Genomic DNA, 48,328 nt, shown 5'->3' on the forward strand with positions numbered 1-48,328 from the left:
GGCTCAAGCGTCCGTCCCGTAGCGAACGTCCTGTATTTGAGGCGAAGCAGGCATCATCGCGAGGGTGACTTTCAGCGGTGTTTCTGTTTCCATTGATACAGGAGGCAGGACATCGAGTTGAGCAGTCTAGAAAATCAGTCAGCAACCCCCGTTGAGCGCGTGTATTCACACCCCGGTTTCCAGTGGGATGGGTTTGACGCCTATCTGTTTGACATAGACGGCACCTTGCTGCGCAGCGGCGACGGCGTTCACTACCAGGCATTTTTTTCGAGTGTCCGCTCCGTACTCAATCACGATCTCGTGCTTGAGGGAGTCACCGTCCATGGCAATACTGACCCTGGAATTCTGCGGGACGCCTTTCGCGTTGCCCAGCTCTCTGAGGATCATTGGCGCCCGGCGCTCGACCGCATCCTCGATGAGATGCGGAACTCGGTTGAAGCTCAGCGTTCTGAGATGAAAGTCCGGGTCATGCCGGGAGTCGAGCAGACGCTTGCTCATCTCAGCCATAAAGGCGCGGCGCTCGGCGTCGCTACCGGCAACCTCGCCACCATCGGCTGGACCAAGGTCGAGCTCGCAGGGCTCCGCAACTGGTTTACCTTTGGCGGGTTCAGCGACCGCTACGATGTTCGCGCGGAAATGATCTCGAACGCCGCCGCCGAGGCTCGGAAAGCGGCTGGTTCAAACGCCAGCATCTGTGTCGTCGGCGACACGCCCTTCGACATCTCCGCGGCCCGGGCCAATTCGCTGCCGACGATTGCCGTCGCTACCGGACACTACACCTTTGACGACCTCATGCAATACCAGCCGGAAGCCTGCGCCACCACGCTTTCCGCTCTCTTCGAACCGATAAGCCGATGAACCGCCGTTCCACTACCGTTTGCATGTTGGCGCTGGCGATGGCTGCTTCGCAGGTAGCTTTTGCAGCATCCGTGCCAAACCCGAACAAGCCTCTCCCGAAGCATGTTCGCGATCAGGCCGAGAAAATCTACCTCGAAGGTGCCAAGGCCCTTCAGCGCGATGACCTGCAGACCGCCAAGGATGATTTCGAACGCGCCGCAGAGATGGTTCCCGCCAATACGAACTACGCGCTCTCGCTCGAAATCGCGAAGCAGCATCTTGTTACTCAGCTCATTCAGCAGGCCGCCAAGGCTCGCATCACCGGCGATACGGACACATGGCGGGCCAAGCTGGCCCAGGCCATGGTGCTCGACCCCAAAAACCCCATGGTCACGCAGCATCTGTCAGAGCTTACGCAGGAAGATGATGCTTCTCTGCGCACTTTGAATGAGCCGCAGGAGACCGGTGCCGAGCCCATCGTGCTTGCTCCCACCGCCGTTCGGGGCAGCTTCCATCTGGTTGCTGATGAGGGCGCTCTGATCAAGCAGGTGCTGGGTGCCTATGGCATCACGCCATCTATTGATGACTCCGTGCGCAAGCAAAGCGTGCGTTTCGACGCGGATAACGTCACCTACGCGCAGGCCGTCCAGATGCTCAATCTGGTCACAGGAACGTTTTTCGTTCCCCTCGACCCGCGCCGCGTTCTCGCTGCGGCCGATACCAAGGCAAACCGCACGAAGTACGAGCGCCAGACCATGGAGACGATCTACCTCCCCGGCCTCACCTCTACCGAAATCAGCGACATGGGCAACATTGCCCGGAACATCTTTGGCGCCACCCAGGCCTCGATACAGCCCAACCAGGGCACAATGATCGTGCGTGCGCCGCAGTCGAAAATGCGCGCCCTCAACGCCGCATTCTCCGAGATGCTCGATGGACACAGCCAGATACAGCTGGATTTGCGGCTCTATGAGATTGATCGCAACCGCACCACTGACATCGGCGTCCAGCTCCCCCAGACCACCACCGTCTTCAATGTTCCGTCTGAACTGAACAGCGTCCTGCAGAACAATCAAAGTCTGGTTCAGCAGATCGTCTCCAGCGGCTTAGCTTCTCCAGGGGATTATGCAGCGATCGCCGCTATCCTCCTGGCCTCGGGGCAGCTCACGGGTGTCCTGGCGCAGCCCTTTGCCATCTTCGGCGGAGGTCTTACGCTCAGCGGCCTTCAGTTGGGAAGCGTGACCGGCAATCTCGCGCTGAACTCCTCTGATACCCGCTCTCTTGATAACGTCCAGCTGCGCGTCCTCGATCAGCAGGAGGCGACCATCCGCAGTGGAACCCACTATCCCATTGTGACGTCGAGCTATTCCAGCCTTACGCCTACCAATCTCGGGGTCAACGGCATCTCGACGCCTGGTCTGTCGAGCGCCCTTTCGAATCTCGGCATCAATCTTTCCCAGGCCACTTCCGCCGCCGATCAGACCATTCCGCAGGTCCAATATGAGGATCTTGGGCTAACCCTCAGGGCCACTCCCCATGTCGAACTCGACAAGGAGGTATCCCTGAAGCTCGACTTGCGCATCGAGGCGCTGACCGGTCAAACGCTGAATCAGAATCCGGTGCTCTCCAGCAGGCAGTACACCGCGATCATCTCTCTTCATCCGGGAGATAGCGCTCTGCTCATCAGCAGCCTTTCGCGCCAGCAATCTGCCGCCATCACCGGGCTTCCCGGCATCTCGGAGCTACCTGGCTTCACCTCGGGGACGAACAACGCAACGCAGGTGGATACGACCAACCTCGTCGCCGTCATTACCCCTCACATCGTCCGCGTCAGCCACCGATATCACGCCGGCAGAATGCTGCTGATGCCTGCCCATCAGTGAGCAGGTTGACGCTGCGCGATGCGCGGCCGGGTCTGCGCCTGCAGTTCTTTGCTCGTAGCCACCACCTCGCGGAAGACTCGCAGGAAATTGCCGCCGAGAATCTTGTCGCAGTCTGAGGCTGAGTAGCCGCGCGCCATCAATGCAGCCGTAATCTTCGGCAGGTCCGCAACCGAGTCGATCCCTTGCGGGGTCGAGCTGATGCCGTCGAAGTCAGAGCCCAGCCCCACATGATCGATTCCGGCACCCTTCGCGATATGGTCGATATGATCGATCAGCACGCTGAGCGGTGGTCTTGGAATCTTTGCCGCCCACTGTTTATCCAGCTCATTGATGGCGCTGTAGTTCACCGGCTTGCCTTCCGCCTTCATCTTATCGATCGCCGCCTGTTCAGCGGCCTTGCGCGCTGGCGCCTGGGCTTCCCACGCCTTGCGGTAGTCTTCGCTTAAAAAGGCTGAATAGAAGTTCACCATCACAACGCCGCCCTTGCTGCCCGGCCCTCCGCTGCGTGCCACGGCTCGCAGCATGTCGTCGGTCATATTCCGCGGTGCATCGCACAAAGCTCGCGCCGAGGAGTGAGACGCGAAAACCGGCGCACGCGAGGTGATGACCGTTCGATAGAAAGTCTTATCGGAGACGTGCGAAATGTCGATCATCATGCCCAGCCGGTTCATCTCATATACGACATCCTTGCCGAAGTCGCTGAGACCATCCTGCGTATGTTGGATGGCCGTATCGTTGATGTCACCCGAGGAGTCGGCCCAGCCGTTCGAGTTCGACCACGTCAGCGTCATGTAACGCACGCCCAGCCTGTAGTAGTCCCGCAACAAGCCCAGGCTGTCTTCGATCGAGTGGCCGCCTTCAATTCCCATCAGCGCGGCCAGCTTGTGTCCGCGATGCGCCTTGAGAATATCCTCCGGCGAGTAGGCCATCATCATCTTGTCCGGATGCTTGGCCGCCTGTTGATACACTGCATCGATCAACTCCAGAGTGCGCCGCGCATAGTGGCCCTTGTAGAGATCCGGCTCCACCCAGATCGAAAAGAACTCCGCGCCAAGGTTGCCCTTTTTCGCCGCATCGAAATTCAGATGGCCCCCATCCAGCGGCTGCGCCAGATCGTACTTGTCATCGAGCATTCGCTGGGTTGTGTCCGCATGAGTGTCAATCACGATGGCATTCTTATGGACAGTGGCAGCATTCTGAGGAGCGTGGGTCACGGGCATTTTCTTTGCAGGCAGGCTCTGCGCCGCAAGCGGCAGCGCGGTCATCAGGAGCAGTGTAAGGCTGATCTTGGTCGCAGGCATCGGTAGCGGGGATTGTAGCAAATCGCCGGGGCAGGGCATCGCGGCTACTCGCTCTTTGCTGCCTGTCGAGGCTCTTCCATGCGGAAACAGTGGCCCCTCGGCAGCTCTGGCCGCCGATGCAGAGCAGGGAAGAAACGTACAACTTTTCAGGATGAATTCTGCGCCGGATGCAGCCAACCCATAGGATCGTGACGGACTCTTACCTACTCTGGAAAATTATTGACTCTTGGGTGAAATGTAGCATCTGGGCTCGGCTGGGTTCGCTGGTTGGAGAATATTTGTTGATTGTACAGACCTTGAAATTGCATACAGCAGAGCTGCACAGCAGGATTGAGCAAAGGCTTCCGCTCATGGATGCCGCTCTCACGCTGAACTCCTACCGCGAAACGCTTGCCGCCTACTGCGGGTTCTACGCCACCTGGGAATTTGCCGCAGCTAACATCCTCCATCCAGTCCTTGCCGCGGCCGTACGTGAGCGCAGCAAACTACCCCTGCTGGAAGCCGATCTCGCAGAGCTGAATTACTCCGAAGTCGTAGAGCCGCTTCCTTCGTTTCTCTTGCCCGACTTCCGGCAAGATGCGCAGCTGATCGGCTCCATGTACGTTCTTGAAGGAAGCACTCTTGGCGGCCAGCTGATTGCCCGCCATTTGGAAAGAAAATTAGGCCTCAAAAACGGAGTAGGCTACTCTTTTTTTCGCGGTTATGGCAGTCAGACCTCCGAACGATGGACCGCATTCAAGGCGTTGGCAGAACATCTCACGCCCCCTGATTCTATTGGCGCGGCAATCCTCGCCGCCAGGCAGACCTTTGTCGCCATTGAAGAATGGGTATGCCGTGACGTGGCGACGGTGGCGAGTCAATGAGCGAACTGGATACAGAACGCAGTATCTCGCTCGACACCTGCGCGCAGGAGCCAATTCACCTGCCCGGCAGCATTCAACCCCATGGCTTTCTGCTGGTGCTCGACGAGCCGGCGATGCGGGTGACGATGGCGAGCGAATCGGCTGCTGCCTATCTCGACAAGCCACTTCATCTCCTCTTCGGCGCAACGCTCACCGAACTGCTGGGCGCAGACGCGGGTCTGGAGTCGCTCCTCGAAAAAGAGGTGACCACCTCCTCGCGATACTTCAAGACTCTTCAGGTGCCCGCCGCCGGCGGCCGCAGCTTTGAGGTTATAGGTCACCGGCAAGGTTCATTCCTGATCATGGAATTTGAAGAGTCTGTCGGCCACCTCGATACCGAGGCTGTGCAGATTGAAATCTATAACTTCATGACGGAACTGCGTCAGATGCGATCGCTCGGTGAGATTTGTAGTGGCGCCGTTACTCTGCTCCGTAAGCTGACGGGCTTTGACCGCGTTCTGCTTTACAGTTTTGATGATGCGGGCCACGGCAATGTGCTCGCTGAAGATCGCAATGCCGAACTTCCGTCCTACCTCCATCTGCGATTCCCCTCATCGGATATTCCCGAGCAGGCGCGGCGGCTCTACGTCGTCAATCGAGTCCGCGTCATTCCCGATGTTGACTATGTGCCGTCACGCATTCTCGACGAAGAAGGCAGCACGCCGGAATTTGATCTCTCAGGTTCCGTGTTGCGCAGCGTATCGCCGATTCATCGCGACTACATGCGGAATATGGGCACCGCGGCCTCCATGTCCGTTTCGATCGTGTCGTCAGGCCGCCTGTGGGGCCTGGTTTCGTTTCACAATCGATCACCGCGCCGGGTGCCCTATCGCCTGCGCACGGCCTGCGACTTCCTCGTTCAGGTTGTCACCTCGCACATTGAGGCGCTGCTGGAGAGTGAGAAGCTCTCCCGCGCCATTGATCTCACTTCGATCCAGCACCGCCTCCTCACGTGGATGGCAGCGGAGGACAACTATCTTCTCGCGCTGACCAGCCACGGCTCTGACCTGATGGCTCTGACGGGCGCTCACGGAGCAGCGATTGTGCTCGACCAGTCCTGTACCCTGGTAGGTAATACACCCAGTGCAGACCAGGTGCTCGACTTCACCGCATGGCTGCAGCAGAGTGCCAGGGGAGATGTTTTCGCTACCTCCTCCGCGGTCTCCATCTATCCACCGGCCAGTCATTTCGCAGCCTGCGCCAGTGGAGTTGTCGCGGTTTCCATCTCCAAGCTTCACGACTCTTATGTTCTGTGGTTCAGGCCTGAAGTGGTGCAGTCTGTCCGGTGGGCAGGCGATCCGCAGAAGCCGGTTGCTCAGGGCAAAGGAGACCTCACCATCCATCCCAGAAACTCCTTCGAGTCCTGGATGCAGATTCTCCGCGGCCACTCCCTGCCGTGGCTGCCCGAGGAGATCAATGCAGCCTCAGCGTTCAGGGCTGCCATTCTTGAAGTCGTCCTGCGCAGAGCCGAGGAGATGGCTCGCCTCGCAGGCGATCTTGAAGTCGCGAACCGCGAGCTGGAAGCCTTCTCCTATTCCGTCTCTCATGATCTGCGCGCGCCCTTTCGTCACATCGCGGGCTTTGCAGAGCTCCTTCGCGAAGAGGAATCAGGACATCTCACCAGTCGCGGCCAGCACTATGTCGACACCATCGTTGAGTCAGCCAGGTTTGCCGGTCTGCTCGTCGATAGCCTCTTGAACTTCTCGCGGATCGCCCGCGTTCAGATCAGTCCAACTGCTGTTGATATGACGCAACTGTTCAAGGATGAATGGGGCGACGTGGTGCGAGAGGACGGCAATCAGAGACAGATTGAGTTCACTGCGGAGTCTCTGCCTAAAGTCATGGGCGACCCTCAGCTTTTACGCCAGGTAGCCAGGAATCTGCTTTCGAACGCACTAAAATATACGAGACATCAGCCTCATGCCACCGTATCCATCTCAGCAACCCGCGAGGGTCGTGAGTACATCTTCAGCGTAGAGGATAACGGCGTTGGCTTCGACCAGAGATATGCAGACAAGCTGTTCGGTGTTTTTCAGCGGCTGCATCGCATGGAAGACTTTGAGGGAACCGGAATTGGCCTGGCCAATGTTCGCCGAATTATTACTCGCCATGGAGGTAGGACCTGGGCGCAAGGGGAAACAGGCAAGGGAGCAATCTTTTATTTCTCCCTGCCCGTAATTGCGTAAAGGCAAGTTAGCACGATGCTGAAACCCATTTTGATCGTAGAAGACAATCCAAGAGATCTCGAACTCACGCTGAGTGCTCTGGAAAAAAGCAAGCTGGCGAACGAAGTTATCGTGGCTAGGGACGGCGAAGAGGGCGCAAATTACCTTTTCCGCAAAGGTGAATATGCGGACCGCGCTATCGGCAATCCAGCCGTTGTTTTGCTGGATCTCAAGCTGCCGAAGATTGACGGCCTCGAACTACTCGCCATGGTCCGCAAATCTCCCGAGTTGGAACATCTGCCTGTGGTCATGCTGACTTCCTCTCGTGAAGAGAAGGATGTCATCAATACCTACAAGCTCAGGGTCAATGCTTATGTTGTTAAGCCTGTGGAGTTCAAGGAATTTGTCCAGGCAATTCAGGACCTCGGCGTCTTCTGGGCAGTTTTGAACGAACCCCCGCCGGGCAGTATGCGTGTGCTTAGGAATGGAAATCGCTAGGTGAATCGGACAATTCAAATCCTGTTACTGGAGGACAGTCCTCTCGATGCTGACCTGACGATAGCGAGCCTGAAGAGGAGCGGCTACGATTTTGAGATCCATCGCGCCTCCAATAGGGAGGAGTTTTACTCTCAGATGCAGGCCAGGTCTTACGACCTGATCCTGGCAGACTACGCGCTCCCCGATTTCAATGGCCTGGCCGCGCTCGATCATGCGCAGCAGGTCTGCCCGAATGTCCCTTTCATCTTTGTATCCGGCGTCCTCGGCGAGGAAGTAGCGGTCAACACACTCCATCGTGGCGCCACCGACTACGTAGTCAAGCAGCGCCTTGTCCGGCTTGCGCCGGCAGTGCAGCGCGCGCTTAAGGAGACGGAAGAACGCACCACCCGTTTGGCTGCTGAATCCAGGCTGCGCCAGAGTGAAGACCGCTTCCGCCAGGTGACGGATGCTCTGCCGCAAATGCTGTGGCTCTCTGATTCCAGCGGACGAACCATCTATACCAATGAAACCTGGCGACGGTGCATCTCTAGACGCGTGGAGCGCTGGTGCGATGAGGCAGTCCTTCATCCTGCCGACCACAAGCGTGTTGCTCGCGCGTGGGACGCCGCGCTCGAACAGAACCAGCCTATCTCTGTCGAGTGCCGCTTCCTTTATGCAGAAGGTGCTGCCTATCGCTGGAGCCTGGTTCGGGTCATCCCTCTTGCTATGTTCGATGGGGAACGCGGCTGGCTTGGCACTGCAACTGACATCGAAGAGGAAAAGCAGCGGGAAGAAGCACTGCGCACGGCTGAGAAGCTCGCCGTCACCGGCAGGCTCGCTGCCACGATCGCCCACGAAATCAACAACCCTCTTGAGTCGCTCATGAACCTCATCTTCCTGATCAAGGAAGAGTCCCGGCGCAACGACAAACTGCGCAACTTTATTGAAATGGCTGAGAATGAACTTCTTCGGGTCTCTGCCATCACCAAGCAGACGCTTCAGTTCTATCGTGATCCGGCCACGGTAGTGGAGATCGATGCCGCAGCGATTTTGGACGATGTAATCAAATTGTTCACTGCCCGGCTCTACTCGAAGAGCATTCGCATCGACACGCATGTTGATCGTGATTTGAAGTTTGACGGCATCAAGGGTGAAATACGCCAGGTGCTCATCAACCTCGTGAATAACGCGATCGACGCGGTGACCGAAGAAGGCGAAATCTCCATCTATGTCCGGCTCGTCAAACGAGGCACTTTAAATATGGTGGAGATCGTCATCGAAGACAGCGGTGACGGACTGGCGCCCGAAAATATTGAAAAGGTCTTTCAGCCCTTCTTCAGCACCAAGGGCTCGCACGGCACTGGTCTGGGCCTGTGGGTTTCCAAGGGCATTGTTGAGAAGCATCAGGGCACCATCGATATCTCCTGTGGGATGACAGAAAAAGGCCCGCGCACCGCTGTCACCCTGCGATTGCCAGTCCGTTCCCAGGTTCATATCGAGACCACTGGGGAGCCTGCCGCTTAGCAGATATTTCATCGCCGCATCCTGTATTCCCGCATCCAAGCGTCAGACTGAACTGGATGCCGTCACGAGCTCCCTGTTTGGAGTACTTACTGATCAATGGAGCAGGAATGTCGATTCGCAATATCAAGCTCGAAGAGCAGCAATCCGAGAAAAAGAAGGAATCGGTGCAGCGAAGTCTAGACAGGCCCACTGCCGATGAGATTTACGAACAGGTATCGCGCAACGCAAAAAAGGAACTCGCACGACCCAATATTGCTCTCGCTGTATCCGGCATAGTTGGCGGCCTCACCATGGGCCTCACGGGCCTCAGCGTATCGGTCATCTCGGCAACCCTCGGCCATAGCCCCGCGGCAACCTTTGTAGCGCTCTTTTTCTATCCCATGGGCTTCATGGCTGTGATCCTCGGCCGGGGCCAGCTCTTTACTGAGAACACTCTCTACCCCGTTGCGCTTGCGCTCACTGAACGCAGACACATCCTCGGCACCCTGCGTCTCTGGAGTGTGGTCTTCCCCACAAACGTTCTCGGTGCGCTTCTCTTCGCCCTGCTTGCGGTCAAGACAGGTGCGCTGCGGCCTGAGTTCATTACCTCCCTCGCGTCTCTTGGCGTGGAAGCGCTCCAGCCTACCCCCGGCCATATCTACTGGAGCGGGGTTGTCGGCGGCTGGATCATTGCGATGGTCGCCTGGATGGTGAGCGGAAGCCATTCCATCACCGGCTCTGTCCTGGTGATCTGGTCCATGACGTTCATTGTCGGCATCGGCCACTTTGCTCACTGCGTTGCCACCAGCGGTGAGATTCTCGCCGCCGTGCTCAGCGGGCAGGCAGGGGCCGCACAATACTTCCACTGGCTGCTCTTCGCGACGCTCGGCAACATTACCGGGGGCGTCATCCTCGTCACGCTGCTTGAGTACGGTCAGGTCAAGCTGGACTAGCGTCTGCGCCTGATAGGGTTTGCTCTTTATGCCGCCTCCGCCGCCACCGGAAAAGATTAAAATCGATCCCGCAGCAGAACTGCGGCAGCCACCCGCAGATGCCAATACACCGACCGCATTGCCGACCGAGGAGATTCAACATGAAGGAACGTCTGCCAGGCCCATACCTCAAACAGAAAATGGACTTTCTGGGATTCAGGACTCTGGACGAGTACGAGGACTTCCTGAACAGTCCGACCGACCCGGAGGTGCTGGATCGGTGGGAGTCGGCGCTGCCGGAACCGGAGACCGAAATAGAGGAGGACGAGGATGGGGAGGAGTACGAGGACGAGACGGAGGACCAGCACACGCCGGTAACAGAGTAGTTCCTCCGCACCCGGAAGACCTTGCTCTCAAGGTCTTCTCCGTCGAGCCACCCCGCCACCCCGCCGGCATTCTGCTAATCCAGGCCGATCAATGGCGCTCCCATCCTCAGTGCCCCAGTTGTTCCAGCAGTACGCTCACTGCACGGTCCAGCTGCGAATCCTTGCCCGATTCCGTCTCGCCCGGTGATCCACCCCGCAGTCGACACACCGACCACCCCACCGTCCACGACCAGAATGGAGCATTTGGGGATGACCCGAAGCTTCACCTGCCGCTGGTCCTAACTCTGCCAAGTGTTCATAATCCCGAGCAAGACCCCACCGCCGCAATAGTCAGCGTCACGGCATCTTTCACTTCGAGTCCCATTGTTCCTCACATATCCGCTTGATCAGGGACATTATCATGCGTGCATCCCGCTCGGTAGCTGTGGGTAGGAATTAAGGCTATGTAAGCATTTACTTACTACTTGTTAACTTTGGTTTCCCAAAGAATTAATTTGACTACCGGCAGCTTTTGCGGGAGACTCGGCTCCACATCAGTTATGTGTGCTCATCAAGGCGATGGTTTTATCGATGACCAAGAGGGGGTATATCTCAGGTTGCGGTTGTGGATAGACGCCAACCACAACGGGATTTCGGAGCCAGAAGAACTGCACACTTTATCATCACTGGGAGTGATACGGATCAAGCTGAAATACCACGAACTCGACGTTGCCGATCGATATGGAAATATTTTTCGTTACAAGTCTCACATCTGGGATGAGACGGGGGAGTCTTCGGACCGCTGGACCTACGATGTATTGCTGCAACGGGTGCCTTGAAACAGTGCATCGGGATGAACGGGAGCTGCCAGTGCAGAGCCGGCTTGAGCACGGCTCTGCACTTGGCATCAAAGCGAGACATGTCTTAGCCATTTCAATCGCGTTTCTTTTTTTGTATTCGTCTCATAGTAGGGTGAGATGTCAGCAGACTAAGGCTGTGCCGACTGAGCGAATAGACATTGGAGTAATGGTTCGCCAGTTGGACGGAACCCCGATGGAGCGCCTCGGACCTAAAGACTTTCAACTCGTGGCAAATGGCCATCGTTTGCCTGTTTCCTTGAAAAGTCTCCGCAAGGTCCCGAAAGGTAGCGCCCGTGTCCCACGTACGCGGGTGCTCATAATCGTTTCCACGGATTATCTGGCTGGTGGGGGAACAAAGGAAGGCCTGCTTTCAGAGCTGCCCGCACATTTTGGACAAAATGAAATTGCTATGGTTACAAATAATGGATTTGCCACCAGATACGCCTTAACCAAGCAAGGGCTTGTGGCGGCCCTCCGCAATGGAGCGATGAGAGCTACAAACTGGCAACAGGCGATCAAAGACTTGAATAATTACCCCGGCCGACGCGTGCTGGTTTATATGACAAATAGAACAGGGCGAACTCCCGAGTCGCTGCGGCAGTGGGCTGCAACAATCGGGGCGCTGATCTATCAAGTCGGAGGAGATACGGATGAGAACTATGTCTACTGGGGAGACGAAACAACAACACCAAGCCTACCCGCGTATGGAGAAAGCATCTATGGCGAATCCGCGCCGCCCGCAGGTGGAACTGCCGTGGCGAACAATACTGCAATATGGGAATCTTTCGCAACAAAGTCTGTAAGGGACGTTTATGTAGAGAAATCAATCAAGGAAGCTCTCCATGATATCGCTCAAGATGGATACGGGTATTACGTGCTGCGAGTGGCCATCCCTTCCACGGTGGACAGCCTTGAACTTGGGGTGAAGACGTCGCAGGATTACCAACTGTCCGCGCAGCCTTACAGTCAGTCTGGCGCGCGGATGCCTGTGATTGTCCTGCCCGGCAGCAAAGAACCACAGTAGGAGGGCACTTGATCAACAAGACAAGGAAAAAGCACGGGTGTTGGATGCATAGAATCTCGAGCACGGCTTTGCTGCTCGCCTTATGCTGTTTGACTTCGGGCTGGCTTTTGATGGCGCACTCGCAAGGATTATCTCTGCGGACCAGCAAGAATGGCCAGTTCAAGTACGAGGTGTTTGGAGAGGATGACCCAGGCCGTCCGGCTTTAATCCTGCTGCATGGGGTGAGCGGGCCTGCGCTGCCACTTTACCAGCAGCAGGCGCAGTTCTTTGCCGAACATGGTTATACGGTATTGCTGCCACACTACTTCGAGGTAAGCAAATCGGACGCAAGCAAATCGCCCACCCCGACCGGTGCCAACTACGAGGCGTGGGCGAGCGTAGTCCGGGATCTGGCTATGGAGTCAACGCACCGAGAAGTGGTGGTACTAGGGTTCTCGCTTGGCGCGTCCGTTGCGTTGGCCGCAGGCTCACAACTGCTGCCGGTGAAAGCGATTGCGGAGTGGTACGGCAGCCTGCCCGATGAATTCTTCTATCACCTAAAGGGAATGCCGCCGCTTTTGATTCTTCACGGAGAGCACGATTCGAACGTCCCGGTCATCAACGCTCAGCAACTCATCCGGCTCTGCGGAATGAAACAGCTCACCTGCGATAGTCATATCTATCCCGATCAAGAACACGGCTTTAAGGGCGATGCACTCATCGACGCGGATGCGAGGACGTTAGCATTTTTCTCCCGGTTTGTTTCTTCGAAGGGTGATCCTACCCGCGGATCTCATGTGCGGTTAGGAATATCGGCGCCCCACCCCGCCCTAAAAGCGGAAAATTAACCGGCTTCGAGCAGCCGGTCGACCTTCTCGATCAATGCCCGCGCATCGAAGGGTGCTCGAACCTTCGCATCGTTGTCGAAGTAGACATAAACGTCCCGGCTCTTACGTTTCGGAGCAGGGATCTGGCTCACCCGTCCCGCATCCTCATGAAGCTCCTGGCCGCGCGCCCAGGCGGCCACCCGCGCTGCCCATACGTCCAGAGCAGCGTCATCGTATCCACTGGCGTAGAGTTCCTCTGCTCCATGCAGCCGGCAATAGACGAAATCCGCGGTTACATCCATGAGCCGCGGCCACCCGACCGCATCCGAGCAGACCAGCGCAGTTTTGTGCCGGCGCAGCATCTTGATAAAGTCCGGCGTGGCAAAGCTTGCGTGCCGTATCTCGATCGCATGACGAAGCTTGCGCTTCTTTTCCGGTTCAAGGAAGATGCGGTCTTTCAGCCAGTCTTCGTGTTTGCTGCCAAGCCGTACCGCTGCGTCTGTGTCCCGGGGTAGCAGCTCGAGAAAGGCTTCGAACTCCTCCGGATCAAACTTGAAGTTGGGTGGAAACTGCCAAAGGAAAGGACCAAGTCTGTCGCCCAGGGCAAGCACCCCTGAAGCGAAGAAGTTCGCAAGCGCAGCCTCTATCTGGTGCAGTCGCTTCAGATGGGTGATGTAGCGCGAGCCCTTGACCGCGAACTCAAATCCCGGTGGAGTCTTCGTCGCCCACAGTTTGTAGCTCGATGGCCTCTGCAGCGAATAGAAGGTTCCGTTGATCTCCACACTCGGAAATGTCTTTGCGGCATAGGCTAACTCATCCTTCTGCCGCAGCTTCTCAGGGTAGAAGACGCCACGCCACGGCTTATAAGTCCAGCCGGAGATCCCGATGCGAACCCTTCCATGCCGCATGACTAGACAGAAGCCTCTGTTTACTGGATGGTTGCAGCCCCTTGACATCGTATTTCGCTGGTTTGCATCACAGTTTCTGTACAGATTCTTTGACCCGTTAGGAGAGAAAGATAATGAACAAGCAATTTCGCAAGGTGGCAGGCGCAGGCGCAGTGGGCATGTTGGGGCTTATGTTGATCGCAGGCTGCCAGAACAAGAACCATCCCGATGAGAAGGCGGCCGTCACGAACTCACTGAGTTCCAATCAGCTGAGTGACGTCAGCGTATCGCAGGACCAGGAAAAGGGAATCATCACCCTGACCGGAAATGTGCAGACCGATCAGCAGAAGTCGCAGGCGGAAACCCTTGCCAGGCAGTCTGCGCCGGACTACACCATTGCCAATGAAATTGGTGTTCGGCCGCCGGCTGCAGCAAGCCAGGCCTCCGCGGTGGATTCAAAACTCGACGACGGCATTGAAGACAACTTCAAGGCTGCCATCAAGGGCAACAAGGCGCTCAATGATCAGAGCATTGACTGCAAAGCAAAGAATGGCACCCTCGTGCTGAGCGGCTCTGTCAAGACAGAGGCGCAGAAGAAGGAAGCAGAGAAGCTGGCGAAGAAAGTTCCAAACGTGCAGCAGGTTGTTAACGAGATTACGGTCAAGCCTAAGAAGCACTCCACCAAGGCCACGATGTAACTCAAGCAACAAGCGATCTGGTCACACCACAAGCAGAGGCAGGGAGATTTCCCTGCCTCTCTTTTATTTTGCCCATGAGCATGGAGCGCCCAATCCCACGCCGAAGTCGTCTACGGCGTACCCGACGGCTTAGGAATCGCCTGCGACAGTGGCACCGGCCTGCCGAAGTCAGGCGTTCCGTTGCTCTTCCAGTGGAAGGGTTGCGCGCGCGGCGAGCGCTGGCCTCCGCAGCCTTCGTCGGACGCTGAATTCGCGTGGTAGAGAATCCAGTCTTCCTTTCCGTCAGGTGATTTGAAGAAGGTGTTATGCCCGGTGCCGTAGGCCTGCGCCTCGGGCGACTGCCAGAAGACCGGCTTCGCAGATTTCTTCCACGAGGCGGGGTCCATCAGGTCGCTGCTTGCGGAGGCAGTCAGCATGCCCAGCTCGTAATAGTTTGTCCAGCATCCGCTCGCAGAGTAGATCAGGAAGATATTGTCGCCATGCTGCAGCACCTCAGGCCCTTCATTCACATCGACGTGTGGCACATCGACGATCTTGCCCGGAGAGACGAGATCTCCGACCTTCTCCCAGGGATATTGCGGTGTGGAGATGCGCACGCGCTGGCTGCCGATCGTCCATGCATTCTTCAATCGCGCAATGTAGATGTTCTGCTGGCCGTTCACAGCGCCTTCCCATCCCGCCCACACCACATACCATTTGCCCGCATTCTCAAAGACGGTAGGGTCGATAGCCCATCGATCGGTGGAGTCGGCCAGCTTCCCCTTCATCTCCCAGTGTCCCTTCGTCGGATCGGGGTTTGCATTTTCGATCACCCACAGGCGATGGCCGCTGTTATCGCCGGCGTCCGCGGCAAAGTAGATGTACCATTTCCCGCTGACCCAATGCAGCTCAGGTGCCCACAACTCCTTTGAGTCGGCTCCATCCGGCGGCGGCGTCCACACCACCTTCTTTTCTGCGCGCGCAAGCTGCGTAATATCCTTCGTCTTCCAGATGGTCAGATTCTTCCCCGTCGTATTCATGTAGTAGTAAAAGCCATCGCGATAGGTCACCCACGGATCAGCCCCCGAAGGCAGCAGGGGATTGTGAAACGTCGCCGTCTGTGCAGTGAGATTGATGCCGGAAGAAAGTATGAGACCGAAAATAGCAGACGCAATCAGTTTGAGTTTCACAAGACCCCTCCTTATGGTTCAAAACAATTCCAATTCCATCATTATGTTCACTTTACGCATCCTAATCATGCGGTAGAGGAGCAGGGAAAGCATATGGGTAAATTGGATGGTCGTGTAGCCATTGTCACGGGTTCAAGCTCTGGTATAGGGCAGGCAATCGCAGAGCGCCTGGCAACAGAGGGAGCAAAGATCGTCATCGATTACGTCGGCCCGTCACAGGGGGCCGAAGATACATTGAAGGCAGTCATCAATGCCGGTTCTGAAGGCCTGGTGATTGAGGCGGACATATCGAAAGTCCCCGAGACCCAGGCCCTCGTCGAGCAGGCATGGCAGCATTTCGGCTCCGCAGACATCCTCGTCAACAATGCGGGCATGGAAAGAAAGTCCGCATTCTGGCAGACCTCCGAGCAGGATTACGATCAGGTTCTCGCTGTTAATCTCAAGGGCCCGTTTTTTCTCACGCAGGCCTTTGTCCAGCGGTTGCGCAGCGCAAAGAAGCCGGGCCGCGTCGTTAACATCAGCTCCGTTCATGAGGACATGGCCTTTCCCGGCTTTGCAACCTACTGCGCGAGCAAGGGCGGCCTCCGCATGTTGATGCGCGATCTCGCTGTCGAACTCGGCCCTGAGGGCATCACCGTCAACAACGTCGCACCCGGAGCGATTGCAACGCCCATCAACAAAGGGCTGCTCGCCGATAGGCCGAAACTCGACGCGCTCCTCCAGAAGATTCCCCTCGGCCGCCTCGGCACCGCGCAGGATGTTGCCGCGCTGGTTGCCTTTCTCACTTCCGATGAGGCCGCCTACATCAATGGGGCCACCCTCACCATCGATGGCGGACTTTCCCGCAACTATCACGAGCAGTAAGGGAGACTATGCCGTTAAGAATTGAAGACTATGGAATCATTGGCGACTGCGAAACCTCTGCACTGGTGGGTAAGGATGGCTCCATCGACTGGCTTTGCTGGCCGGACTTCGATTCGGAGGCATGCTTTGCCGCCCTGCTCGGAGACGAAAAGGACGGCCGCTGGAAACTTGCTCCCACAAAGCCTCCCGTTAAGAGCAGTCGCCGATACCTCGAACACACGCTTGTCCTTGAGACCACGTTTGAGAATGATGAGGGCGCCGTTCGCATCCTCGACTTCATGCCGATCCGCGGCGCAAACTCCGATGTCGTGCGCATCGTCGAGGGCTTGCATGGAAACGTATCTGTCCGTTCTGAGCTCTGTCTGCGCTTCAGCTATGGTCGCACTGTCCCATGGGTGACGAAGATCGAAAATGGTATCCGCGCTATCGCTGGTCCCGATCTTGTCGTGCTCCGATCACCCATTGAGATGCACGGCGAAAAAATGACCACGGTCGCAGAGTTTGTGGTGAAGCCAGGCGAGCGCGTCTCGTTCACCATGACCTATGGCGACTCCTATCATGCCGATCCCCGTCCGATCGATGCAGAAGTCTCCTTGCGCGAAACCGAAGAATTCTGGCGCAAGTGGGCCGCGAAGCTCAAGTATGAAGGGCCATACGCGGCGGCAGTCGAACGCTCCCTGATCACCCTCAAGGCGATGACTTACAAGCCCACCGGCGGAGTGGTCGCAGCCATGACCACCTCTCTGCCCGAAGCTCTCGGTGGTCCCCGCAACTGGGACTATCGCTACTGCTGGCTGCGCGATACGACCTTCACCCTGCTGGCGCTGATGAACGGCGGCTACTATGAGGAGGCGCGCGCCTGGCATGAATGGCTCTTGCGGGCCCTGGCCGGCAGCCCCGATCAGGTTCAGATCATGTACAGCATCACCGGCAGCCGCACCCTCATCGAATGGGAAGCCAACTGGCTCGCCGGCTATGAAGGCTCAACGCCGGTGCGGATCGGCAACGCCGCTTCTGAGCAGTTGCAGCTCGACATCTACGGCGAAGTACTCGATGCTACCTTCCATGCCTTTCACGGCATGCATCGTCATCGTGAAGAGGACTTCAGCCTGATGTCTTCGCTCGTCAATCATCTCGAAACAATCTGGCAGCAGCCGGATCAGGGCATCTGGGAATCCCGCAGCGGGCCCCAGCAGTTCACCTACTCGAAAATGATGGCGTGGGTGGCCTTCGATCGCGCCATCCGTCTTGCCGAGCACTTCAGCTACGAGGCGCCATTGGAGCAGTGGAAGGCGACGCGCCAGGCGATCCACGACGAGATATGCGAGAAAGGTTTTAATCCGCAACTGAACAGTTTCACGCAGCGCTACGGATCAGACCTGCTCGACTCCTCTCTCTTGCTGATGTATGAAGTGGGCTTCTTACCTATCACCGATCCGCGCCTGCAGGGCACCATCGCGGCCATTGAGCAGCACCTGATGCGCGATGGTTTTCTCCTGCGCTACGACAGCTCCAAATCGTCGGATGGATTGCCTTCCGGCGAGGGCGCATTTATCGCCTGCAGCTTCTGGTTGGTAGGCTGTCTCAACGCGATTGGGCGCGAGGAGGACGCCAGGAAGCTCTTCGAGCGGCTGCTCTCGCTTAGCAATGATCTGGGGCTTCTCTCCGAGGAATACGATCCAGCAAAGAAGCGTCTCGTCGGGAATTTCCCCCAGGCTTTTTCCCATATCGCCCTGGTCAATGCTGCCTTCCAGCTCGCCGATGGAGAAGCGGTCCGCCAGCGCGATCCAATGGCGAAGCAAGTTCAGTTCTAGTGGGGTTCTTCGGGGCTGGGAAGATCGTTGTCGGGAGGATTGTAGGGTTCCACCTTCAGCAGATTGCTCAGGATGGTCCGCTCCTGCGGGGAGAACCGGTCTTCATAGTAAGGAGAGGCAAGCGCAGATTGCCTCTCTTCGGGAGGCAGATCACGCAGCTCCCTCAGCGTGCGCTTCACCATGTGCTGGCGATCCGGAGGCATCATCGCAAGCCCCTGCGCAGCCCCACGCACTTCCGCCCGCTGCTCCGGGGAGAGCCGCTCCATATTCTCCATCCGCTGCAGGATTCTCGCTCGCTGCTCAGGTGGCCGGCTGTCCAGCGCATACAGGCGATTGATGAGCCGCTGCTGCTGTTGGGCAGGCAGGCGGGCAAAGCCCGGCTCGTTGCGGAGCGCTTTTTCCTGTTCCTGCACTGTCAGGTTCTGGTGTTCTGCCAGCCACTCAGGCAGATGCTTCTGCCCGGGCCCGTTTCTGAAGGGGCCAAATCGTCCTACTTGCGGGTTCACCGGTTGGCCGGAATAGGGGTCTCGCGCCTGTGGAGCGCCCTGCTGGTGCGGTGATGATGACTGCGAGCCATGCTGCGCGGTCGCAGGAACAGCAAGGCACAGCGATAACAAAGCAAGACGCAGCGCCATGCGTTCAGTCAGCGACGATATGTGCCCGTCTCTCACAGCGACCTTAGAGCTCTCCCCAAAAACAGAAATCTAAAAAGTGTTCCCCGTCGACGAACCGGTGCTGCCACCTCCGGTATCACTGCTGTCCACATCGCTCAGCTGTTGAAACACCTGGGCATTCTCATCGAGCGACTGCAGGTCTTGTACCGTAGCGGATGGAGCAGCAACCTGGCTATGGTGCGACTCCAGTCCCATGTACGTGCCCCCGCCGATCATCAGCAACAGCGCCAGCGCTCCCGCGGCCACCGGTCGCAGCTCCATCTTTGACCCCAGGCTGAGACGCATGCGCATCCGCTCGACAAATCCAGCCGGGGGCGCCTCGCGCTCCGTGCGCATTTTTGCCGCCATCCGGGCATCGAACCAGGGCGTAGGCTCGGGTGCCTGCCAGCTGTCGAGCAGCGCCATCGTCGCCTCAAGGGATCGCAGTTCCGCCCGGCAGCTATCGCATTCTGCAACATGCTGACGCACCGCAGCGGGGACCGACTCTGGATCGAACAACAGGTCGGCCTGGCTTTCCATGGTCTCTTGGCAGATCGTTTTCCGGGTGTTCACGGTAAACCTCAATTCTTTATACAAAATCTTTCAACTTGTCGCGCAATGTCTGATAGGCCCGAAAGAGCAGAGACTTGGTAGCGGATTCGCTCAGCTTCAGCACCTCTCCGATCTCGCGATAATCCATTCCTTGATACTTATGCATCAGCACGGCCGTACGTTGCCGCTCCGGCAGAGCCATCACATGCTGGCGGATCGCCTGCATCCGCTCCCCCTGCAGCATCAGGTGCTCCACCGTCGGCCTGGCGTCGGCTACATCCGGCGTCGTGCCTGTCTCCGCATCCGCCTGGTCGAGGTAGATATTCTGAGCAGCCCGCTCATATTTCGTATCCCGCGCATGGTTCACGCCCAGGTTGGTCGCAATGCGATAGAGCCAGGTCGTGAAACGGGCATCCGCCCGATAGGTCGCCCGTGAGCGGTAGACGCGGAGAAAGACCTCCTGCGCCAGCTCCTCAGCCAGCGCCTCGTTATGCACCATCCGGAACATGAAATGAATGATCGGGCGGCGATATTTCTCGATCAGGTACGTGTACCCGGCGTCATCGCCATCGCGAACGCGCAGCATGATCTCAGCATCGCTAAGCGTGCTCCAGTCGGTGAGCTGGGAATCGACCGTCATTCCCGTCCCGGTACCCCGCAGAACTGACTGGTCGAGCGCAATGGTCGCCATACTCTCGCAAACCCCGCCACGGGCCAGAGGTTGCGAAAAAAACAAGCTGGGAGCAGAATTTCTTTCACCGAGGAGCCTGCCTTTAGAGATGAAGGGAAATTCATGCGGGGTACTTTTATTTTAGCGGCGCAACCGCTCTCTTGCGCAACCTTTTCAGCACGTTGGCAGCAGCCCGGAGGTAATGATAATCTCAAAGAGAAGCAGGGAACTGGCGCCAGCCGGACCATCCCTTCCAGTCGGGCGCATAACTCAGCGGTAGAGTGCCACCTTCACACGGTGGAAGTCGTAGGTTCGAATCCTGCTGTGCCCACCATAAAATCAACAACTTACAGGCGGTGCCGAGAGGCGATTGGTAGCATTTGGTAGCAAATGCTCAATTCACCATCTGCGAGCCTGCGTTGCCGGTGAGCATTGCGTAGATCGTCCCTACCATCTGCTGCACGCTCTCGGGCAGTTCCTGCATGTACTCGTTCGCCGTGGTATCGGCGCGCGAGTGCCGCAGGTGCGACTGGATATCCTTTACTGAACCGAGATTCTGCGTCCGTGTTGCGATCGTGCGGCGGATGATCTGGAAGTTCAGCTTCTCGATACCCACGGATTCCCCGAGAGGCTTCAAGACCCTTTCGCGATAGTTGCTGGTGTCGATGAACCCGCCGTCCGCATTCGGAAACATCGGGTCCTCTGGGGAGCATTTCCGGTGGGCCTCGTTCTTGCAGAGACTGCTCCCACAGGATGCTTCCTTGCACTCCAACTTCCACTCGTTAAGTTCGGTGACGAGGTCATCTGGAAGATGCATCTTGCCCAAACTTTTCGGGGTCTTGCCGAAGGGCCGAATCACCCCGCGGTAGATCGTTTCGGTTAGGTCGAGCGTGTTGTCGCCGTCGAAGGTGCGCCAACGGATTGCGAACAGCTCACTCGGCCGTAGGGCTTCTGTCATGTCGAGCAGAATGATCAGGCGGTCGCGACGTGTCGCTTTCTTGAGCACGTCGGCCAACTGATCCCAGGTCAGAATCCGTTTGTCCTTGGGCCGTAGATTCTTGGGAATCTTCAGCTTCCGACTCGGGTCCCTGACAAGGAATTCCTGCTCGATTGCTTCGTCGAAGATGGACATCAGATAAGAGCGCGCCTGCTTGACGCGGTCCTGGCAGTAGATCTTTGCCAGATGGTTCACATGCGTTTGGAGTTCGAATTTGTCGATCGAATCGAGCGGTTGCGGGCCGAACTTCGCAACCAGATCGATCTCGATCTGCGCCTTCTTCTCCTTCGCTGTTTCCGGTCGCCAATCCCCCTGGCGGAGCGGGAAGTAGCGATTGCGGACGAACCATTCGAAGGTGACTGATCCGTCCTTTAGAACGCGACCATCACCGATCTGACCCGTTTGTTTTGCGATCTCATCTCGGAGTGCAGCGTGTGCCGCACCCTTCGTCATCTGCGATTTCAGGCCGAGCCGCACGGGGACGATACTGACTCGGGGTTCTTCTGTTTCAGGATCAAGGACCGACTTGCGGTAGTACCCGTACCACCGCTTCCCTTTGAGTACGATCCATCCCAGCTGTTGCGATTTGCCCATTTGAAGCACTCGTTTCTGTGAGGGAACGAAGCAGCGGGCTGGCCCTATTTTACCGGTCAGCGGCCCGCGGATCTTTGCGACGAAACGCGCTCGCGCTCGTTGATGAAGTCCTCTATAGCGCTCGCTCGAAACCGCAGCGCACCGTCTCCCATCCGGATGACTGGGAGCTTGGGAGTTTTTCTCCAGCAGTGATCCCATACCCAATCCTTGCTGACATTGAGCCGCCGGCCGACGTCCTCAACAGTAAGGAGAGGGTCTGCCATAGCAGGGTTCGGCGTGAGCGCTCGCTGGGGGCCCTTACGGCGACTTGGGGAGACTAATGCGAGCGTTCCGGTGGGCATCTCCGAAACGGAATCAGCATTTCGCTCTGGGGTAGGGTCGCTTCTTTCTGCGGCTGAGAGCATAGAACCTCACTTGAAGAGCCCCAACGCGGGGGCGGAGATCACGTACGTGCTCCCAAGATGGGCGGAGGGGTGCCTTCGAGTCCAATTCACCACAGGGGGTTACTTATCAATGACGTTGATAAGCACACATCAGCCCACCTTTTCCACAGGGGTACCATCTAAGAATTTCAGCTTTACGATGGGACGCGCCTGCGCGCCGATACGTTGAAAGCGGATTGCCCGGCCCACGTCCTATCCCCATTTGTGCGGAGTTCATGGGGGTACGGCATGTTGAAGCACGACACGAAACTCATGGAATCGGTGATTGCCCTGGCAGAGGAGTTGCACTTTGGGCGTGCGGCGCGCCGTCTGCGCATCAGTCAGCCGATGCTGACCAAGAACATCCAAGATGTTGAAAGCCTGGTTGGCGGCGCTCTGTTTCTTCGTGACCGCAAACACGTTGTCCTGAGCGATGCCGGACGCGCCTATGTGCAACAGGGGCGGCTTTCACTTCTCCACAGCGAGCGAGCGGTCCAATCGGCACGAACAGTGATCCAAGGCATGGATGAAACTTTCCATGTGGCACGTACACCATACGCCGATCCGTTTCTGGTATCCACGCTTCTCTCCATCCAACTCCCACTGTTCCCAAGACTAAAGATCGATCTAGCCAGCAAGTTTTCCATAGACATCGTCCATGACCTTCTGGGAGGCTTGGTCGATTTGGCTATAGCCCACGAACCTCCCGAATCCACTTTGCTCACCTGCGTTCAGGTCGCGGAACAACCGTTCTACATCGCGATGGCAAAGCGAGATGGATTAGCTTGCTACCCATCCATATCGCTCGATCAAATGGACGGCAGGAATTGGATACTTTTCGAGCGCCAACTGCACCCGCCGGTTTACGACGCGATTATGAGTGAGGCAACACAGCGGGGCGTCCGTCCCCAGAGCATTCAGCACGTCATCGCCCCCGAAGAGGCGTTTCCGTTTGTAGCGGACGGCTCTGCCGTTGCCTTTGTGGTCAAGGCCGGTGCTTTGCGTCTGGCGCGAAACGGAGTGACCGTGCGCCCGCTAAACGAATCAAGCCTGAGACTGAAGACATGCTTGGTCTGCCGAGCAGATGACGAGTCAAAGATAGCGAGCGAGTTCGTACGGGCGTATATGCGCAAGTTGCCCGACAAGAAGAGACAACAGCAACTGCCACTTCCGATTTCAGCATGATGCTACTACTCTGCTGACGCTGGCTTCTTTCGTGGCACCTGGTCGATGACTTGTATTTCGATCTGGCCAGACCATTGGCAACTCGGACAAGTCACGATGCCGGTTGTGATCGCTCTTAGATCGAGCTCCGCGAGATTGATGAAATGCTCGCACTGTGGACAGACGTGCACGCTCTCCCACGATTGGCTTTTCCCCCGAGTTGTGTCGCTTCCGCTCACGATCGTCTAAGAGCACCCTTGTCTCTGCAAGAGAATGCGAAATCTAGTGGGAACGGGCGCAGGGCTCCTGGGGAAACACTGCGATTAGCCCAGGTGCTACGAAGAGAGCGTCTTCACTCAAGAATGGTCTCCAGTGAACCTCCCTTGGCGAACTCTGTGCCTTCAGAGCCGAGGTGCCGTTCTCCAGATTGGCGTTCTGGAGCGGCTCTCCCACAGGTTGACTATGCTTCCAACCAGCGGATCGCGGCCGAAATGTCGTTGTAGAAGACCCTATAGTCTCCTTCGCCAAACGCCAGCCGTGCCAGGAACGCGCCTCTGCTATGAGGCACAACAATCGCGCGCCGCAGTTGGAGAGAAGGGTCCTTTTCTGATTCAAGTCTCTGCTGAACCAGCGCCGGGTCGACAGTCGGTAGCTCCAGCTCGAGAGCATCGTACAGAGCTCTGGGCGTTCCTGTGTCTGTGACCAACTGGAGAACACGTCTTTGGCATTCGCGGAGCAAGGACTCGTTAGGAACTCCTCGTATACGCGCAATGATGATGCCGCCCACGAGTTCAACCCACAACTGCTCGTTGTCCATAGATTCGCGCCCATTCAACATCATGCCCGGGAACTCATTAAGCCTTCTCCGCACGCAACTGCTTCCACACATCGAACGCAGTAAGCAACCCCAGAAGAAGAACAAAGCCAGGAATCACAGGCGGCTTGATGCCGAGAGGAAGAACGCTAGCCGGTACAGCAGGCTGTAGATGCACGTAGATCGCCACGGCCATTTGGGTAAAGAGGAGGAAACAGGCGGAGAGCAAGATGTAGTTTTTATTGACCGGGCTCATCGATCGTCGAAGCCACGGCAATAGAAAGAGGACACCTGTAAGCATCTCCGTCAGTTTGCCCGCGAGAATCGACTCGTGGGGTAAGTGACTCTGTTGAATCTGGATGTCAAACCATCCATGGAATGGCTGGAAGAATTTGAGGAATCCGAACAGGAGCATCACAACTCCCAGGAAAAGCGACAAGGTCTTGCTCAGACGGGTAGACATGATCTCTCCACTTTGCGGTTTTTAGGGGCCGGCGGACCTGACCAGCGTCTAGGGCAACCGGCTCTCATCCAGGTTTTAGCTTGCGGATTGAAGGCCGGGAGCGGGTAAGGCTGCTTCCTCGGCGCGCAAGGCTTCGAGGTGCTTATAGGCCGTGGGGACGTTGACAGAGTTGTGCGCCCACTCGAACAGGCTGTACTCGCCATAGTGAGACATACGGGCCGCCTCGAGCGTGGCCTCGATCGACCGGCCTTCTGCCATGGCTGCGCTAACCGCGGTATCAAGTTCCAGAAGATATCGAATCGGAAAATCAATATCGCTCGGCCGCATCGGACGCCCGTGTCCTGGAATAATCGTCGCGTCCGCAGGGAGGAAATCGCGCACCTTCATCAGCGTTTCAATGGTGTCCCGGTGGCGCCCTTCAAGAAGCCACGGAAGCGCCGGAGAAGGAGCCTGGATCATGTTGCCGACCCACAGAACCTTAGCGTCCGGCGTCCAGATCACCAGGTCACCCGGCGTCTGTGCAAATCCAAAGTGACGGATCTCAACCGTGCGACCACCAAGGTCGACGCTAATCATGTCCGAAACCGTGATATCGGCGCTGCGGGACTGCACACGCTCGATACCTTTGCCTTTTCCCATGAGCCCAAGCATGAAGCGACGATCGTCTTCAAACTTCTCGTCCATGTAGCGCTTGGTCGCTGGATGATGAATGACCACAGTAGTGTCCGGAAACACGTAGTTCCCGTACGCGTGATCACCGTGGTAGCTCGTGTTGACGAGGAACCGAATCGGCTTTGAGGTCTGCTGGCGGACGAGTCCGATGAGTTGGGAAGCGAGATCGCCATTCAGCATCGATTCGACAACCAAAACGTTCCGTTCGCCGACTACGAAGCCCGCCGTGGTTGCCACGTGATCCTTGGTGAATACATCGTCCGGCATCACAGCAAATACACCCGGCGCCATCTCTTTCGAGGTGAGGTTTACCGAGGCAGCATCCCAAGGAGGCGTTGTCTCTTGCTCGTTTTTCTCTGACATGACTTATTCCTTCGTCGAAGTTCCAACGGAGACAGAGGTGTCTGTCTGTATCGTGAAGCCAGTATAGACAGATGTGTCTGTCTGCTGTCAACATGTAATTCGTGAACACGACGAAACAATCCGATTCGCGAACCAGAATCCTGGCTGTGGCCGACCGACTTTTTTATGCAGAGGGGGTCCGGGCGACCGGGACTGAGAAGATCATGTCCCTCGCCGAGGTTGCAAAGGCAACGTTCTATCGGCATTTCGAAAGTAAGGATGCTCTCGTGCTTGCCTACCTCGAACACCGCGATCAAGCTCTATGGGACTACCTCTCCAAGCCCGGCCCTGCACAAAATCTCAAAGAGGCTCTGACGAAGTTCGAGCAATATGCGAACTGGCCCGAAGTGATCGGCTGCCCGTTCCTTCGTGTCGCCTCTGAATTCCCAGATACTGGGCATCCGTTCCATCGCGCGGCAATCGAGCACCAAGACAAGATCGTTGATTACCTCGCTGATCTGCTGCGGCCTTTTCCGATCGACAGAAGGGCGGCCGCGGCAGCGATACTCAGCGTCATCGATGGTGCACTGTCCACTCGGATGCTCTATGGAACGTCGAAGAAGATTCTGATCGTCTCGCCCGCCGAGGCAGTCCTTGCGAGCTTTCAGAGGGCGTGAAGTCAACCACTGCACCTTGCTTTGGTGCCAAACAGTGAGCCGGAGCGGTTTAGAAGGAGAAAGCATTGCTGACGCAGAAACACGCGCTCGAAGAAACTGCACCTGTTGGTACTCGGCCACGCAACGACACGCAGAGCCGATTCTGGATCATCGGATTCACAAGTCTACTTTTCATCTTGCTTCAGAGCGCATGCACAGCCTTCATGGCGCTCAGCGGACTGCGGCTTCTCATAGGAGTGGGCGCTCTAGCCGCTGCTACAGCAGGTGTCCATCTGGCGGCCTCGATTCATGGAGAGGCCATACGCATTCCGATGGAGATCGTGGCGGTTGTCGGGTCTCTACTCAATCTGTACGCGATTTGGCGCGTACGATCGTTGCGCGCGCGGCCTGCTTCTCAATGGAGAATGGCGCCGGTGAGCGCCGATAAGGTGCGTGCCGAATCTATCCAGATCGTCCTTGCAGTTGTCACCCTACTGTTGGTGGGAATCGAATGGAGCTTCCACATCTACTTGCACCATTCGATCTAGCGAGCATGATCAAAGCGAGGGCTGGGTTCTACTGTCCACCCCTCTCCAGTGTGACGCGCCGAAGTAAACGTCAAACCGGCTTCCTTATCGCTCGGTCTCCGCCAACTCCAGGTCGATCCGTGCGTGGAGGCGTTCGCTGAAGCCCACCGGCAATTCGAAGACTCTGTCATCTGCGGTGAGGATGATGATATTGCGTGTCGAGTCCAGGATCGCAGAGCAGATCTCGCAGTGTTCCAGATGCCTCTGCACGATGGTCCGGGTCTCTTCGGGCAGGGTGCCATCCAGATACTCGGAGATGTAGTTCCAAACATGTTTGCACTCTATGACCACGGGAGCCACCTCCTCTTCTGCGCTCTGCCGATTGTTTTCAGTTGAGGCGCCAATTCCTGTTGCAACATCACCCGCGCACGATGCAGCCGAACCTTTACGTTTGAGATGCTGATGCTGAGTGTCTGGGCGGTCTCGCTGACGTCCAACTCTTCGACGTCACGCAGAAGAAAGACCTGCTTATAAATCTCCGGCAGTGTTTCTATAGCCTTTTGTATGAGTCTCCGGACTTCATCTCGCTCGAGCGCCTCGGACGGAATCTCCCTCCAATCGCGCATGAGAGCAGGCGACACAGAGCCAGCTTCGTCGGGAGGTTCGTCCAAGGACTGCATCCGAACGACACCCTGCCGGCGCAGGCGGTTCCTGGCCTCATTCAGAGTGATGCTGATGAGCCATGTGCTGAACTTCGCGTCGCCGCGAAACGTTGATAGATTGCGGAAGGCCTTGATGAAGGCCTCTTGAGCCACGTCTTCTGCTTCCGCCTCGTTCTTCATGTACGACAGAGCCATCAAGTAGACACTTCGCTCATAGGGGCGGATCAACTCGTGATAGAGCTGCGTCTCTCCTGCAAGAATGGCCGCGATGACCTCTGCTTCAGGACGGTTTGGCGTACTTGCTTGCATCCTATTCGCCGACCCTCAGTCTCTTCGCCAGATAGGTGTCCGCTGCAAGGAAGCCAGCACCAAAGATCAACACCATGAGCGAGGCGAACAGGAATGTGTACGGGTCAGCCACATAGAACTTTCCCGGATCGGAGAAGATCGACGTAAGCGCTTCACGGTCTGCCGTCCAATAGGCTACCAGCATGTTTCCTGCGAGCAGTAACGCGATTGGCCGCGAGAACAGCCCGATCATGAGAAGGATACCGCCCACGAATTCCAGCGTTGAGACGAATGGGGCGTTGATGCCCGGGAACGGGATATTGAGGCTAGCGAAGAAGGCCGTGATCTTTGCCAGATTGTGGAGCTTACCCCAACCTGTCTGAGCAAACTGGAAGCCCCAGTAGAGCCTCACCGCGAGAAGCATCGGCGACTGCAAGTGCGAGAGGGCGGAAGCAGCACGGCGATAGATACGAAGCAAGTGATTCATGGAGTCCTCTTTCAACGGGTCCGTTCAGTGGAGCGGATACCGCCTTTTCGCTTCGTTAGAGGCAGTGATCGCACATTGGTTACAACGGAGCGCTTTGTAACCGTTCTCACCTTGTCACGTCAGACTAGGGCCATCTGGCTGGAGGTACACCCATGCAGTTCCGTAGCGTCTTCGCTGTCTCAATCTCCTTGTTTTCGATCCATCCTCTGTTGGCAGGGGTTCAGTCAACAGGACCTGCGGTTGACAGAGCTCCCAACGTCGCGATCGTCGAGCTCTTCACCTCCGAGGGCTGTTCGAGTTGTCCTCCGGCCGACGCGCTCTTGGGACAGATCCACCTCAAACAGTCGCCATCAGGACAGCTCATCGTAGGGATCAGCGAGCATGTCACCTACTGGAATAGCTTGGGCTGGAAGGATCCATACTCCTCTCCTGTCTTTACTGAGAGGCAGAGCGCGTACGCCTCCCGGCTCTCTCCGGAGGGCTCCTATACGCCACAGATGGTCTTGAACGGCAAGGATCAGTTCGTCGGGAGCAACGGCACGGCTCTTGATCGCGCTCTCCGCGAAGATGCAAAGCGGACACACGTTGATCTAAGAATTGTGGCGGCGACGCTCTCAGTGGACGGAGTGGATGCGAAGTTCTCGCTGTCGGGGCACACCTCGAAGCCGCTCGATGTCATTGCGGTACTCACAGACGATGCGGACCGTTCGAGTGTCCTGCGTGGAGAAAACACAGGCAGACTCCTGCAACATGTCTCAGTCGCTCGTTCGCTGACCAGGGTTGCGACGGTCGCCGGCGATGCCGAGAAGTCGATCCATCTTCCGCTCCCCGATGGCTTTCAAACCGCTGTGGGTGCGGGTCATCACATTGTGCTTTTCGCACAGGAAGCACACCAGGGAACGATCGTGGGAGCTGCCACCGCGTCCCTCTGAACTTTCCGCGTAAATTCTTTGCGTCTCTTGTAACCCAACACGCTTTCGAGCCTCAAACAGGCGCGACATGGGAAGAGCAGCCTCCCAAGTCAGCAATGATGCTCTTCCCGGTCACCGGGTCATGACTCCAAACTCCAGGTTGCACGCCTGGCTCAACTAAGGAAAGGAATCTCTTAATGAAGACCACGACTGTAAGCAACCTCGCACTGGCCGCAGCTTTCGCAGGCCTCCTGGGCGGCACCGCTGTCCGTCTCAATGCTCAACCCCTCGCCGGTCACACGGGCGTCTCCAGCGTGTCGCCCGCGATCGCTGGTGCGATTGCAGATAACGGCCAGAAGGATCTCCCCAAGCACGCCTGCAAGGGCCAGAACGACTGCAAGGGCCAGGGCGGCGGCGACAAGAAGCATGCCGGCAAGAACGCATGCAAGGGACAGGGCGCCTGCGCGACCGATGGCTCCAAACCCCCGAAGAGCTAACTCGAACGACTGTAGGGGGCTTGTGTACGAGCACGAGCCTCCTTCATTTCAACTGCGTCATCGTTATGGGAGTTCTTCATGCCTGCCAATCGCTTCAACGGATATACCGACTACGAGGTCGGCATTGGTCTGAGGGTTCCTCATTATGACCACATTCTCTCGAAGAAGCCGATCGTTGACTGGTTCGAGATCATCTCGGAGAACTACATGGTTGATGGCGGACGCCCGCTGAAGATTCTCGATCAGATTCTCGATCAGTACCGAGTCGTGCAGCACGGCGTCTCCATGTATTTTGGCAGCGCACAACCCCTGAACCGCGATCACCTCAAGCGGATCAAGGAACTGACGAAGCGCACGAAGACTCCGTGGCTTTCGGATCATCTCTGCTGGGGCAGCGTGGACGGCCGTTATACCCATGATCTGCTGCCGCTGCCGTATACCTTTGAGGCCGTGCGCACCACGGCCGAGCGCATTCGCATGGTGCAGGACTTCCTCGAAATCCCTCTCGCTGTCGAAAATGTCAGCAGCTATGCGGCATATAACGACTCTGAGATGACCGAGTGGGAGTTCCTCAATGAGGTCGTTCATGCCGCCGACTGCGGCATTTTGCTCGATGTGAACAACATCTACGTGTCGTCGCAGAACCATGACTTTGATCCGATGGACTACGTGAACAGCATTCCTGCGGAACGCGTTGCGCAAATCCATATCGCTGGTCACTCAAAATTTGAGAAGTACATCCTGGACACGCACGATCACCCCGTGCTCGATCCTGTTTGGAAGCTCTACGGACGCGCCATTGAGCGTTCAGGACCAACAGCCACGTTGCTGGAATGGGATGACAACATCCCCAGTTTCGACGAGGTCCATGCTGAAGCTTTGAAAGCGCATCGCTTCCTTCGTGCTGCCGAGACGGCGATGAGTGTCGGGGCTGGCCTTCGTGAGGAGGCCCATGTATGAACTTGCTCGAGTTGCAACGCCGCATGGCAGAGGATGTTCGGCGTCCCCTCACTGAAGATTACGAGATGCGAAGCTTTGCCGACGACGGTCGACCGGTCGCTGATATTGCCGCCAGCTACATCAGCCCGAACAGCCGCCTAAGCTCATTCGAGCGGCTGGAGATCTACAACCGGCAGTATTGGTTTCGCCTGATCACGGCAGTGTCAGAAGATTATCCGACGCTGAACGCCCTACTTGGACAGAAGCGATTCGACGCTCTGATCCTCGCTTACCTTGATGAGCACCCGTCAACCTCTTGGACCTTGCGTGACCTGGGTGCAAAGCTCCCGGCGTTCCTGGCTGCCCATCCCGAGTTCGCTGGTCGCCGCCATCGCTTGGCAGTCGACGTAGCAAACCTTGAGCTGGCGTATGTCGATGCGTTCGATGGGAAGCAGCTCGATCCGTTGACGACGGAAGAAGCGCAGGCAATCGGAGCGGATTCGAGGCTTTTCCTCCAACCGCACCTGCGCCTTCTCGAGCTGGCCTATCCAGTAGACAATCTCGTCTTAGCCGTGAAGAAGGAGATGCCGGAGGTCGACATTGTAAGCAGCGCCGCTACGCATCGCGACGTGACAAATCGCGCGAAGATCCCGCCGGTCAAGAGAGGCAAGCTGTTTCTCGCCGTACACCGCTACGATGACTCCGTCTACTATCGCCGACTGGAAAAGGAAACGTTCCTCTTGCTGGAAGGACTTCGTTTGGGTGCATCTGTGGCTGCAGCAGCTTCACAGGCATTTGCGAAGTCGAAGCTGACCCCCGACGCCCAAGCGCTTCTGCTGCAGCAGAGTTTCGCACATGCTTCGCAACTTGGATGGCTATGCCCGCTCCCTGGAACCGATGTGGCGCTTCCTCACTTGGAGATGAAAGTGAACTAGTGCAGAAGAGCATCTGCTTTACCTGCTCCTATCCTGCCAGACCCACCTGGTTGATTTATGGTGAACATGCATAAACGCTGCTCTTTCTCGCTATTGCTGGCCACTACCCTGATCGCCAGCACTTCTCTTACAGCGCAGGTCGGCTCCGCGAAGATGCCGTCACCTGAAATCCGTCAACTCACGAAGTACGATGCTTCCTCTCAAGATGAACTACGTCTGCTGCACATTCGTGTTATCGACGGGACCGGGCGAGTCGCACTCGAAGATCAGACTCTTACCCTGCGGAACGGAAAGATCATCCGCGTCTCTCCCACGAAAGCAGATGAGGAAGCTGATGGTCATCACGCGCTCGACCTCTCAGGCAGAACGGTTTTGCCCGGTCTCGTGGGAATGCACGATCATCTGTTTTACGTTGCGCGGGTCCACGACGACGCGGAGCATCAGACAGGCTTCCCCACACTCCTTCCACAGATGACGTACTCCGCGCCGAGGCTCTACCTTGCCAACGGCGTTACGACCGCGAGGACCACCGGCTCCATGGAGCCCTATACGGACCTGAACCTGCGAGACGCCATCGAAGCCCTCCAGATTCCCGGCCCCCATCTTGATGTTACGGGGCCATATCTGACGGGTGAAGGGAATGTCTTCCTCCAGATGCACACACTGCATGGACCAGATGAGACACGAAAGATGGTCGATTACTGGGCAGACCAAGGAGTAACGAGCTTCAAGGCCTACACCGATTTGACCCGCGCCGAACTAAAGGCCGCCATTGATGAGGTACACGCCAGAGGTCTCAAGATCACGGGACACCTGTGCTCTGTAACCTATCCAGAAGCGGCCGAGATGGGAATCGACAATCTGGAACATGGCTTCTCGGTAAATACGCAGCTGGATCCGGGAAAGCAGCCTGATGTGTGTCCCGCAACTCAGGGAGCCGCCACTCAGAAAGTCATGGATCCTGACGGTCCGGAGGCCAAGGCATTGATTCGCCTTCTGGTGCAGCACCATGTCGCGATCACCAGTACGCTTCCCGTCGAAGAAGCGGACGGCGCCAGCAATCCGCCTTTGCGCCAAAGAGCACTCGACATGCTTTCTCCACAAGCCAGGGAGACTTACCTGTACGAACGAAACGCGCAGATGACGACCCGCCGTGAAGCATTGCAACGCAATCGATTCCCGCTCTTCAAGCGTGAAGAACTGTTTGAGCGCCGCTTTGTCGAGGCGGGCGGCGTTCTTTTGGCAGGGCCTGACCCCACTTCAGACGGCCATATCCTTCCGGGATTTGGGGACCAACGCGAGATCGAATTGCTGGTCGACGCCGGCTTCTCGCCGCTGGAAGCGATAAAGATCGGCACGTTGAATGGTGCGACGTACCTTGGGCGAGCGGATCACATCGGCAGTGTCGAAGCTGGGAAGGACGCGGATCTGGTGATTGTCCCTGGTAATCCGGGTGCCAACATCAACGATATCGAAAACGTGGAGTGGGTAGTCCAAGGCGGCAGGGTGTACGACTCCGCAGCCCTCTTGGATTCTATGAAGGGCACTTATGGTTTGTACTGATCGTAGATATGTAAGCCGAGTGAAGAAATTACGGCGCCCATGTGCCTTTCGGGCGATGTGGCGGGTCATCCTGTCGTTCCTGATTGCCGGGACCAGCATGACCGTAACCGCGGATTCGCTTCACGCGGCAGGTCTCAGAGATAGCGATCGAACCTATCCAATGGACAGGACTCATTGGCAGATGTCGCCGCCGATCGGATGGGCCGGTAGGGTTGAAGGCGTTGCTACATTCGCGCGCGACGAGGGCATCCCGACAGGCACGATGAAGCTGAACGAGGGCGTCGCCACGCTCAGCGAGGGCACGTTCGCGCAAGGCCAGATTGACCTTGACATAAAACCGCTCGGCTATAACGATGCCGGCATCATCTTCCGCCGTCGAGGAGACGACGATGGCGAATTCGTTTATGTTCGAGCGAATCCTGATTGCCCTGCGGCGCAGGATTGCGTGCAGTATGCACCCGTTACGCACGGACTGATGGGCTGGAACATATATCCGAACTACCAGGCATCCGCGCCGATCAATGCGACCGGCTGGAATCACCTGACCATCCGGGTCGCGGGTGACCGAATGCAGGTGTTTGTGAACCACGCAGCTGAGCCCGTGCTGACGGTTGCCCGCTTGCTCGGCTTGACTAGCCAAGGTGGAATTGCGCTCAAAGGGCCTGCAGTGTACGCCAATTTGATCGTACAGTCGGGGCCGCCGGTCATGGTGGCCGCCGCCGCACCCGCCGCCGCTCCGGGCCTCCTGACGAACTGGTTGGCTGCGCCTCCAACGGCGAATCCAACGCCCCTGACGGTCAGCATAGCCGACGTCCCGCCGGATGGCGCGTGGCAGTCAATCGCGGTCGAGCCGACTGGGCTCGTGAACCTCGGCCGCACATTCGGGGCTGCGCATGCTCCGTCCGTGTCGGTCGGCTGGCTCAAGGCGGTGATTGATAGCTCCGCTCCGCGTCGCGCATTCCTGCATGCTGGATTCGCGATGCAGGTTGTCGTGTTCGTCAACGGCCAACCGGTCTACCGCGGCAATAACCCCTATTATCCTGAGGAAGCACGCCTTTCGCCCGGGGGCCGGATCGGCTTCGACAATGCTCTTATTCCCATTGACCTGAAGCGTGGTCACAACGAAATCGTGCTTGCGGTGGGTAATGATTGGCGGGCAGACCCGCCCGAGCGCCACCCGTCGCACTATGGTTGGGCCGCCGAAGCCCGAATCGACGACGATCCATCAAACCCCGGGTCGTAGTGGCAACAGGTTTGTGATGACGGATACCCACCGTAGAGTCGTGCCTTTGCGATGCCTAACGGTCCGTCGCCTAATCGTGTGAGCTCTTCGAGTCTGTAGAGACGTATCTCGAAGCGTTGAGCGCGTAACGCGGGTCGGAACTCTGTGAAGGTTGATCGTTCGTGTGTGACGATCACCGCGCTTCTGCAGTGCGGTGTCGAGGCTAAGCGCTGCCACTGCGCTTCTCTCTCCGTTCTACGAATGCCTTTAATCTTGGAAGTGAAATCCCGTAACCAATGGGCCGTTCTTTTGTCTCACGGACATGTTCAAGGAGCGCCTGATGTACATCTATAACCTCGATCGATTCCGTAAACTGTTCCGCATTTTCTCGACCCTATCGCTACTGCTCTTCGGAACAGCCTTGTACGGGGAGCCTCCCGCCGTCGGTACCCAAGCCCCGGACTTCACCCTTTCGACCCCTACCGGTAAGACCGTGCAGATGTCGAAGGAACTCCATGGGCACAACTTGGTGTTGGTTGTGCTGCGAGGTTTTCCCGGTTATCAATGCCCATACTGCGTGAAACAGGTTCACGACTTCGTTGATCATGCAACTGATTTCGCGGCCAAGAATGTCAAGGTCCTTCTTGTCTATCCCGGCCCCCCGGCAGACCTGGATCAGCACGCCAAAGAGTTTCTTGCCAAGCAGTCCGACTTGCCAGCAAATATCGTTCTGGTTACCGATCCGGATTACAAGATGACCAATGCGTATGGCCTCCGTTGGGATGCGCCACATGAAACGGCCTATCCCTCCACATTCATTCTCGATAAGAATCGGACGGTCGTTTTCGAGAGGATCAGTCACAGTCACGGGGATCGCTTGTCCGCACAGGACTCGCTGGACCAGCTCGCAACGAAGTGATCGTTCCTGGCTGCCTCCCTGACGCTGGCGCAGCCTCTCTTTTCTCTTGTCTCTCAGGTCATGTCATGCGAACCTTCCGCCAGTATCTTCTGTCACTTCTTCCGCTCGCAATGCTCTCGATGTCCGCCGTGGCCCAGATCCATGAGGTGGGGACTGGAGTTCCAGGGCCGGTGCAGGCCCCGCACTTGACCGCCGAGTTGATTGCCGATTCCGATACGATCTCGCCGGGTGGAACGGGTCATGTCGCGCTGTACTTGACGCTTGAACCCGGGTGGCACGTGTATTGGGTCTATGCCGGAGACTCAGGTGAGGCGCCGCGTGTCATGTGGTCCGCTCCCCAGGGGGTCACGCTTGGCCCGATGGAATATCCTGCGCCCTCACGGCTGCCCCTAGGGCCGTTGATGGACTACGGCTACGAGGGGACGGCAGTTTTCCCTTTTAGCCTGACAGCATCCAACGAACTCTCTCTTGGCATGGCACCGCTGAAAGCGCATGTGCAATGGCTGGTTTGCCGGGAGATATGCCTCCCCGGTAAAGCGTTTCTTGGGTTGAACCTCAAGATCGCTCCGACAGCGTCTTCAGTAAGGAATCCATTGATTGACGCGGCGCTTCATGCTGAGCCACTTCCGCTGCCCAATTCCATCAACGTTCACGTGAGTGCCAACCGCAGCCTTCTCACGCTGGATCTCGACACCGGCCATAGGGAGACGGCCCTCGAATACTATCCTCTCGACGACGACTCGATTCGCAACGCAGCCGAGCAGATGGTCGAGCCTACCCCGCGAGGTGCGAAGCTCGTCATCGAACGTGCAGAGACTACGGACGTCCTGCCCAAGCAGATTAAAGGCGTTCTGAAGCTGAGTGGAGATCGGTCCTATACCTTCGATGTTCCTGTCGGAGCCCCTGTCGCGCAATCTACCGCGCACAGCGAGCCCGGACTTTTCATAGCCATCGTTCTCGCGTTTGCAGGGGGCATCATTCTGAATCTGATGCCCTGTGTTTTCCCGGTGCTCTTCCTGAAAGCTCTATCGCTGGTCAATAGCGCGAATGAAAGCGCCTCCCGGCAGCGGCGTCATGGGATGGCCTATACCGCAGGCATTGTTTTCTCCTTCTGGATCATCGTCGCCGTCCTGTTGACACTGCGCTTTGTCGGGAAACAATCGGGATGGGGCTTCCAGCTTCAGTCCCCGGGCTTTGTTGTCGCAATGGCCTTCCTGCTCTTCTTTATGGGGCTCTCGCTGGCCGGGATGTTCGATCTTGGCCTGACGCTAACAAGCGCCGGTGACAGCCTCACCCGCAAGGAAGGCTACACCGGCTCCTTCTTCACCGGCGTGCTGGCTACCGTCGTTGCGACCCCCTGCACAGCACCGCTCATGGGAGCTGCGATCGGCTTCGCACTCTCGCAAAGTGCGATTGTGACATTCACGGTGTTCACGGCGTTGGCTCTAGGCCTCGCGGTGCCTTATCTGCTTCTGACGCTCGTGCCCGGATGGGCAAGCAGGTTACCGCGGCCCGGGAGCTGGATGGAGACTCTGAAGCAACTGACTGCCGTCCCGCTCTTTCTGACAACGGTATGGCTCATTTGGGTATATGGCCGCTTGAGTGGAGGCGATTCCGGCGAAAGCTCGGACCATATCGCCCGCCTGCTGGTGGGGTTAGTTGTCCTCACGATCGCAGGCTGGGCTCTCGGACGTTGGCCGGCGCGCCGTTGGAGCTATGTGTCGGCGCTATGCATCAGTGCTTCAGCTTTCGCGATCCCATTGTCAGGCAGCCACTCCGACAAGATTAAATGGCAGCCTTTTTCTGACGCTGCACTCGCCGCAGCTCACAGCCAGGGCAAGCCTGTCTTCGTCGACTTCACCGCGGCCTGGTGCCTCTCCTGCCAGGTCAATGAGAAGGCCGTGTTGCAGGACAAGAGCGTAGAGCAAGAACTCCTTCGCCAGCACTATGTACTGCTTCGCGCCGATTGGACTCGTTACGATCCCGAGATCACGGGAGCCTTGAGCAAGGTCGGCCGCAGCGGAGTCCCAACCTACGTTGTTTTTTCCTCTGACCCCAGCAGCAGAACGCATGTCTTGCCCGAAATGCTCACCCGCGGTGTTGTGCTCGACGCGATCCGGCATGCAGGATCATAGAGCGAATTTCTGCATTGGAGTTCTCACGAGATGCAAGAGCCCGGCTTGATCCAGATTCAACAAATCGTTCAGTTCGTCCTGGAGATCGACAAACTCAAAGGCGTGCTGCGCAAGGTGAAGCCCGTGGGAGAGGACCGCTATGAAAACACGGCGGAGCATAGCTGGCAGATCGCTGTCTTTGCGCTTTCTCTCGCCAGGACTCTTGAGCTCTCTGTGGACCCGGAGCGGGTTGTCGCCATGCTACTCGTCCATGACATCGGGGAGATCGACGCTGGAGACAAATTCGTCTTCGCTCAGGATGGATGGGAAGAACGCAAAGCGGCGGAACTACGCGCCGTGGAACGGATCTTTTCCTTTGCACCGGAGACACTTGCAGGATTCCTTCTGGACATGTGGAAGGAGTTCGACGCCGGCGAAACGCAGAATGCGCGGTTTGCGAAAGCGATTGATCGGAGTATGCCGGTTCTTCTCAACCTCTCGAACGGAGGGGGAAGCTGGCTCGAAAATCGGGTCACGTATGAGCGGGTATGCGCTCGGGTCGGTCCAGAAATAGAAGCGGGATGCCCTGAACTCTGGAAGTACGTGGAGCGGCAACTCGAAAGGGCAAGGCAAAAAGGTTTCTTCGCTGAAACGCAAGGCTGAGGACTATATGAGAGATGGCAATGATTTGTCGGCCAATTGCGTTCTTCAACACTGCCTTAAGGCATTCGCGCTCTTTCTGGCTTCGCTTCTTGGAATGGGGCACTTGTTGGCACAGCCCGCGGCTTATAGAACTACAGATGTCCTGAAGGTTGGGAGCTCAAGCATCAACGTAGTGATCTCAGGCGCTAAACCTGACGTGTCGTATGACATGCTGCTTGCCTATGTAGGCGACGCTGCTCGTGCCGTCTCGCACTACTACGGGACATTTCCCGTTGACCGCGCTCAACTCCAAATCGTCGTAGTGCCCGGGCGCGCAGGTGTGCTGCAAGGAACAACCTGGGGAGACAGAGACGGATTTCCGGCAGTGGTGCTGCTGCGGATTGGCGAACATACGAGCCAGGACGACCTTCGAACCGACTGGAAATTGACTCATGAATTCGTCCACACGGCTCTTCCGTCGCTCCCAGACGACCAACACTGGCTGGAGGAGGGCATCGCGACCTACGTCGAACCTATAGCCCGATATCAGAGCGGCTTTCTTACCAAGCAGCAGGTGTGGTGGGGAATGGTAGATGGCATGCCCAACGGGGAGCCCGGAAACACAGATTTAGGCCTTGACAATACGCACACATGGGGACGCACGTATTGGGGCGGCGCCCTCTTCTGCCTGGTTGCAGACATCCAAATCCGTCAGCAGACAAAGAACGCTCTCGGACTCCAAGATGCTCTCGCCGCAATTGTTCGTGCGCACGGCTCGATCAAAGACGAATGGCCGATAGAGCGCGTTCTTCTTGTCGCAGATAAGAGAACCGGGACAACGGTTCTTGAAGATCTCTACAAATCCTGGCGTGCGACCCCGGTAAAGGTCGACCTAATCGGGCTCTGGAGCCAACTCGGGATCAGTAACGGCCCAAAAGGTGTCTTGTTCGACGACTCGGCGCATCTCGCCGACGTGAGGGACTCGATCCTTCATCCATGACGCGCGAGGGATAGGAAGTCAACTACCGCGTTGAATCAATGCGGTTCTTGACAAGTGAAGAGGAAGGAACGTTGCGTTCGCTTCCGCTTCACTCTCAAAACGTCAGTTCGAACCTGTCGAAACGCCTTGATTAGGAGAGCTTCTCGGTCAGAATGTCGGTCGCTTGGATCTGCGGCGGTGAGACGAACAGCTCTTCGGCGCGTGCGAAGAGCGCTTTGGCTACTTCGCCGCTGACATGAGCACTCCTGCCGGCTTCATCTTTGAAGGTGTCGAAAATGCCGAACGTCGCCGGTCCCACCCTGTACGCGAACCAGGTGGTTGTGCCCGTTTCGGCTTCTACCAGCGGAAGCGCGGACTTCAAAAAGCTCTCTACTTCTACCTCTTTGCCCGAGCGAGCCTGCAAAGTTACCAACAACCCAACTTGATTCATTCCGTCGCTCCTATAGTGAGGGGACAACAACTGTCCTGTTCATGTCGCTACTTCGCCGAGAGGCACTCGCGTGCCACGTGTGCCAACTCCTGGAGGTCTGCTCCATGCCGTTAGAAGCGGAATCCGCTCATGGGTTACAGCGTTCCTCTGGGGCCTCAGGCCGCACCGGCCCCCTTCAACTCCCTACTCCTGTGATGCCGCGGTCTGGAGGCCTATTTCCTGCCCAACGCTGAGTCCACTTGCGTGACGGTCATTGGAGACGAGAATCACAGCCGCAATCACGATGGAGAGTGCCAATCCAGCGCCAAACTCTGAGGTGATGTACTTGGACACGCCGACCGGCGCAGTCAGTTGATCGTAGATGCCCTGGACGAAGGTGTTGTGGGTTGCGTGGACAAGAACACAAGGCCAGATGCTGCCCGAACGCAGCCGCAGGTAGCCCATGATGTAGGCCATCGCGATCACGCCCAAAGTAAAGCAACTCATGGCAAAAAGCGGATTGGTGCCGACGTTGTAATCAGCCCAGAGAAGCCCGGGAAAGTGCCAGACCGCCCAGATCGCTCCTGAGATGAGGCACGCACCATGAAAGCCGACCCGTTGGTGCAAGCGGGGAAAAAGGAATCCACGCCAACCTAATTCCTCACCCAGAGCCCACACGCAGGTGGCGATCACATTGACGGTGAACAATAACGGTAAGGCGACGGCAAAGGTTCCGAAGATGGGCCGTTGACCCAGTCCATACATGCCGGACATGGTTGCTTCGAAGCTTTGCAGCGAGAACGTACGGTTGATCGCTAGCCAGGTGACGAGGTAGACGGGCGCGGCATAGATCAAGGGAAGGAAGTATGCGAGCTTGAGGAAACGCGGTGCGGGCCAACTCCAACCCAGACTTCCCACTGGGACGCGAAGGAACAGGCAGGTGGAAAGTGCGGCAAACCCAGGGCACCACATCGTGAACCGGCTGAGTGGCGCGTCCATGTGGTGGCTGTGAAGCACAAGCGCGTATGCGGCTATGCTGAAGAGGCAGAGGAGAGCCAAGAAGACGGCCACTTGCTTAATCCAATTGCGCGCTGATGATAGGGAGTTCAGGGTCATTTGTTCCATCCGGCCTCTCGGTTCTGTTTGCGAGCATCGCGATCGACGCCGGACCGCGCTGGCGAACTGGCTCAGTCCCCGCACACCGAAACGAGGAAGTGCTTCTCGTCATTTAGCGAGAACAAGGTGCATATAGCTGCGGGCGTCTTTCAGAAGTTCATCGCGGGAAACTCCGGCTTTGGCGCGAAGCAACAATCCCTGCATCAGGTCCACAAGCGCCCGGGCTCGCACTTTGGCCGCTAGAGTGCGACTCAAACGGCCCGCCTTCATTTCTTTCTCGAATCTTTTCGTGAAGAGCTCAGCGGTTTCGGTTAGGCCCTTCGCGAAGTAGGAACGGATTTCGTCCACTCGCTCCGACTGTCCTAAGGCCGCTGCGGCCATCATGCATCCGGCGCGGCCTTCGCCGGTTGCCGTATCGACCGTAGCCTCGCAGAAGGCGGTCACGGCTTTATGGATGTCCGGCTCCGCTTGAAACGCCGCGATCATTGGCATCCCATACGTCATTGCATAGTGTTCGACCGCTTTGAGGAGAAGAGTGGGTTTGTCGCCGAAAGCCCGATACAAGGCAGGTTTGGTAACGTGCACGGCCCGCGCGATCCGCTCGACGTCGACACCTTCATAGCCATGCTCCCAAAACATCTCCACGGCACGGTTAAGTGCATCTTCAGCCGCAAAGGCCTGTGGCCTCCCCGGGCCGCGCTTACTCGCATTAGTTACCATGACGTACGAAACTCCTTGCTTACGTCCTACAAGGTATCGTACTCTCGCGTATGTAATACTTCAACACCCAGACGACTGGAGGGTAACCAGATGGACCCGCTCAAGGGAAAGATCGCGCTCATCACCGGCGGCACCAGCGGCATAGGAGCAGCGACTGCCAAGCTCTTTCAAAAGGAAGGCGCGACGGTGATCGTGACTGGCGCAAGCGAAAAGAGCGTGAACGCCGCCCGGGAAGCGATGCCAGGCATTGAGTTCGTCCACTCCAACGCGAGCGATACCCAAGCGGCACAGCACCTTATCGAATCCGTCGCGCAAAAACATGGCAGGATCGACATTCTCTTTGTGAACGCAGGGATCGCGCGGGTATCCAGCGCGGCGGACACGGAAGAGCAGCAATTCGATGAGCTGTTTGCAACCAATGTACGCGGACCGTACTTCTTGCTCAAACGTGCGATCCCCGTCCTGTCGGATGGTGCCTCTGTCATCCTGACCTCCTCGGCCGGAGCTCTGCGCGGCTTGCCGGGTCTCAGCGCCTACAGCGCGAGCAAGGCAGCGCTGCGGTCAGTGGGCATAACGCTCGCCGTGGAACTGGCTTCTCGGAAGATTCGGGTGAACACCATCACTCCCGGACCGATCAATACGCCGATCGCCGGGAAAATGGGTCTGACTCCGGCACAGATGGCTGGCTTCGGAGAGATGATCGCGCGTGTGCCGCTGCAGCGGCCTGGAGAGCCTGAGGAGATCGCTGCCGCTGCGTTCTACTTTGCCTCGGATGAATCACGCTTCACCACGGGAACGGAACTGATCATCGACGGCGGTCTGACGTTGCTGTAAACGCTCATCGACGTCGCCTTCGCCCCAACCGAAAGGAATGGTTATGCCAACCCTGCTCGCTCTGGAAGTAAGCCCTCGTGGGGATCGTTCGATCTCTCGCGCTCTTGGAAAGCGATTCGTCGGCGAGTGGCAAGCGGTCAACCCGGAGGGAACCGTGATCTATCGAGATCTGAACGCGCCGCGCGTCCCCTACATGGACAACGACTGGATCGGGGGTGTGTATGCTCCGGATCAAGTGGAGCGGACGCCCGAGATGCAGAAGGCGCTGGCGCTCTCCGACGAGTTGATCGCCGAGCTTCGAGCTGCTGACGCGCTGCTAATCAGCACGCCAATGTACAACTTCACCATTCCCGCGGTTCTGAAATCGTGGATCGACTACGTCGTTCGTCCAGGCTACACCTTTCGTCTGGCCCCGGGCTGGCCGGGGATGCTGGAGAACAAAAAAGCCAAGGTGATTGTTGTGTCGCGCGACAGCTACGGGACAGATCAACTGAGCGAGGCGGACGACCAGGTGACACCGGTGCTGCGAAAGGCACTGGGTTTTATCGGAATCCACGACATCAGTGTGTTGCGGGCAGGAGGAAGCCTCGCAGTGAACCTTGGCAAAGTCCGTATTGAAGATCATTTGGAAAGCTACGCAGATGAGGTTAGGGCGCTTGCAGAAAACTGATCTGAGTGCTTCCAAAACGTCCCCTCAAACAAGAACCGACGAAGTCAAGCAGCGCGGAATCCAATCAGCTTGCTGATCCAGAGGTTGTCCGTCTTCAGGGCACGCACGGATTGCTGGCGACAAGCCGACTTGTCGGTACCAATCGGATTCGGTGTGCGCCTAGGCGATCAGGGATTCGCACGCCAACAATCTCAAGATCATGACCGATTTGATCGGCACTACGCGCTCAGGAAGTGATCGTCTAGATGCATCTTCGATTGAATCCGCGACCTAACCCAGGAATCTGCCCTGCGATAGTAAACTTTCGTATGGCCGAAACTGCACCGACAAAGACGAGCAAGAGCGGGAAGAAACCCTCAGATTCGGGGGCCGCTGTAGCTAGCAGGGTCAAAAACCAAAGCCTTGGCAAAGCCCGTGACGCCAAGCAAGACGAGTTCTACACTCAACTTTCGGATATCGAACGTGAGCTGAAGCACTACAAGAAGTATTTCAAGAACAAAGTTGTGTACTGCAACTGCGATGATCCTCGTGTCAGCAACTTCTTCCATTATTTCTCGTACAACTTCGACCGGCTTGGTCTGAAAAAACTGGTAACCACCTGCTACAAGAGCCAGCACCGCGATCTGTTCAGCCAACACGATTCTGAGCAGGCAATTCATCTTGCCTACTGCGGCGGAAATGCTGGAACCGGCGTCCCTGACCCGGAAGAAATTGGCATTCAGTACCTAAAAGGCGACGGAGACTTCCGAAGCGAGGAGAGTCTCGCTCTCTTGAAAGAGGCCGACATCGTGGTCACGAATCCACCCTTTTCTCTTTTTAGGGAGTACATTGCTCAGCTGATCCAATATGACAAGAAGTTCCTAGTCGTCGGAAACCAGAACGCCATTAGTTATAAGGAAATTTTCAATCACATCATCGAAAACAGGATGTGGCTCGGCAATAGGAGCGGCGATATGGCTTTTCAGGTGCCCGACCACTATGAGGAGCGCGAGACCAGATTCTGGGTGGATGAGAACGGCCAGAAGTGGAGGAGCCTCGGAAACGCCTGCTGGTTCACGAACCTTGACATCGCGAAACGCCATGAAGAGCTGATCCTCTATAAGGAATACAACCCTCGGGACTATCCAGCTTATGTCAACTACGACGCCATAGAGGTCGGGAAAACGAGCGACATCCCAGCGAATTACCCCGGCGCTATGGGGGTCCCCGTGACCTTTCTCGACAAGTACAATCCGGACCAGTTCGAAATCCTCGGTTCAAGCCGGACACTTGGTCAGCCGATGTCTCAAGTCGCCGAGAGGGGGAGCTATGCCCAAGGGGGACCCCGATTTTATCTCGCCAACGGTGATGGTACCTACCAACGTTTGTATGACCGGATCGTGATCAAAAACAGAATGCTAAAGGCCAGCTGATGAAGATCGAGCTCAAAGAGATCACTGTTGCTGAGTTGACGAATGGCTATGAGGATAACGCCGAGGCTGGTGTTGTTGCCTTTGACGGGAAGCTTGATATCCGGCCACCGTACCAGAGAGAGTTCATTTACAAGGACAGGCAAAGGGATGCTGTCATCGACACGATCACAAAGGATTTCCCGCTGAACGTGATGTATTGGTCTGTTCAGGATAATGGTGAATTCGAAGTCATTGACGGCCAGCAGCGCACTATCTCGATCTGCCAGTATGTTGAAGGCGACTTTGCCTTTCACGGTCGCTACTTCCACAATTTGAAGCAGGACGAGAAGGAAAAGCTTCTCAAGTATCGTTTGATGGTGTACCTGTGCAGCGGCGGCGAAAGCGAAAAGCTTGAGTGGTTCAAGACCATCAACATTGCTGGCGAAAAGCTCACCGATCAGGAGCTACGCAACGCAGTGTATTCAGGGTCATGGGTATCAGATGCCAAGCGGTACTTCAGCAAGAATGGCTGTCCGGCTTATGGCTTGGGCGGCGACTACCTAGCGGGTTCACCCATCAGGCAAGATTTCCTAGAGACGACGATCTGCTGGATCAGCGGCGATCAGATCGAAGCCTACATGGGCAAGCAACAAAATAAGCCAAATGCGAACGAGCTTTGGCTCTATTTCCAAGCCGTTATCAACTGGGTGAAGGCCACGTTCCCGAAATATCGCAAGGAGATGAAAGGCATTCCCTGGGGTGAGCTATACAACCTCCACAAAGGCAACGAGCTCGATCCCGCCACGCTCGAAAACGAAATCGGGCGCTTGATGCTTGATGAAGACGTCACGAACAAGAAGGGCATCTACTCCTACGTTCTTGATCAAAAGGAGAGGCACCTGAACATTCGGGCCTTCACTGACAACATGAGACGCGAAGCGTACGAGCGACAGAGCGGCATCTGCCCCGTCTGCAAAGAGCACTTCGATATCACGGGTATGCACGCGGATCACATCACGCCGTGGCATCAAGGCGGGAGGACGTCCGCTGCGAACTGCCAAATGCTATGCGCAGAGGACAATCGACGGAAATCGGGAATTTAGCCCGGAAGATCAGCACAGGGTAGGCTGCGTTCTTCACTAGGACCTCGCATGTATCGACGACATGAGCAAATTGTGCCGAGTGGTCGCGGGAAGAGTAAGCCAAGTTCGGGAACGCTTAGCCTTCAATGCACTCAGTATCCGCAGCTATGGTTTGCCTGGATCATTGGTCTCGATAAACGCACTTGTCATCAGCTGACCCAGAAATGCACTCACCGAGTCCGCTAACCCACTGCATTCGTGATCAGGCAACCAGAACGAAAGAGCGGAACCCATCGGGCTCCGCTCCTTCGTTGCTTCGTACCCTCGCAAGCTACCAGCTGTATGCGCCGTCCTTGTGGAAGAAGCCTGCGGTTGGGCCGTCGTCGCCGATCTGGGCGTACTTTGCGATCGCGATGGCGCCGTCGGCCGCCGTACCTGGACCACTGTGGTTGTTGAGGTCCGTGGCGACGTAGCCGGGGCAAACCGAGTTGACCTTTGCGTTTGTCTCCCGCAGTTCCCACGCCAGGTTGACGGTGAACATGTTCAGCGCTGCCTTGGAGGCGTTGTAACCGAGCGGTTTCACACCGTAGAACGGCGACTCCGGGTTGGTATTGATCTCGAGCGAGCCAAGACCGCTGGAGACATTCACGATGCGGGGCGAGGGCGCTGCCTTCAGTAGCGGCAGCAGCGGCTGAGTGAACTCCACAGTGCCGAAGAAGTTGGTGTTGAAGATGTGCTTCATGGCGTCGATGGAGGCCTTACTCGCAGGTGCATCGGCTCCTGTCATGTCGGCAACGCCAGCGTTGTTTACCAGCACATCCAGGTGGCCGAATTCCTTCGAGATCTTTTCGGCAAGTGCAGTGGCGGTTTCGTGCGCGCGTTCCAGATCTGCGTGTACAAATCGGACGTCCAATGCTTCGGAGCGAAGCTTTGCCGCAGCCTCTTCACCACGGGCGGTATCGCGTGCGCCTAACAGTACCGTAAAGCCGGCTTTACCGAGCGCCCTCGAAACCTCAAACCCAATGCCCTTGTTCGCGCCCGTCACCAGAGCTAGCTTTGCCATGAACCCTCTCCTGTACTGCTCGGTTCTTAGATTCTGTGAGGCGCTGAAGGTTTCAGCGATCGCTCAAAGTTCTGCGCAGTTCTCGGGGACACATGCATGGCAATGTGGATGGCTACTGTAGCTCCCCTCGAACACCAGGAGCCCTCACAAAACGTACTCCTATGCATTTAGGCGCCGCAGGCAGTGAGGGGACAGAATGCAAAGAGGAGGAACTTGACTCTTTGCCGCGCAGCCGGCGAGCGGAGGCCGGACTAGAGGCGGGATGAGTGCCGGGAGAAACCGAAGGGGATTCTCCCGCCGCGATTTCTGGGCCTTCTGGAGACAAAACGGCCCCGGACGAATCCGGGGCCAGAGTGAATGAACTTAGGCGGCTTTCTGTTTCTTGGCGGCCACCGTCTTCTCGGCCGGTTTGACGAGAGTAGGAGCCGCTTTCGATTTGCTGGCTTTCTTGGGTTTGGCCCGGGGTGGAGCGAACAGCGCCTCGGCCTCCGTCAGCAGGTCGGGATCGGTGTCGCGCGGGATGCCGAGATGGTCGGTCAAGGCGAGACGCAGAGCAAAGCTGGTTAGCTTCTCGTCGGGCGTGTCGCCGAGCGCGGCCAGCACGATCTCCTGCTCGGTCTGTTCGTGGTTCTCGCCATCCCCGGCGAAGTGGCTCGCCACTTCTTCAAGGAAGCTGTACGGATCGATGAAGACGACCAAACGCAGAAACAAGCGAAGCTGCTCTGCAATGAACATGGCGGGAGCTTTTTCGAGGATGCGGTCGAAGGTGGCCAGACGCGCCTTGTGCTGCTTCTCACGGCGGGCTTGCTCGGCTTCATACTCTTTCTGCTGGCGTTCGAACTCGGCTTTGCGCTCCTCCTCTTTGCGCTCCTGTTCGGCGTGGTACTCGGCCATGCGTTGCTCATGGTCGGCGTGGCGTTGGGCCGCTTCCTCCTCCGTTTCTTCCTCCACAGCAGGAGCCATGACGGGCGGCGGGTCGGCGGCAATGCGGGCAGCTTCGCGAGGGTTGTGTACCGGGCAATCAGGCTCAACACACACGGTGAGGGTGCGTCCGGCATGTTTGCCAAACACGATGAGAGCGGATTTGGTGTGACTGCATGGCGGCTCGGCGTCGGGGTTGTCGGGGATGTCGAGTTCGCAATACTGGTGCTTTTGTAAGGCTCCGGGGTGTTGTTCCTTCGGCGCTCTCCAAGCGGTTTCGATGGTGACGAGTTCGGGCCGCGCGGCAAGTTCGCGGTCGATGTGCGCCGTCACCTTGGCTTGGAAGCAGGGCGCGTCAAGGCACTGGTCGCCCTGCACGTCGGCAAACAGGCTGGTGTTGAAGCCGCTGCGACGTGGGCAGGTGATGCAAGCCCCAGCCTCCGGTTTGAGGGTGGTGTCTTCGCGGTCGAACGGTGCCTCGGCAAGGTTCAGGTAGAGGTTGGCCTGAATCCATGCGCTCAGGTGCTTGGCGGGCAGCAAGTGGGCTTCCTTGTCCTGCCAGTCCTTGCGCCAGCAGTTCTCGAACGCTTCGGCCTGATGCTCCTGCGGTAGACGTGCGATGAGGTTGGCGTGACTCGCCGTGATGCGCTCCTCAACGAATGCCTGGGCGACATCGGGAATGAGTTGCAACAGCGAGAGACGGGCGTAGATATGGCTGGCGCTCTTGCCGGACTTGGCGACAAGCGCAGCGACATCATAGCCGGGCAGGTCCAAGAGACGCTGAAAGCCTTGCGCCTCTTCGTAGGGGTGGACATCGACGCGCTGCGAATTTTCTACTTATCTTTAGTCCTTCAGAAGCAGTCCATGACGTCTACGACGTGCCATTTCACAACGTCGTGGAATTGTTAACTGTAGAGCGTCTATGACGTG

The 48,328-nt window shown here is 57.2% G+C and carries 49 protein-coding genes, 1 tRNA gene and 1 pseudogene (1 of these 51 running past the window's edge); 32 read left to right on the forward strand and 19 right to left on the reverse strand.

Annotated elements, in window-relative coordinates; translation table 11 throughout:
• The 3 genes in view from C7378_RS17025 to C7378_RS17035 are tightly spaced (at most 49 nt apart) and all read left to right on the forward strand, a layout consistent with a single transcriptional unit that may run on beyond the window.
• A protein-coding gene (locus C7378_RS17025; protein ID WP_131999374.1) for a helix-turn-helix domain-containing protein crosses the window boundary here: on the forward strand, window positions 1-68 show its end. It extends 217 nt beyond the left edge of the window; only the last 68 of its 285 coding nucleotides appear in the window; the start codon falls outside the window, past its left edge; the stop codon is at window positions 66-68.
• Window positions 69-117: 49 nt separating this feature from the next.
• Window positions 118-858, forward strand: a complete 741-nt coding sequence (locus C7378_RS17030; protein WP_243648335.1) for an HAD family hydrolase — start codon at window positions 118-120, stop codon at window positions 856-858.
• Window positions 855-2,720: a type II secretion system protein GspD gene (locus C7378_RS17035; protein WP_131999376.1), complete on the forward strand. Its 1,866-nt coding sequence runs from the start codon at window positions 855-857 to the stop codon at window positions 2,718-2,720. The genes C7378_RS17030 and C7378_RS17035 overlap by 4 nt, the downstream gene beginning before the upstream one ends.
• On the opposite strand, the gene C7378_RS17040 is transcribed toward C7378_RS17035, so the two are convergent.
• The gene (locus C7378_RS17040) at window positions 2,714-4,021 is read right to left on the reverse strand and encodes a dipeptidase (RefSeq protein WP_131999378.1); all 1,308 of its coding nucleotides are present in this window, start codon (window positions 4,019-4,021) and stop codon (window positions 2,714-2,716) included. The two genes, C7378_RS17035 and C7378_RS17040, sit on opposite strands and share 7 nt — an antisense overlap.
• Before the next feature lie 167 nt (window positions 4,022-4,188).
• Here C7378_RS17040 and C7378_RS17045 point away from each other — a divergent pair, with 167 nt between their 5' ends.
• The 8 genes from C7378_RS17045 to C7378_RS17080 all read left to right on the forward strand — a co-directional run bounded on the left by C7378_RS17045 (window position 4,189) and on the right by C7378_RS17080 (window position 13,076).
• Window positions 4,189-4,884, forward strand: coding sequence for a biliverdin-producing heme oxygenase (locus C7378_RS17045; protein ID WP_131999380.1), 696 nt, complete (start codon window positions 4,189-4,191; stop codon window positions 4,882-4,884).
• Window positions 4,881-7,109, forward strand: a complete 2,229-nt coding sequence (locus C7378_RS17050) for an ATP-binding protein (RefSeq protein ID WP_131999382.1) — start codon at window positions 4,881-4,883, stop codon at window positions 7,107-7,109. The genes C7378_RS17045 and C7378_RS17050 overlap by 4 nt, the downstream gene beginning before the upstream one ends.
• 15 nt (window positions 7,110-7,124) lie before the next feature.
• Window positions 7,125-7,586: a response regulator gene (locus C7378_RS17055; RefSeq protein WP_131999384.1), complete on the forward strand. Its 462-nt coding sequence runs from the start codon at window positions 7,125-7,127 to the stop codon at window positions 7,584-7,586.
• Window positions 7,587-9,089 carry an ATP-binding protein gene (locus C7378_RS17060; protein WP_131999386.1) on the forward strand — a complete coding sequence of 501 codons (1,503 nt, stop codon included), beginning with the start codon at window positions 7,587-7,589 and terminating at the stop codon, window positions 9,087-9,089.
• A gap of 107 nt (window positions 9,090-9,196) precedes the next feature.
• The gene (locus tag C7378_RS17065; RefSeq protein WP_131999388.1) at window positions 9,197-10,021 is read left to right on the forward strand and encodes a formate/nitrite transporter family protein; all 825 of its coding nucleotides are present in this window, start codon (window positions 9,197-9,199) and stop codon (window positions 10,019-10,021) included.
• Window positions 10,022-10,161: 140 nt separating this feature from the next.
• Window positions 10,162-10,386 (forward strand): hypothetical protein, encoded by a 225-nt coding sequence (locus tag C7378_RS17070; RefSeq protein ID WP_131999390.1) that lies wholly within the window; start codon window positions 10,162-10,164, stop codon window positions 10,384-10,386.
• A gap of 1,005 nt (window positions 10,387-11,391) precedes the next feature.
• On the forward strand, window positions 11,392-12,249 hold the full coding sequence (locus tag C7378_RS17075; RefSeq protein WP_131999392.1) for a hypothetical protein: 858 nt from the start codon (window positions 11,392-11,394) through the stop codon (window positions 12,247-12,249).
• 8 nt (window positions 12,250-12,257) lie between these two features.
• Window positions 12,258-13,076, forward strand: coding sequence for a dienelactone hydrolase family protein (locus tag C7378_RS17080; RefSeq protein ID WP_131999394.1), 819 nt, complete (start codon window positions 12,258-12,260; stop codon window positions 13,074-13,076).
• On the opposite strand, the gene C7378_RS17085 is transcribed toward C7378_RS17080, so the two are convergent.
• Window positions 13,073-13,963 carry a DUF72 domain-containing protein gene (locus C7378_RS17085; protein ID WP_131999396.1) on the reverse strand — a complete coding sequence of 297 codons (891 nt, stop codon included), beginning with the start codon at window positions 13,961-13,963 and terminating at the stop codon, window positions 13,073-13,075. The genes C7378_RS17080 and C7378_RS17085 overlap by 4 nt on opposite strands.
• Before the next feature lie 113 nt (window positions 13,964-14,076).
• Here C7378_RS17085 and C7378_RS17090 point away from each other — a divergent pair, with 113 nt between their 5' ends.
• Window positions 14,077-14,640: a BON domain-containing protein gene (locus C7378_RS17090; RefSeq protein ID WP_131999398.1), complete on the forward strand. Its 564-nt coding sequence runs from the start codon at window positions 14,077-14,079 to the stop codon at window positions 14,638-14,640.
• Window positions 14,641-14,750: 110 nt separating this feature from the next.
• Here C7378_RS17090 and C7378_RS17095 read toward each other — a convergent pair whose 3' ends face one another.
• A complete protein-coding gene (locus C7378_RS17095) occupies window positions 14,751-15,809 on the reverse strand; it encodes a glycoside hydrolase family 43 protein (protein WP_207901470.1) in 1,059 nt (352 codons plus the stop codon).
• Between the two features lie 93 nt (window positions 15,810-15,902).
• Here C7378_RS17095 and C7378_RS17100 point away from each other — a divergent pair, with 93 nt between their 5' ends.
• Both C7378_RS17100 and C7378_RS17105 read left to right on the forward strand, forming a co-directional pair.
• Window positions 15,903-16,673, forward strand: a complete 771-nt coding sequence (locus C7378_RS17100; RefSeq protein WP_131999400.1) for an SDR family NAD(P)-dependent oxidoreductase — start codon at window positions 15,903-15,905, stop codon at window positions 16,671-16,673.
• A gap of 8 nt (window positions 16,674-16,681) precedes the next feature.
• Window positions 16,682-18,487, forward strand: a complete 1,806-nt coding sequence (locus C7378_RS17105; protein WP_131999402.1) for a glycoside hydrolase family 15 protein — start codon at window positions 16,682-16,684, stop codon at window positions 18,485-18,487.
• Here C7378_RS17105 and C7378_RS17110 read toward each other — a convergent pair.
• The 3 genes from C7378_RS17110 to C7378_RS17120 are packed head-to-tail and all read right to left on the reverse strand — an operon-like array spanning window position 18,484 to window position 20,383.
• Window positions 18,484-19,158, reverse strand: coding sequence for a DUF3106 domain-containing protein (locus C7378_RS17110; protein ID WP_131999404.1), 675 nt, complete (start codon window positions 19,156-19,158; stop codon window positions 18,484-18,486). The two genes, C7378_RS17105 and C7378_RS17110, sit on opposite strands and share 4 nt — an antisense overlap.
• A 33-nt stretch (window positions 19,159-19,191) precedes the next feature.
• On the reverse strand, window positions 19,192-19,680 hold the full coding sequence (locus tag C7378_RS17115) for an anti-sigma factor (RefSeq protein WP_165876868.1): 489 nt from the start codon (window positions 19,678-19,680) through the stop codon (window positions 19,192-19,194).
• Window positions 19,681-19,729: 49 nt separating this feature from the next.
• Window positions 19,730-20,383 (reverse strand): RNA polymerase sigma factor, encoded by a 654-nt coding sequence (locus C7378_RS17120; RefSeq protein WP_243648336.1) that lies wholly within the window; start codon window positions 20,381-20,383, stop codon window positions 19,730-19,732.
• A 238-nt stretch (window positions 20,384-20,621) separates the two neighbouring features.
• Between C7378_RS17120 and C7378_RS17125 the strand changes: the two genes are divergently transcribed.
• Window positions 20,622-20,696 (forward strand) — tRNA-Val (locus C7378_RS17125).
• 60 nt (window positions 20,697-20,756) lie between these two features.
• On the opposite strand, the gene C7378_RS17130 is transcribed toward C7378_RS17125, so the two are convergent.
• Window positions 20,757-21,953 (reverse strand): tyrosine-type recombinase/integrase, encoded by a 1,197-nt coding sequence (locus tag C7378_RS17130; protein ID WP_165876869.1) that lies wholly within the window; start codon window positions 21,951-21,953, stop codon window positions 20,757-20,759.
• 56 nt (window positions 21,954-22,009) lie between these two features.
• Window positions 22,010-22,357, reverse strand: coding sequence for a helix-turn-helix transcriptional regulator (locus C7378_RS18255; protein ID WP_131999410.1), 348 nt, complete (start codon window positions 22,355-22,357; stop codon window positions 22,010-22,012).
• Between the two features lie 291 nt (window positions 22,358-22,648).
• On the opposite strand from C7378_RS18255, the gene C7378_RS17140 reads away from it, so the two are divergent.
• Entirely contained in the window at window positions 22,649-23,560 is a 912-nt protein-coding gene (locus C7378_RS17140) for a LysR family transcriptional regulator (RefSeq protein ID WP_207901471.1), read from the forward strand.
• Window positions 23,561-23,999: 439 nt separating this feature from the next.
• Here the strand turns inward: C7378_RS17140 and C7378_RS17145 are convergent, their stop codons facing one another.
• The 3 genes from C7378_RS17145 to C7378_RS17155 form a co-directional block, all read right to left on the reverse strand.
• A complete protein-coding gene (locus tag C7378_RS17145) occupies window positions 24,000-24,410 on the reverse strand; it encodes a hypothetical protein (RefSeq protein WP_131999414.1) in 411 nt (136 codons plus the stop codon).
• On the reverse strand, window positions 24,394-24,816 hold the full coding sequence (locus C7378_RS17150) for a hypothetical protein (protein ID WP_131999416.1): 423 nt from the start codon (window positions 24,814-24,816) through the stop codon (window positions 24,394-24,396). The genes C7378_RS17145 and C7378_RS17150 overlap by 17 nt, the downstream gene beginning before the upstream one ends.
• A 75-nt stretch (window positions 24,817-24,891) precedes the next feature.
• Complete coding sequence (locus tag C7378_RS17155) at window positions 24,892-25,851, reverse strand: MBL fold metallo-hydrolase (RefSeq protein WP_131999418.1); 960 nt, start codon at window positions 25,849-25,851, stop codon at window positions 24,892-24,894.
• A gap of 146 nt (window positions 25,852-25,997) precedes the next feature.
• On the opposite strand from C7378_RS17155, the gene C7378_RS17160 reads away from it, so the two are divergent.
• Window positions 25,998-26,507: a TetR/AcrR family transcriptional regulator gene (locus C7378_RS17160; RefSeq protein WP_243648337.1), complete on the forward strand. Its 510-nt coding sequence runs from the start codon at window positions 25,998-26,000 to the stop codon at window positions 26,505-26,507.
• Window positions 26,508-26,572: 65 nt separating this feature from the next.
• The gene (locus C7378_RS17165) at window positions 26,573-27,034 is read left to right on the forward strand and encodes a hypothetical protein (protein ID WP_243648338.1); all 462 of its coding nucleotides are present in this window, start codon (window positions 26,573-26,575) and stop codon (window positions 27,032-27,034) included.
• An 84-nt stretch (window positions 27,035-27,118) separates the two neighbouring features.
• Here the strand turns inward: C7378_RS17165 and C7378_RS17170 are convergent, their stop codons facing one another.
• From C7378_RS17170 to C7378_RS17180, 3 genes are read right to left on the reverse strand one after another with little or no spacing between them, the layout of a single operon-like run.
• Entirely contained in the window at window positions 27,119-27,364 is a 246-nt protein-coding gene (locus C7378_RS17170; protein ID WP_131999420.1) for an anti-sigma factor family protein, read from the reverse strand.
• Window positions 27,355-27,984 carry a sigma-70 family RNA polymerase sigma factor gene (locus tag C7378_RS17175; RefSeq protein WP_131999422.1) on the reverse strand — a complete coding sequence of 210 codons (630 nt, stop codon included), beginning with the start codon at window positions 27,982-27,984 and terminating at the stop codon, window positions 27,355-27,357. The genes C7378_RS17170 and C7378_RS17175 overlap by 10 nt, the downstream gene beginning before the upstream one ends.
• 1 nt (window position 27,985) lies before the next feature.
• Window positions 27,986-28,450 (reverse strand): DoxX family protein, encoded by a 465-nt coding sequence (locus C7378_RS17180; RefSeq protein ID WP_131999424.1) that lies wholly within the window; start codon window positions 28,448-28,450, stop codon window positions 27,986-27,988.
• Window positions 28,451-28,602: 152 nt separating this feature from the next.
• Between C7378_RS17180 and C7378_RS17185 the strand changes: the two genes are divergently transcribed.
• The 10 genes from C7378_RS17185 (at window position 28,603) to C7378_RS17230 (ending at window position 39,192) form a co-directional block, all read left to right on the forward strand.
• On the forward strand, window positions 28,603-29,382 hold the full coding sequence (locus tag C7378_RS17185) for a DUF1223 domain-containing protein (protein WP_131999426.1): 780 nt from the start codon (window positions 28,603-28,605) through the stop codon (window positions 29,380-29,382).
• A gap of 176 nt (window positions 29,383-29,558) precedes the next feature.
• Entirely contained in the window at window positions 29,559-29,858 is a 300-nt protein-coding gene (locus C7378_RS17190) for a hypothetical protein (RefSeq protein ID WP_131999428.1), read from the forward strand.
• Between the two features lie 78 nt (window positions 29,859-29,936).
• On the forward strand, window positions 29,937-30,818 hold the full coding sequence (bufB, locus tag C7378_RS17195) for an MNIO family bufferin maturase (protein WP_131999430.1): 882 nt from the start codon (window positions 29,937-29,939) through the stop codon (window positions 30,816-30,818).
• Window positions 30,815-31,732 carry an HvfC/BufC N-terminal domain-containing protein gene (locus C7378_RS17200; RefSeq protein WP_131999432.1) on the forward strand — a complete coding sequence of 306 codons (918 nt, stop codon included), beginning with the start codon at window positions 30,815-30,817 and terminating at the stop codon, window positions 31,730-31,732. Before bufB ends, C7378_RS17200 begins: the two co-directional genes overlap by 4 nt.
• Window positions 31,733-31,798: 66 nt before the next feature.
• Window positions 31,799-33,295 (forward strand): amidohydrolase family protein, encoded by a 1,497-nt coding sequence (locus C7378_RS17205; protein WP_243648339.1) that lies wholly within the window; start codon window positions 31,799-31,801, stop codon window positions 33,293-33,295.
• Window positions 33,282-34,538: a LamG domain-containing protein gene (locus C7378_RS17210; RefSeq protein ID WP_207901472.1), complete on the forward strand. Its 1,257-nt coding sequence runs from the start codon at window positions 33,282-33,284 to the stop codon at window positions 34,536-34,538. The genes C7378_RS17205 and C7378_RS17210 overlap by 14 nt, the downstream gene beginning before the upstream one ends.
• Window positions 34,539-34,857: 319 nt before the next feature.
• Window positions 34,858-35,436 carry a peroxiredoxin family protein gene (locus C7378_RS17215; protein ID WP_243648340.1) on the forward strand — a complete coding sequence of 193 codons (579 nt, stop codon included), beginning with the start codon at window positions 34,858-34,860 and terminating at the stop codon, window positions 35,434-35,436.
• 65 nt (window positions 35,437-35,501) lie between these two features.
• Window positions 35,502-37,571: a protein-disulfide reductase DsbD family protein gene (locus C7378_RS17220; RefSeq protein WP_131999440.1), complete on the forward strand. Its 2,070-nt coding sequence runs from the start codon at window positions 35,502-35,504 to the stop codon at window positions 37,569-37,571.
• Between the two features lie 30 nt (window positions 37,572-37,601).
• Window positions 37,602-38,213 carry an HD domain-containing protein gene (locus C7378_RS17225; protein WP_131999442.1) on the forward strand — a complete coding sequence of 204 codons (612 nt, stop codon included), beginning with the start codon at window positions 37,602-37,604 and terminating at the stop codon, window positions 38,211-38,213.
• Between the two features lie 106 nt (window positions 38,214-38,319).
• Window positions 38,320-39,192, forward strand: a complete 873-nt coding sequence (locus tag C7378_RS17230) for a hypothetical protein (protein ID WP_131999444.1) — start codon at window positions 38,320-38,322, stop codon at window positions 39,190-39,192.
• A gap of 130 nt (window positions 39,193-39,322) precedes the next feature.
• On the opposite strand, the gene C7378_RS17235 is transcribed toward C7378_RS17230, so the two are convergent.
• The 3 genes from C7378_RS17235 to C7378_RS17245 all read right to left on the reverse strand — a co-directional run bounded on the left by C7378_RS17235 (window position 39,323) and on the right by C7378_RS17245 (window position 41,362).
• The gene (locus C7378_RS17235) at window positions 39,323-39,622 is read right to left on the reverse strand and encodes a putative quinol monooxygenase (RefSeq protein ID WP_131999446.1); all 300 of its coding nucleotides are present in this window, start codon (window positions 39,620-39,622) and stop codon (window positions 39,323-39,325) included.
• A 183-nt stretch (window positions 39,623-39,805) separates the two neighbouring features.
• Window positions 39,806-40,672 (reverse strand): CPBP family intramembrane glutamic endopeptidase, encoded by an 867-nt coding sequence (locus tag C7378_RS17240; RefSeq protein ID WP_165876871.1) that lies wholly within the window; start codon window positions 40,670-40,672, stop codon window positions 39,806-39,808.
• Window positions 40,673-40,825: 153 nt separating this feature from the next.
• On the reverse strand, window positions 40,826-41,362 hold the full coding sequence (locus C7378_RS17245) for a TetR/AcrR family transcriptional regulator (protein WP_165876872.1): 537 nt from the start codon (window positions 41,360-41,362) through the stop codon (window positions 40,826-40,828).
• 165 nt (window positions 41,363-41,527) lie between these two features.
• Here C7378_RS17245 and C7378_RS17250 point away from each other — a divergent pair, with 165 nt between their 5' ends.
• The 4 genes from C7378_RS17250 to C7378_RS17265 all read left to right on the forward strand — a co-directional run bounded on the left by C7378_RS17250 (window position 41,528) and on the right by C7378_RS17265 (window position 45,435).
• The gene (locus tag C7378_RS17250; protein WP_165876873.1) at window positions 41,528-42,271 is read left to right on the forward strand and encodes an SDR family oxidoreductase; all 744 of its coding nucleotides are present in this window, start codon (window positions 41,528-41,530) and stop codon (window positions 42,269-42,271) included.
• A gap of 43 nt (window positions 42,272-42,314) precedes the next feature.
• Window positions 42,315-42,941 carry an FMN-dependent NADH-azoreductase gene (locus C7378_RS17255; protein WP_165876874.1) on the forward strand — a complete coding sequence of 209 codons (627 nt, stop codon included), beginning with the start codon at window positions 42,315-42,317 and terminating at the stop codon, window positions 42,939-42,941.
• A 308-nt stretch (window positions 42,942-43,249) separates the two neighbouring features.
• On the forward strand, window positions 43,250-44,353 hold the full coding sequence (locus C7378_RS17260; protein ID WP_131999456.1) for an adenine-specific methyltransferase EcoRI family protein: 1,104 nt from the start codon (window positions 43,250-43,252) through the stop codon (window positions 44,351-44,353).
• Window positions 44,353-45,435, forward strand: coding sequence for a GmrSD restriction endonuclease domain-containing protein (locus C7378_RS17265; protein ID WP_131999458.1), 1,083 nt, complete (start codon window positions 44,353-44,355; stop codon window positions 45,433-45,435). The genes C7378_RS17260 and C7378_RS17265 overlap by 1 nt, the downstream gene beginning before the upstream one ends.
• A 310-nt stretch (window positions 45,436-45,745) precedes the next feature.
• Here C7378_RS17265 and C7378_RS17270 read toward each other — a convergent pair whose 3' ends face one another.
• Both C7378_RS17270 and C7378_RS17275 read right to left on the reverse strand, forming a co-directional pair.
• Complete coding sequence (locus C7378_RS17270) at window positions 45,746-46,477, reverse strand: SDR family oxidoreductase (RefSeq protein WP_131999460.1); 732 nt, start codon at window positions 46,475-46,477, stop codon at window positions 45,746-45,748.
• A gap of 363 nt (window positions 46,478-46,840) precedes the next feature.
• A pseudogene (locus C7378_RS17275) lies at window positions 46,841-48,202 on the reverse strand (ParB/RepB/Spo0J family partition protein); the annotation flags it as partial.
• Window positions 48,203-48,328 lie beyond the last annotated feature (126 nt).

The organism is Acidipila rosea (assembly GCF_004339725.1).
GTDB lineage: Bacteria > Acidobacteriota > Terriglobia > Terriglobales > Acidobacteriaceae > Acidipila > Acidipila rosea.

Coding starts and splice junctions, on each gene's coding strand:
- C7378_RS17035 (WP_131999376.1), top strand. CDS start 855: ATGAACCGCCGTTCCACTACCGTTTGCATGTTGGCGCTGGCGATGGCT.
- C7378_RS17040 (WP_131999378.1), bottom strand. CDS start 4,021: ATGCCTGCGACCAAGATCAGCCTTACACTGCTCCTGATGACCGCGCTG.
- C7378_RS17045 (WP_131999380.1), top strand. CDS start 4,189: ATGCAGCCAACCCATAGGATCGTGACGGACTCTTACCTACTCTGGAAA.
- C7378_RS17050 (WP_131999382.1), top strand. CDS start 4,881: ATGAGCGAACTGGATACAGAACGCAGTATCTCGCTCGACACCTGCGCG.
- C7378_RS17055 (WP_131999384.1), top strand. CDS start 7,125: ATGCTGAAACCCATTTTGATCGTAGAAGACAATCCAAGAGATCTCGAA.
- C7378_RS17065 (WP_131999388.1), top strand. CDS start 9,197: ATGTCGATTCGCAATATCAAGCTCGAAGAGCAGCAATCCGAGAAAAAG.
- C7378_RS17070 (WP_131999390.1), top strand. CDS start 10,162: ATGAAGGAACGTCTGCCAGGCCCATACCTCAAACAGAAAATGGACTTT.
- C7378_RS17075 (WP_131999392.1), top strand. CDS start 11,392: ATGGTTCGCCAGTTGGACGGAACCCCGATGGAGCGCCTCGGACCTAAA.
- C7378_RS17085 (WP_131999396.1), bottom strand. CDS start 13,963: ATGCGGCATGGAAGGGTTCGCATCGGGATCTCCGGCTGGACTTATAAG.
- C7378_RS17090 (WP_131999398.1), top strand. CDS start 14,077: ATGAACAAGCAATTTCGCAAGGTGGCAGGCGCAGGCGCAGTGGGCATG.
- C7378_RS17100 (WP_131999400.1), top strand. CDS start 15,903: ATGGGTAAATTGGATGGTCGTGTAGCCATTGTCACGGGTTCAAGCTCT.
- C7378_RS17105 (WP_131999402.1), top strand. CDS start 16,682: ATGCCGTTAAGAATTGAAGACTATGGAATCATTGGCGACTGCGAAACC.
- C7378_RS17115 (WP_165876868.1), bottom strand. CDS start 19,680: ATGGAAAGCCAGGCCGACCTGTTGTTCGATCCAGAGTCGGTCCCCGCT.
- C7378_RS17120 (WP_243648336.1), bottom strand. CDS start 20,383: ATGGCGACCATTGCGCTCGACCAGTCAGTTCTGCGGGGTACCGGGACG.
- C7378_RS17130 (WP_165876869.1), bottom strand. CDS start 21,953: ATGGGCAAATCGCAACAGCTGGGATGGATCGTACTCAAAGGGAAGCGG.
- C7378_RS18255 (WP_131999410.1), bottom strand. CDS start 22,357: ATGCTCTCAGCCGCAGAAAGAAGCGACCCTACCCCAGAGCGAAATGCT.
- C7378_RS17140 (WP_207901471.1), top strand. CDS start 22,649: ATGGAATCGGTGATTGCCCTGGCAGAGGAGTTGCACTTTGGGCGTGCG.
- C7378_RS17150 (WP_131999416.1), bottom strand. CDS start 24,816: ATGTCTACCCGTCTGAGCAAGACCTTGTCGCTTTTCCTGGGAGTTGTG.
- C7378_RS17155 (WP_131999418.1), bottom strand. CDS start 25,851: ATGTCAGAGAAAAACGAGCAAGAGACAACGCCTCCTTGGGATGCTGCC.
- C7378_RS17175 (WP_131999422.1), bottom strand. CDS start 27,984: ATGCAAGCAAGTACGCCAAACCGTCCTGAAGCAGAGGTCATCGCGGCC.
- C7378_RS17180 (WP_131999424.1), bottom strand. CDS start 28,450: ATGAATCACTTGCTTCGTATCTATCGCCGTGCTGCTTCCGCCCTCTCG.
- C7378_RS17185 (WP_131999426.1), top strand. CDS start 28,603: ATGCAGTTCCGTAGCGTCTTCGCTGTCTCAATCTCCTTGTTTTCGATC.
- C7378_RS17190 (WP_131999428.1), top strand. CDS start 29,559: ATGAAGACCACGACTGTAAGCAACCTCGCACTGGCCGCAGCTTTCGCA.
- bufB (WP_131999430.1), top strand. CDS start 29,937: ATGCCTGCCAATCGCTTCAACGGATATACCGACTACGAGGTCGGCATT.
- C7378_RS17200 (WP_131999432.1), top strand. CDS start 30,815: ATGAACTTGCTCGAGTTGCAACGCCGCATGGCAGAGGATGTTCGGCGT.
- C7378_RS17205 (WP_243648339.1), top strand. CDS start 31,799: ATGCATAAACGCTGCTCTTTCTCGCTATTGCTGGCCACTACCCTGATC.
- C7378_RS17210 (WP_207901472.1), top strand. CDS start 33,282: ATGGTTTGTACTGATCGTAGATATGTAAGCCGAGTGAAGAAATTACGG.
- C7378_RS17215 (WP_243648340.1), top strand. CDS start 34,858: ATGTACATCTATAACCTCGATCGATTCCGTAAACTGTTCCGCATTTTC.
- C7378_RS17220 (WP_131999440.1), top strand. CDS start 35,502: ATGCGAACCTTCCGCCAGTATCTTCTGTCACTTCTTCCGCTCGCAATG.
- C7378_RS17225 (WP_131999442.1), top strand. CDS start 37,602: ATGCAAGAGCCCGGCTTGATCCAGATTCAACAAATCGTTCAGTTCGTC.
- C7378_RS17235 (WP_131999446.1), bottom strand. CDS start 39,622: ATGAATCAAGTTGGGTTGTTGGTAACTTTGCAGGCTCGCTCGGGCAAA.
- C7378_RS17250 (WP_165876873.1), top strand. CDS start 41,528: ATGGACCCGCTCAAGGGAAAGATCGCGCTCATCACCGGCGGCACCAGC.
- C7378_RS17255 (WP_165876874.1), top strand. CDS start 42,315: ATGCCAACCCTGCTCGCTCTGGAAGTAAGCCCTCGTGGGGATCGTTCG.
- C7378_RS17260 (WP_131999456.1), top strand. CDS start 43,250: ATGGCCGAAACTGCACCGACAAAGACGAGCAAGAGCGGGAAGAAACCC.
- C7378_RS17265 (WP_131999458.1), top strand. CDS start 44,353: ATGAAGATCGAGCTCAAAGAGATCACTGTTGCTGAGTTGACGAATGGC.
- C7378_RS17270 (WP_131999460.1), bottom strand. CDS start 46,477: ATGGCAAAGCTAGCTCTGGTGACGGGCGCGAACAAGGGCATTGGGTTT.